Origin of the sequence: Streptomyces roseofulvus, from assembly GCF_039534915.1 — a bacterium.
Taxonomy (GTDB): Bacteria; Actinomycetota; Actinomycetes; order Streptomycetales; family Streptomycetaceae; genus Streptomyces; species Streptomyces roseofulvus.
The window spans coordinates 7,100,263-7,157,155 of the sequence record NZ_BAAAWE010000001.1 but is presented as its reverse complement, the minus strand read 5'-3'; the positions used below and the strand labels follow the sequence as shown (position 1 = coordinate 7,157,155).

Sequence of the window (56,893 nt, the reverse complement as noted above, 5' to 3'; positions counted from 1 at the left end):
TTCGTCATGTCCGATCAGGAGCTCTCGCTCATCGGCTCGAACTACGGCTCCAGCAAGCCCGCTTCCGACTTCCCGCTGCTGATCGACCACTACATGAACGACCGCATCGATCTCGACTCCCTGGTGACGAGCGTGATCGGTCTGCAGGACGTCAACGAGGCGTTCGACCAGATGAAGCGCGGCATCGGCATCCGCTCGGTGATCACGTACTGAAAGGCAGGGGCGATCTCATGGCCCTGGAATCATCACGCTCGGCCTTCGAGCGAGCCCGCCGCAGTGTCGGCGGGGGTGTGGGATCGGGCCTGCGCGCCGCGATGCCACCCCATCCGCTCTTCGTGCGCGAGGCGCGGGGCGCACACGTCTGGGACCTGGACGGCGACCGGTACGTCGACTACGTGATGGCCTGGGGGCCGCTCGTCCTCGGTCACGGTGACCCGCGTGTGCTGTCAGCGGTGTCGGAGATCGCGACGAAGATGCAGGTCGTCGGCACCGGCCACCCGCTGGAGTACCTCGCGGCGGAAGCGGTCCTCGAAGCCGTGCCGCACGGCGAGCGGCTGCTGTGGAGCAACACGGGGACCGAGGCGGTGCAGGTGGCGCTGCGCCTCGCGCGCGCCGCCACGGGGCGGCGCCGCGTCCTCAAGTTCGCCAAGAGCTACCACGGCTGGCACGACACCGTGTACGCCGGGATGGCCGAGGACGACTGCGATCGCCCCGCCACCCCCGGTGGGGCGGGACAGTCGCCCAGCGTCCTCGACGACCTGGTCGTGGCGCGCTTCAACGACGTGCGGCTGGCCGAGCGTCTGCTGGGCGAGGCCGTCGAGCGCGACATCGCGGCCGTGCTCGTCGACCCGGTGATGAGCAACGCGGGCGTCGAAGCGCCCTCACCGCAGTTCCTGTCGACGCTGCGGACCCTCTGCGACCGGCACGGCGTCGTCCTCGTCTTCGACGAGGTGATCGCCGGGTTCCGGATCGCCCGGGGAGGGGCGGCCGAGAAGTACGGCGTCCTTCCCGACCTGTCCGTCTTCGGGAAGGCGATGGCCGGCGGCTTCACCCAGAGCGCCGTCGTAGGCCGGTCCGATCTGATCGACCAGGTGACCTCCGGTGTCGTGCACGCCGGAACCTTCAACGCCAACCCGATCGCGCTGGCGGCCGTCACGGCGACGATGCGCGTCCTGGCCGATCCCGCGGTCTACGAGCAACTCGAAGGGGTTTCCTCCGAGTTCGAAGCCCTCGTCGGCGCCGTTCTCGGTTCGTCGCCCGACTTCGGCAGCTTCAACCGGGTCGGCTCGCTCCTCCAGTACGTCCCCGCCGGTGGCGCGACGGGGCTTCACGGAACGAGCGGGCTCTGGGCGGTGATCCTCGAAGGGATGCTGCGGCAGGGCTTCCTTTTCATGCCGTCCGGCAAGGTCTTCCTCAGCACGGCGCACACCACCGCCGACGTCAAGGCGACGGCCGAGGCCCTCGACCGGCTCCTGCGGAAGTCGTGACACCCGCATCGAGTCCCGCGTCACCCCCACCCGCTCCGAGCCAGGCCGCGTGTTCTGTTCCTCCGCGGCCTGGCCCGGTCCACCTTTTCGGAAATGGCACCATGCTGAACCTCTCGGTCCTGCTCGAGGACTCCGCCCGCACGTACCCGGACCGCGACGCCGTCGTCCTCGGTACGACGCGTCTCACCTACGCCCAGATCGACGCCGCCGCCAATCAGGTGGCCAACCTCCTGGTGGACCGAGGCATATGGCCCGGTGACAAGGTCGCGCTCAGTTGCCCGAACGTGCCCTGGTTCCCGATCGTCTACTACGGAATCCTCAAGGCCGGCGCCGTCGTCGTCCCCCTCAACGTCCTGCTCAAGGGCCGGGAGGTCGCCTACCACCTCGCCGACTCGGGTGCGAAGGCGTACTTCTGCTTCGAGGGCGGCGAGGGCCTGCCGATGGGTGCGGAGGGATACGCCGGGTTCACCGAGAGCCCGGGCTGCGAGCAATTCCTCGTCATCACCGCCGATCCCGCGGCCGAAAGCCCGATCGAAGGCGTCGAGACCCTGGGCGCCGCGCTGCGGGGCACCGCGGCGACGTTCGACAGCATCGGGACGTCGGGGGACGACCCGGCCGTGCTGCTCTACACGAGCGGTACGACCGGGCAGGCGAAGGGCGCCGAACTCAGCCATACCAACCTGGTGCTCAACGCCCTGGCGGTCAACCAGCTGTTGGAGAACCGGCCGTTCCTGGACACTCATCTGGTCGTACTGCCGCTGTTCCACTCCTTCGGCGCGACCGTACAGATGAACGCCGGCTTCTCGACGGCGAGCACACTGGTGCTGCTGCCGCGGTTCGACGCCCGGCAGGCGGTGTCCCTGATGCAGGAGGAGGACATCACCTTCTTCGCGGGCGTCCCCACCATGTGGTGGGGGCTGTTGCAGGCGCTCACCGATGACGTCGACGTCGAGAGGATCGCGAGGAACCTGCGCGTCGGCGTCTCCGGTGGCGCCTCGCTCCCCGCAGAGATCGTCAAGCAGGTCCGGGAGCGGCTGGGCGTCCAGGTCCTGGAGGGCTACGGCCTCTCCGAGACCTCGCCCGTGGTGACCTTCGGCGATCCGGCGCGGGAGCCCCGGCCCGGGTCGATCGGCACACCGATCTGGGGCGTCGAGGTCAAGCTCGTCGACTCGGACTGGTCGGAGGTCGAGGACGACGGCACGGGCAGCGCCATCGGGGAGATCGCGGTCAAGGGCCACAACGTGATGAAGGGCTACCACGGCCGCCCCGAGGCCACCGCCGAAGCCGTCAGGGACGGCTGGTTCCGCACCGGCGACCTGGCCCGCAGGGACAAGGACGGCTTCTACTACATCGTCGACCGGGCGAAGGACCTGATCATCCGCGGCGGCTTCAACGTGTACCCGCGCGAGATCGAGGAGGTCCTGATGACGCACCCGGCGGTGAGCCTGGCCGCGGTCGTCGGCGTGCCGCACGAGAGCCACGGTGAGGAGGTCAAGGCGTTCGTCATCCTCGACCGCGGCGCCGAGGCCCGCCCCGACGAGCTGATCGCCTGGGGCAAGGAGCAGATGGCCGCCTACAAGTACCCGCGCATCGTGGAGATCGTGCAGACCCTGCCGATGACGTCCACCGGAAAGATCCTCAAGCGCGAGCTCACGTGACCGGCACGCCAAGCGCACTGACACGGGTGGGAAGGACGGCAGATGGCAGTGGATGAGGGCCGCCGGTGGGACGCGTTCCCCGGCAGGGCCGGTACGGGACCGGACACGGCACCCGACTCGCTCGTGGCCGCGTGGAAGGCGCGTGTGGCGAGGAACCCGGAGGGCGTCGCGCTCCGCTTCTTCGACGGCGCTCTGTCCGCGCGGGAGGTGGACGCGGCGTCGGACGCCCTGGCCGCCGCGTTCGAGGCCCGCGGGACCGGCCGGGGCGACCGCGTCGGGGTGTACCTGCAGAACGTTCCGCAGTACGCGCTGGTGCTGCTGGCCCTGTGGAAGCTGGGGGCCACGGCGCTGGGACTGAACCCGATGTACCGGCGCCGGGAACTGCGCCGGATCATCGACGACTCCGGGGCGGTCGGGGTCGTCTGCGCGGACGAGGACGTCCACGAGACGCTCGGCACGCTGGCCGGGAGTTCGGTGCGGTGGCTGATCAGCACGTCGGCGCTGGACTACCAGTCGAAGAACGACCCACGGGTCTTCGCGACGACGGAACGCCACGCCCCGGCCCCGGACGGCGACCTGGTGGCCCTGATCGGCGAGTTCGCGGGCCGCGGCCCCTCGCCCGTGGAACCGACCCGCGACGACGTCGCGTTCCTGACGTACACCTCGGGAACGACAGGCCCGCCGAAGGGCGCCATGAACACCCACGGCAACGTCCTGGGCGTGGTGGCGACCTGCGCGTCGTGGATGGGCGTGGGCGACGGGGACGTCGTGCTCGCCATGGCCCCGCTGTTCCACATCACCGGCGCCGTGGTCAACGCGACGATCTCCCTGCTCACCGACACCACCCTCGTCCTGGCGGGCCGCTTCCACCCCGAGGTCGTCCTGGACGCCTTCGCCGAGCACGGGGTGACCTACACGATCGGCTCCATCACCGCCTACAACGCGATCTACGAGCTGCCGCAGGCCGGACCGGAGCACTTCGCGTCGGTGAAGGCCCTGTACTCCGGGGGCGCGCCGATCCCGCCGGCGACCGTCGAGCGGTTCCGGGAACGGTTCGGCGTCTACCTCCACAACGGCTACGGGATGACCGAGACGACGTCCGCCGTCATCGCCGTGCCGCCGGGTGAGCGGGCGCCGGTGCACCTGCCGAGCGGGACGCTGTCCGTCGGCAAGCCGCTGCCGCACCTCACCGCGCGCGTCGTCGACCTGCACGGCGATCCAGTGCCCTGCGGTCAGCAGGGTGAGCTGGAGCTGAGCGGGCCGCAGGTGGTGCCCGGGTACTGGGACAAGCCCGAGGCCACCCGTCGGGCGATGCCGGAGGGCCGGCTGCGTACCGGTGATGTCGCGGTGATCGACGAGGAGGGCTGGGTCTACCTGGTGGACCGGCTCAAGGACCAGATCAACGTGTCCGGGTACAAGGTCTGGCCGCGCGAGGTCGAGGACGCGCTGTACGAGCATCCGTCGGTCCTGGAGGCCGCGGTCGTCGGGCAGCCGGACGCGTACCGCGGCGAGACCGTCGTCGCCTACGTCTCGCTCAAGGCGGGTCTGAACGCCACGGCGGAGGAACTGATCGCCTTCTCCCGCGAGCGGCTGGCCGCCTACAAGTGCCCCCGCAAGGTCCATTTCCTGTCCGACCTGCCCAAGACCCAGAGCGGCAAGATCCGGCGCGCCGAACTCCGCGACACGGACGGCACCGGGCCGGCGCACCTCCCGAAGGACTGATCCATGAGCCAGAACCACACCGGCCGATTCTCAGGCCGCACCGCCGTCGTGACGGGAGCGAGCCGGGGCATCGGTCTCGCCGTCGCCGAACGGCTCGTCGCCGAAGGGGCGCGCGTGTGCCTGACCGCGCGCAAGGCCGGTCCCCTCGAAGAGGCGGCGGCCTCCCTCCCCCCGGGCAGCGTCGTCACCGTCGCCGGGAAGGCCGATGATCCCGACCACCGTCGCGAGGTCTTCGACACCGTCGCGCGGGAGTTCGGCGGGCTGGACGTCCTGGTGAACAACGCGGGCATCAATCCCGCCTACGGCCCCGTCGTCGGCCTGGACCCCGACGTCGCTCGCAAGGTGCTGGAGGTCAACGTCCTCGCCACCCTCGCCTGGGTGCAGGACGCCGTGGCCCACCCGAAGCTCGGTTTCACCGAACGTCGGGGCGCCGTCGTGAACCTCTCCTCCGTCACCGGTGACACCCCGTCACCCGGCATCGGCCTCTACGGAGTCAGCAAGGCGGCGGTGTCCCACCTGTCCCGGACCCTCGCCGTCGAGCTCGGCCCGGAGATCCGCGTCAACGCCGTCGCCCCCGCCGTCGTCAAGACGCGGTTCGCCGAAGCCCTGTACGAGGGCAGGGAAGCCGAGGTGGCCGCCGACTACCCCCTGCGGCGCCTGGGCGTGCCCTCCGACATCGCCTCCGCCGTGGCGTACCTGGCCTCGGAGGACGCCTCCTGGGTCACCGGCCACGTCCTCACCGTCGACGGCGGCCTCACGGTCGCCGGCGGCACCGCGTAACGACCTCGCTCCTCCCACAAAGGACAGCCATGACCACCCCTGACCTTCCGCCGGAGACCGCGGAGCTGCGTGAGCGCACGCGCCGGTTCATCCGCGAGACCGTCGTCGACGCCGAACCCGCCCCCGGCGGACGTCTCGACCAGGCCACCCGCGACCGGCTCCAGACCGCCGCGAAGGAGGCCGGCGTCTTCGCGCCGCTCGTGCCGAAGGAGTACGGAGGGCAGGGCCTGCCCATCGAGCACTGGTCGCCGGTCCTCCAGGAGGCCGGATACTCGCCGATCGGCCCCAGCGTCCTCAACTGCATGGCCCCCGACGAGGGCAACATGCACATGCTCCACCTCATCGCCACCGAGGAGCAGAAGAAGCATTACCTCGCGCCTCTGGCGGCCGGCGACGTCCGGTCCTGCTTCGGGATGACCGAGCCCCACCCCGGAGCGGGATCCGACCCGGCGGCACTGCGGACCACCGCCGTGCGCGCCGACGGCGGCTGGATCATCGACGGCCACAAGCGGTTCACCAGTGGTGCCGTGGGCGCGGCGTTCTGCATCGTGATGGCCCGGACGCCGGCGGTCGACGGTGCTCCCGAGGGGGCCACCATGTTCCTCGTCGACCTGACGAACCCCGGGATCCGGATCGGCGAGGCGATCCACACCGTCGACCGCGCCATCGACGGCGGCCACCCGCACCTGTACCTGGAGGACTGCTTCGTCCCCGACGACGCGGTCCTCGGCGAGGTGGGACTCGGCTTCCGGTACGCGCAGGTGCGGCTCGGGCCCGCGCGGCTCACGCACTGCATGCGGTGGCTGGGACTGGCCCGGCGGGCGCACGACATCGCGCTGGACCGGGCCGCGAAGCGGCAGCTGTTCGGCGGTCCGATCGACTCGCTCGGCCTGGCCCAGCACCTGATCGCCGAGTCCGTCATCGACATCGAGACCTCCGACGCGATCATCACCAAGACCGCCACCCTGCTGCACGGCGACCCGAAGGCGGGCTCGGCGATGTCCTCGGTCGCCAAGGTCCACTGCTCCGAGGCGATCTACCGGGTGATCGACCGCGCCGTCCAGATCTGCGGCGGCGACGGCGTCTCCGACGGGCTCCCGCTCGCCCAGTACCTCAACGAGGTCCGCCCGTTCCGCATCTACGACGGCTCCAACGAGACCCACCGGTGGGCCATCGCCCGGCGGGCGTCGGCCGGCCGGCGGACCGCCGTCCAGGCCGGTGAGCGATACCTGGGCGACGCCGTCGTCGGCCGGGACGGGGGCGCGTGATGCACACCGTCCCCGACGGCGTGGAAGTCGTCGCGAACCGCGAGCGGGCCCGTCATCTCGACAGCCCCCCGCTCCTGGTCCTCGACGCGGTCACCGGCTTCCTCGACGCACACGGCATCGGCAGCGGACCGCTCGCCTGGCAGCGCATCGGCGACGGCCAGTCCAACGTCACCTACCTGATCGAACGCGGCCGCGAGTCCGTCGTCCTGCGCCGCGGCCCGCGCCCGCCGCTGCCGAAGTCGACGCACGACATGGTCCGTGAAGCCCGCGTCCAGAAGATCCTCCGCGGGCACGGGGTCCCGGTGCCGGAGATCCTCGCCGTCTGCGAGGACGAGGCCGTCCTGGGCGTGCCGTTCTACCTCATGGACCGGCTCGACGGCACGATCGTCACCGACACCATCCCGCCCCACCTCTCCCCCGCCGACCAGCGGCGGGCTACCAGCGAGGCGGTCGTCGACACCCTCGTCGCCCTGCACGGCATCGATGTCACCGAAGGGGAACTCGCCTCCCTGGGCCGCCCCGACGGGTATCTGCGTCGACAGGTCGAGCGGTTCCGCGGCCTGTGGGAGGTCAACACCACCCGCGGCCTGCCCGCGGTGGAGCGCATCGCGGACTGGCTCGCCCAGAACCTGCCGACGAGCCAGTCGGCGTCGGTGGTGCACGGCGACTACCGCATGGGCAACCTCATGTTCGCCCCGCGGGCCCCGGCCGAGGTCCTCGCGATCCTCGACTGGGAGATGGCCACGCTCGGCGACCCGCTCGCGGACCTGGGGTACCTCACCGCCACCTGGTCCGAGGCCGGCAGCCCTGCCACCCCGCTCGAACTCACCAAGGTGACCCGTTCACCCGGCTACCTCACCCAGCGCCAACTGGCAGAGCGCTACCAGCGCCGCACAGACCTCGATCTCACCCCGCTCCCCTGGTACCAGGCCCTCGCCCTCTGGAAGGCGGCGATCTTCTGCGAGGCCATCCACACCCGCTGGCTGCGCGGCGAGCGCCCCCACGACACCACCTTCGGACCGTCGCTCGAAACCGGCGTCCCCCGGCTCCTGGAGCGGGCCGGGCACTACGCCGGCCTGACCGCGACCAGCCGCCGCTGACGCCCGACGCCGCGGTGCGAGGCGCTTCACCAGCCTCACCGCGGCCGGGCCGTCGTGCTCTGACGTCACGCCGAGGCCGCCGTTCGCCGTGGAGCCGGCGCGACCTCCTCCGCGGACGTCGCGCCACCGTCCGACCTCGGCGGTCACCGGCGTGGCTTCCGACCGGTACGGAACACGGCTGCCCGGCTCCCCCGCCCGTCCTCGACGGCTGCGACCGTCCCCCGCCCCCTCGCACCGAGTCCGTCTTCCCTGTCCTTCCAGAGAGAGGTCCCGTGCCCTCCGATTCCTCCCGGCATTCCCCCCGTGACACACGGATGCTGGTCACCGTCAACGCGCTGCCGCTCGCCGTCGGCGTCCTGCTCTCCTGCTCCACGACTCTCGGAGAGATCTCCGTGTACGGCCGTCTCACCCTCGCCATCACGTGGGCATTCACCCAGCTGGTCGTCCTCGTCGGCGGGACCTGGTGGTACGAGCACCGGGCCGTGTCCTCCTTCGAACCGGCCTCGGCGACGACTACCGCCTCCCGTTCGGCCGGGGGCGCGTGGTGACGACGCACCTCCTGAGCGTCGGCTCGCCCGATCTCATCGGCACCGCCGCGAGGGGCGCGGTCATCAGCGCCTTCCTCGTCTTCATCGGCCTCTGCCTGCTGTGGGTCTTCATGCTCGCCACGCAGGACGACGACCCGGAACGCCTCTACGTCGCCGGCCGGTCCCTCCCGCCCGTCTTCAACGGCGTCGCGATGGCGGGAGAACAGATCACGGTCATCATCCTGGTCTCGCTGCCGGGAGCGATCGCCCTCTTCGGCTACGACGGAGTCTCGACCGCCGTCGACAGCGCCCTCGCACTCGGCGTCTTCCTGCTCCTCGCCCCCAGGATTCGCGCGACCCGCCGCTACACCCTGGGCGAGCTGTTCTCCCTGCGCGCCGAGGGGCCGGGAGTACGGATCGCCGGCGCCGTGGTGACACTGTGCATCGCCGTGCCCCTGCTCATGGTGCAACTACGGGCCGGCGGCATCACCACCGCCCTTCTGATCGGCATGCCGAGCGAACGGGCCCAGGTGGTGTGCACGGTGCTGATGGGATTCCTGGTCACGTGCTTCGCAGGGGTGGCCGATCTGCGCGGCACCAGTTTCGTGCAGGTCGCCAAAGTGCCCGTGGCCCTGGTGACGCTCGCCGCGGTGACGCTGCTGGCGCTCCGCTTTTTCGACTGGAGTCCCGGATCCCTGCTGTCGGCGGCAGTGGACACGAGCGTGTCACCGGGCGGATACCTCAGCCCCGGACTGTGGGAGCACTCCGCCGGAGGCGGACCGCTCGGCACGCTCAGTGACCACATCGTCGTCATCCTCGGAACCGCGATGATGCCCCACCTGCTCCTGCGCGTCAGCGCCAGCAGGGACGTGCCCGCCGCCCGGCGCTCACTGAGCGTCGCCGTCGGGCTGACCGGCCTCTTCTACCTGCTGCTGATCACGACCGGCTTCGCCGCGGCCGCGGTGGTGGGCAGCGGACGGATCGGAGCGGTCGACGCGAAGGGGCAGGGAGCCCCGATCCTCCTGGCGTCGGAGGTCCTCCCCCACCACTCCACCGGCCGGGTCGTGCTCATCACCCTCGTGGCCTGTGTCGCCTTCCTCGCCGTGCTCACGGCCGTGGCGAGCGTGACCTTCGCCGCCGCCGTCTCCGTGACCCGCGACCTGCTCGGGCGGAAGGGCCGTACCCGGATCGGGATCGGAGAGCCGGCGGTCCTGCGGCTGTCCGTCGTCGCGCTCTGCGTCGTGAGCCTTCTCCTCACCACCGCCGTACACCGCTATCCCATCGAGTTCCTCCTCGCCTTCTCGCTGAGCCTCGCGGCCACATGTGTGTTCCCCGCGGTCGTCTACTCCTTCTTCTGGACCGGCTTCAACCGCCGCGGACTGCTGTGGCTCGTCTACGGAGGGCTGTCCCTGTGCACCCTCCTGACCCTCGCCTCCCCCGCTGTGTCCGGGACGAGATACGCGCTGCTGCCGGAGCAGGACTTCAACCTGTTCCCGCTCCACACCCCCGGCCTGATCTCCGTACCGGCGGCCTTCCTCCTCGGATGGCTCGGCAGCACGCGTCCCTGGGAGCGGACCGCACACCGCCGGCACACGGCGCCGGGACCCGCTTCCGCCCGTAGCGCCCCCGCAGCTCGCGTCGACTCCGGCAAGGACGCCGTGAGCGGATAGCTCCGCCGTGCCCGCGACCGGACGGTGCATCGTGCACCGGGCCCGGGCGAAGCAGGTGCCCGCTGTCGTTCTCGCCTGCGGCACCGGCTGGCGACAGTGAGACGACCACCACAGGAACAACGCGGAAACGCCTGGCCACCGGACCCACCTGATCGTCGCGAGGACGCCGCGCGGGAGTCCCGGACGACGGAACGTCCGCAGCTGATCGAACGGCCGGTCAACCGCGCTTCGGATCGAGGAAGAGGACACGCATGACGACCCAGAAGAAGACCCAGTCGCTGACGTCCGTGGCGAACGACACGCCTGCGGAGGAGATCCTCGACATCGTGACGCGTGACGGCGGCGTCGTCATCGAGGGCTTCCTGACGCAGGAGCAGATCGTCCGCTTCAACGCCGAGATCGAGCAGCCGCTGCGGGCGCTCGCCCCGGGGTCCCTCCACGAGGACGAGATCGTGGCCGCGTTCCACGGCAGCAACACCAAGCGCCTCACGAACCTGGTGACGCACAGCGCCACGTTCCGCAGCGAGGTCATCGACCACCCCCTGGTCCACGAGATCAGCGACCTGGTCTTCCTCCAGGAGTCGGGCACGTACTGGATGACCACCGCCCAGGTGATCGAGATCGGCCCCGGCAACAAGGCGCAGATGCTCCACCGTGACCTGGAGAACTGGTTCCCGTTCATCGGCATGGGGCCCGGCGGGCCGGAAGTCACCATCAACTTCCTGGTCGCCCTGACCGACTTCACGGAGGAGAACGGCGCCACCCGCGTCATCCCCGGAAGCAACCACTGGAGCGACTTCGAGGACCGCGGGACGCCCGAGCAGACGATCCCCGCCGTCATGAACGCCGGGGACGTCCTTCTCTTCAGCGGCAAGACCGCGCACGGCGGTGGGGCGAACCGGACCGACCACGAGTACCGGCGCGGCCTCGCCTTCGCGTTCAACGCGGGCTTCCTCACCGGTGAGGAGGCGTACCCCTTCCTGGTCGACAGGGAGCTCGCCAAGACGCTCTCGCCGCGCGTCCAGCGCATGCTCGGCTTCCGCTCCCAGTACCCCACGGGCTCTCCCGGCCTGTGGCAGGTCGACTACGCCGACCTGGGCGACCACCTCGGCCTCTGAGCGCCGGGTCGATCAGAGGCCGCCACAGCCGTCCGAGGAGCGCACGCCATGGCTTTCCCGTACATTCGCACTATGGGAACCGAGGTCGATGCGTTCCTCGGTCAGCTGGCCCGCCGCCTCAGACCGCAGGTGAAGACGCTGGCCGGCCTGCTGCTCCAACGCCTGAACGGCGAGCTCCCCGAGCTGTGGGAGAACGCGGACATCGAGGCCTTGACCCTGGAGGAGACGGCCCAGCACGTCACCGCCCTGCTGGACCTCCTGGAGGCCCGCCCCGGCGCGAGCGCGCCGGAAGCTCCTCCGGCCGCCTTGGACATCGCCCGCCTCTACGCCCGGCGGGGGATCCCGGTGAGCCGGCTCCTCCGCGCCTACCGGCTCGGCCATCTCACCCTGCTCGAACAGCTCCAGGCCGAAGCTCCCCGCCTCACCGACGACTGGCACATGATCAACCAGGCCACGGTGAGGCTGGTCGCGATCGGTTTCGACTACGTGGACCGTTCCTCGGAACAGGTCGTCGCCGCCTACCAGGAGGAACGCGACCGTCTGCTGCGGCGTCGGCTCGCCCTCACCGACCGGGCGAGCAAGCGGATCGGGACCACGCTCGACATCTCCCGCACCGCGGAGGAGCTGACGGAGGTCTGCACCGAGGACTTCGCCGACTTCGTCACCGTCGACCTCTTCGACTCCGCACTCGACGAGACCGGCACCGGTCCGTCGGAGGCCCTGACGCAGCGCCGCGTCGCCCAGCGCTCCGTCCTCGACGACTGTCCGGAGTCCCCGCTCCGCGTCGGTGGGACCCACACCTACCCCGACGACTCGGAACCGGTTCGAGCGCTGACCACCGGACGGTCCGTCCTGCACCACATCGCGGGGACCGAGATGCCCCCGTGGGTGGCGCCGTCGGAGTTCCACGGCCGAGTGCTGCGCGACCTCGGCCTTCACTCCGTACTCCTCGTGCCTCTGCACGCCCGCGGGGAGACCCTCGGCCTGGTGCAGTTCGTACGTCACCGCACCTCGGCCCCCTTCGACGACGACGACCTCCTGCTGGCGCAGGAGATCGCCTCCAGGGCGGCGGTGTCCATCGACAACGCCCGCCGGTACACCCATGAACGTTCCACCGCGCTCGCCCTCCAGCGAACCCTGCTACCGCGGAACACGGTGGAACACGCGGCCGTCGAAACCGCCTCGCGCTACCTGCCCGCCGGGTCCCGCGCCGGCGTGGGCGGCGACTGGTACGACGTCATTCCCCTGTCGGGGGCCCGCGTCGCGCTCGTCGTCGGCGACGTGGTCGGTCACGGCCTGCGCGCCGCCGCCACCATGGGCCGGCTCCGCACGGCCGTCCGCGCCTTCGCCGACATCGACCTCATGCCCGACGAACTCCTCACCCATCTGGACGACGTGGTCATCCGCATGCAGCGCGAGGAGTCGCCGGACGAGGGCGAGACCAGCGCCACCTGCCTGTACGCGGTCTACGACCCCGTCTCGCGCAGGTGCTCGCTGGCCAGTGCCGGCCATGTCCCGCCGACCGTGGTGACCCCCTCGGAGATCAGCGAGGCCTTGCCGGAGGTACCGATCGGACCGCCTCTCGGCCTGGGTGGACTCCCCTTCGAAACCGCGGAGTTCGAACTGCCGGAGGACAGCCTGCTGGTCCTGCACACCGACGGGCTGATCGCCGGCCGCGCGCGTGACGTGGACCAAGGACTCGCCACGCTGCACGACGTCCTCACCTCGGCGCCGGACTCGCTGGAGGAGATCTGCGACCGACTCCTGGCCGCACTGCTGCCCGGCCGCCCCGCCGACGACGTCGCCCTGCTCGTCGCCCGGACACGTGCCCTCGACCCGGACCACGTGGCCACGATGGACCTCCCGTCCGATCCGGCTGCCGTGTCCGGGGCCCGACGCTTCGCCTCCGACGTCCTGGCGACCTGGGGGCTGGACGATCTTTCCTTCACCACGGAGCTGGTCGTCAGCGAACTGGTCACGAACGCGATCCGCTACGGCAAGAGCCCCATCCAGCTGCGACTGATCCTCCAGTCGACGCTCACCTGCGAGGTCTCCGACGCCAGCAGCACCGCCCCGCATCTGCGCCGCGCCCGCATCTACGACGAAGGCGGCCGCGGCCTGCTCCTCGTGGCCCAGTGCGCGGAGCGCTGGGGGACACGACACGGTCGCGAGGGCAAGGTCATCTGGGCCGAGCAGGCCCTTCCCGCGGATAACGCGTCGACCGCCGAAGTGACGTGACGCCTGATCCGGGCCGACTTGATCGATCGACTAAGTCGATATAGTGGGCCCTATGGCTCATGTTTCCGCGGCGGAGCGCCGCCCCCAGCTGATCAAGGCGGCCATCGACCTCATGACCCGGGAGGGCGTCGCTGCGGGGAGCACCCGCGCCATCGCCGCGGAGCTCGGTGTCGCTCAGGCCACCGTCCACTACACCTTCGGTACGAAGGAGGACCTGTACCGAGCCGTCATGGACCAGATCACCGACGAGCTGGTCGCGCAGGTGCGGCGGGCGGCGCCGGAGGACGCGGGCTTCGAGGAGACCTTCAGCGCCCTGGCGGGTGCCCTGTGGGGCACCGTGCGCGAGCCGACGTCCCACCACCAGCTGCTCAGCGAGCTGACCATGTTCGCCCTGCGCGTGCCCGGTCTCAACGAGGCCCGGCAGAGCCACTACCGGCGGGTCATAGAGGTGACCGCCCAGGTGATCGCGGAGACGGCCGAGAGGACGGGGCAGGAACTGGCCGAGTCCCCGGAGACGGTGGCCCGGTTCTTCCTCTCCGGCTTCGACGGACTCACCATGCAGGTCCTCCAGTGCCTGCCGGACGAGGCCACCGAGCGGACGGGGCTGAGGGCGCTCGTGGGCGCGACCGTGGCGCTGGCCAAGGGGGCCCTCGACCTTCCGGACGTACCGATGGCCTGACACGACGCGAGAACGGTTGTGGGCGCACCTTTCCAGGTGCGCCCACAACCGTTTCTTCCTCCTTGCGAGAATCAGCCGGCCCAGACGTCCTCGACGTAGCGTCCGGACCCGACGAGCGCGGCGAGCCACGCCTCGGCCCGCTCGTCGCTCTCACCGGTGCGCTCGCGGTAGATCGCCATGAACGCCTCCCGTACGGCGGGGGCCATGCGACGGCCGTCGCCGCAGATGTAGACGCGCCCACCGGCTTCCAGGACCGACCACACCTCCTCGCTCTCGCGGGCGATGCGCTCCTGGACGAAACGGGCGCCGTTCTCGGGCGCGTGCATGAAGGTGGGACGCATGCTGACGGCGCCGTCCGCCTCGGCCGCCTCGAACTCCTCCCGGTGCAGGAAGTCCACGTCCGGGTGGTCGCAGCCGAAGTAGCAGAGCAGGGTGCCGGTCGAGCCCGTGTGATGGCGGTCCAGGACGGCTCCGCGGAAGGGTGCGAGGCCGGTGCCCGCGCTGACCAGGATCACCGGCACGGAGGTGTCCTCGGGGAGGCGGAAGGACTCGCTGCACGGCAGGACCCGGGCCTGGATCACGTCGCCCGCGTTCACGGTCTGCAGGAAGTGCGAGGCGATGCCCCGGAAGGTGCCCTCGCCCGACCGGTGGGGCGCTGCGAGCAGCGACACCATCAGGTCGGCCTCGCCGGGCCGGGCCGCGGCGGACGACGAGATCGAGTAGTGCCGGGGGCGCAGGACCGGGAGCAGTTCCAGGAAGCGCTCGAAGGGCAGCTCGCACGCGCGGTAGCGCTCCAGGAGGTCCAGGACGCTGAGGCCCGCGACGGTCACCTGCTCCCGGAAGGTCTCGGGATCGGCGGTGGCGAAGGCGGTGAGCGGCTGCTTCTCGGGCGGGCAGTCGGTGTGCTCGGCGAGCACGGCGACCTGCTCCTGGGTGGCCGCGTCCTGGAGCTCGACGAAGTCGGTGAGCAGGCGGCGCAGGGTCAGCGGCCGGTCGACGGGCAGGGCGCTCCGGCTCCGGCGGCGGGCGCGCAGCCGGACGGTTCGGTCCAGGTCGAGGCCGAAGCGGTCGGCGACGCGCTGGACGAGGTCCTCGGGGTTGCTGGGCAGGACGGCCAGGTGGTCGGCGGTGCGGTAGGTGACGCCCTCGGGCAGCCGGAGCCTCAGGAACCGCTTGGAGCGGCCCAGCTCGTGGTCGGTGTCGACGAGTTCGTACGCTTCGAGGACCTCCATCGGCTGGACGCCGTGGCGCTCGGCGAGACCACCGAGGACCGACTCCGAGGTGTCCTCCAGCTCGTACAGCCCTTCCCCCTCCACCTCGAGTGCGGGGGCGGCCGCTTCACCGGCGACCGCCTCGCCGTACTCCTCCAGGAGCGCCTTCCACAGGTCTTCCGTCCACTGGTCGACCGCTCCGCCGAAGTCGCCGGAGGCGTCGGCGCTGCCGCGCTCCAGGAGCGGGACGGCGCCGGCGGCGGTCAGGCGCTCGTCGATCAGGGTGGGGATCCGCTGGTACGTGGCGGCCCAGTTGCGGTCGCCGACACCGAGGACGGCGTACCGCAGCCCGGTGAGCGAGCCGGGGGCGAGGTTCTCCAAGGAGGCGACGAACTCGGCGGCGTCGTCGGTCGGGCGGCCGTTGTAGGAGGCGGCGACGATGACGACCGGTCCCTTGGAATCGGCCAGCCTCTCCGTGTACGCGTCGAGGGGGGAGACGGCCGGGGCGAAGCCGTGCTCCTCGCCGTCCGTGCCGAGGTCTCGGGCGATGCCGGCGCAGGTGCCGAGGTTGGAGCCGTGGAGCAGCGTCAGCGCGGTCCCGCTCGCCCGGCGCGTCACGGCCGTGGTCCGGCCCGCGGCGGCGTCCACCGCCGCGGCGACGGGCAGGCGCCGTTCGTCGCTGGTGCGGCGGGCGAGCCTCAGGCTGAACCCGTCGGGCTTGATCGTCAGCGTCGACTTGATCTTCATCTGGTAGTCGGTGTGGTCGATCAGGCGGTAGCGGTGCACCAGCAGGCCGAGCAGCAGGGTGGCCTCGTGCAGCGCGAACTGCCTTCCGATGCAGGCCCGTTCGCCGTTGCCGAACGGCTTGAAGGCGTGGACCGAGCGGGCCGCCTCCCGCTCGGGCGTGAAGCGCTCGGGATCGAACAGCTCGACGTTCTCCCCCCAGGCCGCGTCGCGGTGCAGGGCCGAGGCGATCACCATCAACGACTCGCCCTTGCGCACGGGGTACTTGCCGCCGATGACGGTGTCCTCGATCGGCTCGACGGCGTACGCGGGCGCCGTCGGCCACAGTCGAAGGCTCTCGTTGAGCACCTGGCGGATGTACGTGAGCTTGCCGATGTCGCCGTACTGGGGATCCGGGGACTCGGTGTCGCCCCACAGGGCGTCCACCTCGGCCTGGGCCCGGGCGAGCACCTCCGGATGCTTGGTCAGGTAGTACAGCGCGAAGGAGAGCGCACTGCTCGTGGTCTCGTGGCCGGCGATCAGGAAGGTGATCACCTGGTACCGGATGTTGACGTCGTCCAGGAGCTCGCCGGTGACGGGGTCCTTCGTGTGCAGCATCAGCCCCATCAGATCGTCCGTGCTGGTGTCGCCGGAGGCGCGGCGCTCCCTGATCACGTCGTCGACGAGCTCCGTCATCAGGTCGATGTCCGCGCGGAACTGCTCGACCTTCTTCCTCTTGAACAGTTCGGAGCCCGGGATGGACTCGCCCTTCTCCTGGGCGAAGACGAGGGCCCGGGACATCGCCTCGACGAACGGGTGCAGGTCGTCGCGGCGGAAGGACTGGAAGTCGTAGCCGAAGCCGCACAGGCCGATCGTGTCGAAGGTCAGCCGGGTCATCTCGTCGGGCACGTCCACCGACTGCACCCCGGCCAGCCGGTCCCACTTGCCGATCAGCGACCGGGCGACCTGGAGCATGGGGGCGTGGTAGCTGCGCATCGAGCCGAGTGAGAACGCGGGCATCAGGATGTCGTGGGCCTTGCGCCAGTTCGGCTCGTGGTTGTAGGCGGTGAACAGACCGTCCCCGGCCAGGGCCCGGACCTCGACCAGGTCGGCGTGGACGTGCTTGCGGAAGCGGGTCTCGTCCGACAGCTCGGTCACGAGGTCCAGACCGCCGACCATGACGGTGTCCCTCCCGAAGAGCCGCAGCCGGTACACGGGCCCGAATTCCCTGAACTCCTTCAGCAGGTAGGCCAGGAAGTCCGCGCCCGCCGGAACGTTGAACGCGTGGCCTACGAGGGGCAGCGGGGGGCGCTCGGGGATCGCCCGCGCCGCGCCTACGGACACCTGAGTCATGAGCGTGCCTTTCGTTGCACTCCAGCAGTCACCAGCCAACATACACATGACTTTGTCAGGTGAACATGTCGAATGACTGTATTGAACGACACAGTCACAGGACGGAACTCGGAGCATGCCGTGAACGTCCGGCGGGAGCGGCTTGACAGATGACACCGTCAGTAGACACGGTTAATCGACATGGTCAGTCGACCATGTCGAGCGCCTGAGCTACGCACGCGCTTCCTTCATCGAGCACATCGAGGTCTCCGCATGAACACCATGCTGGCCGGGCGGCTGCGCCTGGACACCCGTACCTTCGCCGTCGAAGAGGTCCCGATCCCGGTCCCCGGCCCGGGCGAGGTCCTCGTGGAGGTGCGGGCCGCCGGCGTATGCCTGTCCGACATCCATCTGATCGACGGCAGCCTGAGCCCCTTCTTCCCCACCGACGCCGTTACGAAGGCGGGCGCCGTCACCCTCGGCCACGAGGTCGCCGGGGTCGTCCACACCCTCGGCCCGGACGTGAAGGGCGGCTGGACGCCCGGACAGCGCGTGGTCCTCCAGGCCGGCGAGGCGTGCGGCGACTGCGGCGGCTGCCTGCGACGGATGACGTGCCACCGGCCGATCACCCGCGGCCTGGACTACGACGGCGGCTGGGCGCAGTACGCGATCGCCCGCGAGGGCACGCTGCTGCCCATCCCGGACGACCTGCCCTTCGACCAGGCCGCGATCATCCCCGACGCGGTCTCCACCCCGTACGCCGCGATCGTGGGCACCGGCGCGGTCCGCCCCGCCCAGTCGGTCGGCATCTGGGGCGCGGGCGGCCTCGGCGCCCACGCCGTGCGGCTCGCCCGGATGGTCGGCGCGGCCCCGATCCTCGCGATCGACCCGCTGCCCTCGGCCCGCGAGCGGGCCCTCCTCTTCGGCGCGGACGTCGCCCTCGACCCCCTCGCCCCGGACTTCGCGGAGGCGGTGCGGGAGGCGACGGCCGGGCGCGGCCTCGACGTCGCGTTCGACTTCGCCGGCGTGGGCGCCGCCCGCGCCCAGGCCGCGTCGGTCCTCGGTCCCTTCGGTTCGCTCGTCCTCGCCGGACTCACCCCGGAGCCGGTCGCGATCGCCGACAGCATCGGATTCTGCTTCAACGTCAACCAGGTCCGCGGCCACTACGGCTCCGAGCCGGAGCACGTGGAGCAGCTCGTCGGACTGGCCGCCGCCGGACGGATCGACCTCGGCCCCTCCGTCAGCGCCCACGTCCCGCTGGCGGAAGCCGCGGAGGCCGTCGCCCGGCTGGAGAAGAAGATCGGAGACCCGATCCGCCTCGTGCTCACCCCCTGAGCACGAGGGGTGGTGGCCGGCTCACTCCGCACGCGCGGACGAACCGGCCACCGCCCCACCATCGCCCGAGGACCGACGGCACCTGTCAGACGCCCTGCCCACCATCCAGCGCCGCGACCATGCCGGCCACGATCACCGTGTTGAAGACGAACTGGACGGGCTGAGATCCCGTGCCCCATTCCTTCAGTTGCTCCGGCGTCATTCCTGCGGCAAAGGATTCCTCGGCCACCTTGTTCCGCAGGTCGCTGAGGAGCCATGCATCGATCGCCTTGCGCTTCTGCTGAGCATCGCCGCTTTGGGTGTCCAGCCAGTCACTGAACTTCTGGTTCGCCTCCGTCCAGCCAAGCTCAGGACCACGCTCCCCACCTTCCGAGTCCAGCATGGTGTCGATCAAACTCACGGCAGAAACAAGCGCCTCCTGCTGGAACGCCGCCATCGGTGGAAAATCCGCCGGCGCCGAGGCAGGAACGAAGCCTCTCGCGGCCGAATGAAGCGAGTTCGGCTCCAACGTCACGACCGGCGCCATCACCTCAGACTGCCCGAGCTCCGCACGGAACATCAGACGGAGTTCATCCCGCCACACCTGCAGCGGATCCCGCAACTGCCAGCCCCTGCTGGCCTGAAGAATGGACAGGCCTAGACGGTAGCGCCCCTCCGCGTTCGACCACTTGGTCGTCTCGTAATAGTGCCCCGACGAAGCAGGAAGGATGATCTTGCGCTCCGCTGACCACTGCGCAAGCTGAAGAGCCGCGACTCGATCATCCGCCGTCCCGCTCCGCTGCCCTCTCATCGCATCGCTCACGAGGCGCCATTTGTTCTGATCCAGATAGACGACGAGCCGTCCGGCCAACTGGTCGGCTCGGTCAAGCCTGGGGAGCTCGAACACGATGCTGTCGCCCTTGAGAGTCTCCACAACCAAGCCTTCGAAGGTCGGCGGGTAGGAGACCCGAGACAGCAGACTTGTCGGTTCGAACAAGGGGCCCGGCAGCGGCAGCCGCGCCTCTTTGCCGTCGGACCTGACCAATACGAGGGCGTCCGAACCACGATCGGCTGTGATCATCACGATGGACAACTCGCCTGGGCTCTCCATCCGCTCATGATGCACAAGCAGCGGCGCTGAGGACATGGCGGTCCGATGATCGGCACTGTCTCGGGGTGCAGGCTGGGCATGCCAGATCGCTGGACGACCACCAGGCGAGGAAGCCACTGCCCCCGGCAACACACCTGATGACTCGTCAGTAAAGTCAGCAAAAGGTCAGCATTCAGCTGACCAGACCTGCTCCCACACGAGCACACCACAGAAGCGCGCCGCGCCGGCTGCGCCACCGAGAGAAGGTGCGAAACCATCCCTCCCGGTGGCACGCCGAAAGTCGGAGGCACGGCCGAGCGAGCCTGCTGCGAACATCGACCGCGAGGAGAAAACCCCAGCTCAGCGCACCCGCCCTCGGGCCTTCAGCTGGGCTGTCGGGACCTCCGGGGCGTCCAGCCGGTCGCCGTCGTACCCCTTCACCTCGCCGAAGCGATCGGTGGCCATCCAGTCCTCGCGGGCCTTGCGGATCTCGTCGTCCGTGCGGCCCACGAAGTTCCACCACATGACGATCTCCTCCTCGAAGGGTTCGCCGCCCAGGAGCATCAGGCCCGCGTCGGAGACCGCGCGGAGCGGGAGGGAGGTGCGGCCGCAGCCGAGGTAGAGCATGGAGCCGGGGAGGACGGGGACGCCGTCGACGTGGGCCTCGCCGGACATGGCGAGGACGGCGTACTCGAAGTCCCGGTCGAGCGGGAGCTCCGTCTCGGTGCCGGAGGCGAGCGCCAGGTCGGCGCCGACGAGCGGGGTGTACGTGGTGCCGGGCGAGGCCGCGCCGTCGAGGGAGCCGAGGATCACCGTGGCGGTGAGGCCGGGCGCGGTGACCCGGGGCAGGTCGCCGTGGTGCTCGAAGTGCGGCTCGACGTGCCGGTGGGCGTCGGGGAGCGCCACCCAGAGCTGGGCGCCGTGGAGGAAGCGGGCGTGCGACCGGGGGCTCTCCTCGGAGTGGGAGATCGCCCGGCCCGAGGTCATCAGGCCCAGCTCGCGGGGGCGGATCGTCTGGAGGCTGCCGGTCGAGTCGCGGTGCAGGACCTCGCCCTCGTGCAGCCAGCTGACGGTCTGGAGGCCCATGTGGGGGTGGGGCGGGACCTGCATGCCGGGGGCGTCCGCGATGTCGTCGGGGCCGTAGTGGTCGACGAAGGCCCAGGCGCCGACCATCCGCCGGCCGAGGTTCGGCAGCAGCCGCCGTACCTCCGTCGACTCTCCGAGCTGGACGTGACGGGGGCTGAGGAGTTCGCGTACGGGCTCGGCGACGACGAAGCCGCGGCCACCGCACACCGCGAGCTCTGCCTGGCGGTCGAGATTACTCATCGAGGATCGACACCTCTCCAGTGGGGGGACGTCAGGGAGATCGAGGGGATCAGGGGGGATCGAGGGGGACCAGCAGTGGTGGAATGTTCAACTACTCTTGCGTGTTGACGAGGTCGTGCCACCCCCCAGGGTGGCAGATCCGGCACCCCGGAACAGGGAGAGCAAGTGAGCGACACGTACTACGAGTTCGGAACGGCCGCGGACCGCTGGAGTCGGGCGCAGCTGTTCTTCGACGCGAAGGAGTACCAGACCGCCGTCCGCATCCTGCGCGGCCTCGTCGCCGAGCACCCGGACCAGACGGCCCAGCGGCTGCTGCTCGCCCGCGCCTACTACCACTCCGCCCAGCTGCGGCTCGCCGAGACCGAGCTGCGGGCCGTCCTGGAGCGCGACCCGGTGGAGCACTACGCGCGGCTGATGCTCGGCCGCACGCTGGAGCGCCAGGGCCGCGCGGACGAGGCCGCCCCGCATCTGCGGATGGCCGCGGCGATGAGCGGCGAGCTGCCGTCCTGACGCGGACCTGATACCCCGGCACGGTATGGTCGGAGGCCAGGAGGTCCTGACCATGCCCACACCCCGGCCGCGCCACGGCGAACGAGCGGGAGGTGCCCTCGCGCACCTCCTGCTCGTCGTCGTGCTCGCGCTCGGGGTGTTCATGATGCACTCCACGGGGCACCCCGAGGGGCCGTCGGCGTCGCACGCGGCCGCCGTCGGCACCAGCGGCGCGCCCCACGCGGCGGACGGCGGCGGCCACGGGGCCGGCGCTCAGGACGAGGGGCACGCGCCCGGTTCCGGGATGGACATGACCACGCTCTGTGTGGCCGTCCTCGGCGCCTGGCTGCTCGCCGGTCTCGTCCGGGCCGCGCTCGGCCGCCGGCCCGACTGGCTCGTCCTCCTCCTCGCGCGGCTCGCGCCCGCCCTCCGGCCGCACGCGCCGCCGCGCCGCCCGCCCGACCTCGCCCGGCTGTCCGTCCTGCGGATCTAGGCCGTACCCCCGCGCCGCGGGTCGCTTCGCGATGCCCGTGGCACCACCGGTATGAGCCCCTGACCGTACGTACAGCACACGAGGTATCACCATGCGTACTCTCCCGAAGCGCACCACCCGCACCCTCGGCCTGGCCGGCGCCGTCACGGCCGCCGCCCTGCTCCTGGCCGCCTGCGGCGACGACACCATGAGCGGGATGGAACACGGCGGCACCGCGACCGCCTCGGCCACCGCGCCGGCCTCCTCCTCCGACGCCGCCTCGGGCCCGTCCTCGGCCGCCCCGTCGGCCTCCGGGGCCTTCAACGACGCGGACGTGATGTTCGCGCAGATGATGATCCCCCACCACGAGCAGGCCCTGGAGATGGCGAAGCTCGCCGACGGGCGCGCCGAGGACGACGGCGTCAAGAAGATCGTCGCCGCCGTCGAGAAGGCGCAGGACCCCGAGATCCAGAAGATGAAGGCGTGGCTGAAGGGCTGGGGCCAGCCCGAGTCCGCCGGGATGGGCCACTCCATGGCCGGGATGATGTCCGAGCAGGACATGAAGAACCTCGCCGCCGCCAAGGGCAAGGACTTCGACCGCATCTTCGCCGAGCTGATGATCGCCCACCACGAGGGAGCGGTGGAGATGGCGAAGGACGAGCAGAAGAACGGCGCCAACGCCGAGGCGAAGGCCCTCGCCGGCGAGGTCGTCCGGGCCCAGACCGCCGAGATCGCCGAGCTGCGGACGATCCTCGACCGGCTATGACGGCCGGGCCGGGCTCCGGCCCGCGGCCTGATCCCGGCCGGCCCGCCCCGGGAGACCGGGGCGGGCCCCGCGCCGCGCCCGGCCGCCCTCCGCCTTCTCCTCCCCTTCTCCCTCCGTCGGAAAGAACGATGACCACGCAGCGTCTCCCCCGGACCGCGGCCGTCTCCGCCGCGGCCGCCCTCGCCCTCGCCCTGACCGGCTGCTCGCGGACGCCGCCGGACGACAGGGACGGTGCCGCGGGCGCGGAACCGGCCTCCGCCCTCTCCCACGTCCACGGGCTCGCCCTCCACGAGGGCACCCTGTACGTCGCCACGCACGAGGGGATCCACTCCCCCGGCCCCGGCGGCGCGCCCGTCCTCGTCGGCGACCGCCGCGACGACTTCATGGGCTTCACCGTCGCCCCCGACGGCACCTTCCTCGCCAGCGGCCACCCCGCGCCCGGCAGCGGCGGCCCCTCGGACCTCGGTCTGATCGCCTCGGCCGACTCCGGCCGCACCTGGACGGAGCAGTCCCTGGGCGGCGAGGTCGACTTCCACGCCCTCGACACGGCGCCCGGCGGGCCGGTCTACGGCTACGACAGCACCCACGGCCGGCTCAGGGTCACCCGCGACCGGAAGGCGTGGGAGGACCGCGCCGAGCTCCGCGCGCTCGACATCGCCGTCTCGCCGACCGCGCCGGACACCGTGCTCGCCACCACCGAGTCCGGCGTCGCCCGCAGCACCGACGGCGGCAGGACCTTCACGCCAGGCGGCGGGCAGCTCCTCGCGTACGTCTCCTGGGGCGCGGCGGACGCGCTCTACGGGGTCTCCCCGGACGGGGTCCTCTTCCGTTCCGGGGACGGCGGCGCCGCCTGGACCCGGATCGGGACCGTGCCCGGCGGGCGGCCGCAGGCGCTGACCGCCGTCGACGGGCGGCGCCTGCTCGTGGCCACGCAGGAGGGGGTGTACGAGTCCGGGGACGCGGGCCGCTCGTTCGTCCGCCGCATGGAGGTGACGTCCGGCTCCGGCGGCCACTGAGCGCGCACCCCTGCCCCGGGGCATCGGCCCGGCCGGTCACCCGGCGGCCGACACCACCACCTCGCCTCCGACGACGACCGTCTCCGCGACCGTGCCCGGGATCTCCTCCGGCGCGATCCGCAGGATGTCCCGGGAGAGGACCACGAAGTCGGCGAGCTTGCCGACCGTGAGCGAGCCCCGCTCGTGCTCCAGGAAGTTGGCATAGGCGGAGCCTCTCGTGTAGCCCTCCACGGCCTCGGCGACGGTGAGGGTCTGCTCCTCCGTCCAGGGCTCGCCGCCCGCGAGCGGGCGGCGGGTGACGGCGGCGTGAATGCCGACCATGGGGTCCATCTCGGCGACGTTCCAGTCGCTGGAGAGGGCCAGCACCGCGCCGGCGTCCCGCAGGTCGCGGAGCGGCCACGCCTTGTGCCAGCGCTCGGGGCCGACGTTCTCGGCCCAGTCCTGGCCCGGTCCGGCGATGTCGGGGGCGGCGTGCCGGGGCTGCATGCAGGCGACCACGCCGAGGGCGGCGAAGCGCGGGGTGTCGGCGGGGTCGAGGCACTCGACGTGGACGACCTGGTGGCGGGCGTCGCGCGGGCCGTTGGCCACGCGCGCGTGCGCGACGGCGTCCAGGACGGTGCGGATGCCCCGGTCGCCGGTGGCGTGCACGAAGCACTGGAAGCCGCGGGCGTCGAGGCGGGCGAGCAGGGCGGCGAACTCCTCGGGCGGGTAGAAGGTGTCGCCCCGGTGGTGGGCGCAGCCCGCGTACGGCTCCAGGAGGGCGGCGGTGCGGGGTTCGACGACGTCGTCGATGTAGAGCTTCAGCGGGCCGACCCGGAAGCGGTCGTCGGCGTGCTCCCGTGCCGCCGCCTCGAAGGCGTCGAGGTCGGCGTCGGTGGTGCCGCGCGGATGGAAGAGCGCGGCGACGATCCGGGAGCGGAGCCGGCCCTCCTCACGCGCGCGCGTGAAGAGGGCGAGGTCGTCGAGGGAGTTCTGGGGTTCGACGACGGTGGTGATGCCGAAGCCGATCGCGTCGTCGAGGCTCTTGGCGAGGCGGCCGTACTGGCGGTCGGGCGAGGCCCAGGGGACACCGAGGGCCCGCAGGGCGCGGTGGCCGTCGCGGGAGAGGCCCTTGACGGCGAAGTCCTTGACGAAGCCGGTGGGTTCGCCGGTGGCGGGGTCGGTGACGGCGGTGCCGAAGGGGAGGTCGGTGTGGTCGCGGTCGACGCCGAGGGCGCGCAGGGCGGCGGTGTTGAGCCAGGCGGTGTGGACGTCGTAGCTGAGGACGAGGGCGGGGGTGCCGCCGGTGGCGGGGTCGAGGTCGGCGGCGGTCGGCATCCGGCCGCCGGGGATCGCGGAGTAGTCGAACGCCTCGGCCTCGATCCAGACGGCGTCGGGGTGGGCGGTGTGCCAGGCCCGCACGCGCGCGTGGATCTCGTCGAGGGTGCGGGCGCCGGCGAGCTGCACGCAGGCGTCGTCGGAGCCGAGCCGGACGTGGTTGTGGGCGTCGACGAAGCCGGGCAGGACGAGCCGGCCGGCGGCGTCGAGGACGCGGGTGCGGGGGCCGGCCCAGGCGGCCGCGTCGGCGTCGGCGCCGAGCCAGACGATCCGCCCGTCCCGTACGGCCATCGCCTCCGCCTCCGGCAGCGCGGGGTCGACGGTGTGGATGCGGGCGCCGGTGAGGAGCAGGTCGGCGGGGGCGGGGGCGGGGGCGGTGCCGTTCATGCGGGGTGCGTTCCTTGTCGTACGGGGAGGGGGCGGTGCCGGTGGTCAGGCGGCCGGGTGCGGGGTGGCCGTGCGGCGGGCCAGGAGGACGTACACGAGCGCGGCGACGGGCGCGCCGAGCAGCGTGAGGTCGGCGCCGCCGAGCGGGGCGACGAGCGGGCCGGTCCAGAGCGCGGAGTCGCAGGTGAGGGCGGCGAAGAGGCCGCCGGCGAGCAGGGCGGCGAGGCCGGCCGGATGCCAGCCGGCGCGGTACCAGTAGGCGCCGCCGGGACCGGTGCGGTGGAGGGCGCCGGCGTCGTACCGGCAGCGGCGCAGCACCATGTCGGCGAGGAAGACGCCGCCCCAGGGGGCGAAGACGATGATCAGGAGGGAGAGGAAGGAGAGGAGGGAGGTGGTGAAGTCGGTGAGGAAGAGGGCGCCGAGGGAGCCGGCGGCGGTGACGGCGGCGCTGACGGCGAGGGCGCGGGCGCGACTCCAGGGGACGCCGAGGACCTGGAGGTTGAGGCCGGAGGAGTAGAGCGTGATGACCGAGTTGGTGACGGAGCCGCCGAGGACGAGGGCGAGGAAGACCGGCCGGAACCAGCCGGGCAGCAGGCTCTCGGCACCGGCGACCGCGTCGGTCATGTCGGTCCGGGTGGCGGCGGCGACGCCGGCGACGCCGAGGGCGACCGAGGAGAGGAACCCGCCGAGGGCGCCGCTGACGGTGACCGCGCGCAGGCTGGTGGCGCGGGGCAGGTAGCGGGTGTAGTCGGCGGGCATCGGGAGGTACGAGAACGGGCCGGCGAGCATCACCACGAGGGCGAGGCTCCAGCCCGCGGCGCCGGGCCCGGTCGCGGGGGCGGAGGTGTCGGCGCCGGGCACCAGGAGGACGACGAGGACGCCGAAGCCGGCGGCGAGGACGTACGCCATCCAGCGCTCGGCGAACTGGACGGTGGCGTGGCCCCAGTAGGAGATCGCGAAGGTCAGGGCGAGGGTGACGGCGAGGGCCAGGGCGCGGGGCGCGGCTCCGCCGGACCAGCCGAGGGCGGCCAGGAACGCTTCGAGGGCGAGGGTGCCGACGACCGTGTTGACGATGGTGTAGCCGATGCTGACGACCCAGTTGAGCGCGCCGGCGGGGCGGTTGCCGCGGGGGCCGAAGGCGGCGCGGGAGAGCACCAGGGTGGCGGTGCCGGTGCGGACGCCGCCGAGGCCGGCGGCGCCGATGGCGAGGAAGGACAGCCCGCCGATCACGACGACGGCGGTGGCCTGCCAGAAGGAGAGGCCGAAGGCGACGGCGAGGGCGCCGTTGATGACGTAGGTGAAGGTGAGGTTCGAGCCGAACCAGACCCAGAAGACGTCCTTGGCGCTGCCGTGGCGCTCGGCGTCGGGGATGGGGTCGATGCCGTGTTCCTCGACCTGGAAGACCTCGTCCCTGCCGCCGGTCGTGGCGGTGCCGGCGGTCGTGGCGGTGCCGGGCGTCGTGGCGGTGCCGGCCGTCGTCTCGTCGTCGAGCACTCCGCGCTCGTCTCTTCGCATGTCTGAACCCCTGCCTGGATATCTCGCGGCGGATCTCTCGCGGCCCGGATGTCGAGCCGGATCTTGAATGGCGTTCTAAGTTCTTGAACGGCATTCAAGATGAGTGACGGGTTCCGGCCACGTCAAGACCCCGGCCGCGATCCGGTTAGGGTCGGGGGCGTACGAGGACGGGCCGGACGACGGATCGGGGCAGGGCGACGGTGGCAGGGGCGGCGCGGCGGCGCGACGGACACGTCACGCAGGAACGGATGCTGGAGGAGGCCATGGCGGCGATCGCCGAGGACGGCCTCGCCTCCCTCACGATGTCGGCGCTGGCCGAACGGCTCGGCACCAGCGGCGGCCACATCCTGTACTACTTCGGCTCCAAGGACCGGCTGCTGCTCGCCGCGCTGCGCTGGAGCGAGGCCGCGCTCGCCGAGGAGCGCCGGACCCTGCTCGCCCGGAGGACGACCGCCGAGCGGAAGCTCGACGACTTCCTCCGGCTCTACCTGCCGCGCGGCCCGCGCGACCCGCGCTGGACACTGTGGATCGAGCTCTGGGCCAGGACCCCCGGCAACCCCGAACTCCGCGAGGCCCAGCGGGAACTGGACGCCGACTGGCAGCGCGACCTGGAGTCCCTGCTGGCCGCCGGCGCGGCCCGTGGCCGCTTCGCCCCGCTCGACGCGACCGCCCGCGCCTCCGAACTCCTCGCCCTCCTCGACGGGCTGAGCACCCGGGTCGTCCTCGGCCAGGACGCCGCCCCCGACCCCCGCCCCGCCGTGGAGGCGGCCCGCGCCGCGGTCGCCCTGCTCGTCCCGCGCGCCTGACGCCCGCGCTCAGCCCTCCACGGGGGCGTCGGCCTCGAACGGCCAGGCCGGTGCGTCGGGGTGACGCTCCGTCTGCTGCGCGTACCAGAGGACCTGCTCGGTGTGGAGCGCCGGCCGGGAGAGCCGCGCGATCGCCGGGTACGCGGCGGCCACCGCGACCGCCACCCCCAGCGCCGCCCGCGCGTCGGACGCCGGGTCGCCCGGACGCTCGTGCGCGACGCCGTACCACTGGGCGACGGCGGGCAGCGACCGCCCGCCGGGCCGGTAGCGGTCGGCGTGCCGGTCGAGGACCAGCGGGTCGCAGACCGGGGCGACGACGCCGTCCGGGAGGCGGTCGGCGAGCGGGGCGAGACCGTGGCGGAGGAGTTCCGCGTGGAGGGTCGTCAGGACGTGGGGCGCGTACCAGACGACGAGGAGTTCGCGGCGCGCGAGGTGGTCGGCGAGGAGGGTGGCGAGCTCGTCGAGGGCTTGCGCGGGTGGGGAAGGCGAGGCGGCTTGGACATCGGATCCCGCACGAGGATCCCGGACGTCGGATCCGGGAGACGTCTTCTGGGCGGGGGACCCGAGATCCAGTACCCAGTCCCGTGCCACCCCGTCGCTCCCCCGCACCGCCGCCGCCGTGATCCGGTCCCGCCACGGCCTGTTCCCGGTGGATCCGATGTCCAGGGACAGCAACCGCCGCCGGTGCCAGCCCGGATGGTCACCGGCCGGCGGCGGGCCCGGCACGGGCGCGTGAGCGCGGTGGTACACGTCCCAGCCGCGGACGCCGTGCCGGAGCACGCCGACGCCCGCCGCGACCGGCCCGCCGCAGCGGGCGCACACGGCGTCGTAGGCGTTGGCGCGCTCCTCGGGGCTCCCGGGGTCCACGGGGCTCATGCGGCGCTCGGGCTCACGCCGGGTCGGCGCCGTCCCGGTACGCCTCCAGGAGCCGCAGCCAGACCTCGCTGAGCGTGGGGTACGAGGGGACGGCGTGCCACAGGCGGGAGACGGGCACCTCGGCGGTGACCGCGACGGTGGCGGCGTGGACCAGTTCGCCGACGGCGGGGCCGACGAAGGTGGCGCCGAGGAGGACCTCGCGGTCGAGGTCCACGACGAGCCGCGCCGCGCCGCGGTAGCCGTGGGCGTAGAGGCCGGCGCCGGCGACCGAGCGCATGTCGACGTCGACCGCGCGGACCCGGTGGCCGGCGCGTTCGGCCTCGGCGAGGCTGAGGCCGACGGCGGCGGCCTCGGGATCGCAGAAGACCACCTGGGGGACGGCGGCGTGGTCGGCGGTGGCCGCGTGCGGGCCCCAGGGCACGGCGTCCTCGGATCCGCCGCCGTTCGCGCGGGCGGCGATGGCGGCACCCGCGATCCGCGCCTGGTACTTGCCCTGGTGGGTCAGGAGCGCGCGGTGGTTGACGTCCCCGACCGCGTACAGCCAGTCGGTGCCGGTGACGCGGAGGCTGTCGTCGACGTCGAGCCACGAGCCCGGTTCCAGGCCGACGGTCTCCAGGCCGATGTCGTCGGTGCGCGGGGCGCGGCCGGTGGCGAAGAGGACCTCGTCGCCCTCGACCGTCTCGCCGCCCTCCAGGACCACGGTGACCGGGCCGCTGCCGCCGTCGCGGACGACCGCCTCGACCGAGACGCCGGTGCGCACGTCGGCGCCGCGGGCCCGCAGGGCCTCGGCGACGCGCTCGCCGACGAAGGGTTCCATGCGCGGGAGCAGCCCGTCGCCGCGGACGAGCAGGGTGACGTGGGAGCCGAGGGCGTGCCAGGCGGTGGCCATCTCGACGCCGACGACGCCGCCGCCGACCACGACCAGGCGCCCGGGCACGCGGTCGGCGCTGGTCGCCTCGCGGCTGGTCCAGGGGCGGGCGCCGGTGAGCCCGGGCAGCGGGGGCAGGACGGCGCGGCTGCCGGTGCAGACGGCGACGGCGTGCCGGGCGGTCAGGACGTGGTGCTCGCCCTCGGGGCCGTCGACGGCGACCCGGCGCGGCCCCCGCACGCGCCCGTGCCCGCGGTAGACGGGGACGCCGATCGAGTCCAGCCAGTCGACCTGTCCGTCGTCCTTCCAGTGCCCGACGGTCTCGTCCCGGTGCGCGAAGACGTCCAGGGCGTCCAGCGGCCCGTAGACCGCCTCGCGCAGTCCGGGGACCTTGCGGGCGTCGGAGCGGGCCAGGACCGGCCGGAGCAGGGCCTTGCTGGGCATGCAGGCCCAGTAGGAGCACTCGCCGCCGAGGAGTTCGGCCTCCACGATCGCGGCGGTCAGACCGGCGGCCCGTACCCGGTCGACCACGTTCTCACCGACCGGTCCGGCCCCGAGGACCACCACGTCGTACTCGTGCTCGTTCTCCACCGTTCGCGTCATGGGGACCAGTCTGGTGGGTGGCGGCCGGAATAGCACGGCGCGAAGGTCCGTTGTGCGGGGCGAGTCCCCAGGGGACCGTAAGGACACCACCGGAGACGGAAAGGCGGCAGCATGAGCACCATCGAGCTCACCAAGGACAACTTCGACGAGGTCGTGAGCGGCAACGACTTCGTCCTGATCGACTTCTGGGCGTCGTGGTGCGGTCCGTGCCGTCAGTTCGGTCCGGTCTACGACGCGGCGTCCGAGCGCCACCCGGACCTGGTGTTCGCCAAGGTCGACACCGAGGCGCAGCAGGAGCTGGCGGCCGCCTTCGAGATCCGCTCGATCCCGACGCTGATGATCGTGCGGGAGAAGGTGGCGATCTTCGCGCAGCCGGGCGCGCTGCCGGAGGCGGCGCTGGAGGACGTCATCGGCCAGGCCCGGCAGCTGGACATGGACGAGGTCCGCAAGTCGGTCGCCGAGCAGCAGCAGCGCTCGGAGTGACCGGGACGCGCCCCGCGCGGTGAGAGAGCCCCCGCTCCGGCGGGGGCTCTCTCGTCCGTGCGCGGCGGTCGGGTCAGCGCTCCAGGACCAGCGCCAGGCCCTGGCCGACGCCGATGCAGAGGGCCGCGAGGCCCGTGCCGGAGCCCGCGGCGGCGAGCTGGTGGGCGACGGAGCCGGCGAGGCGGGCGCCGGAGGCGCCGAGCGGGTGGCCGAGGGCGATGGCGCCGCCGCGCGGGTTGACGACGGCGGGGTCGAGTTCCGGCCACTCGGCGAGGCAGCCGAGGGCCTGGGCGGCGAACGCCTCGTTGAGCTCGAAGGTCGTGAGGTCGGCGAAGGAGCGGCCGGACTTGGCCAGGGCACGGCGGACGGCCTCCACCGGGCCGAGGCCGAAGAGCTGGGGCTCGATGCCGGTGACGGCGGAGGCGCGGACGCGGGCGAGGGGCTCGCGGCCGGTCGCGCGGAGGCCGTCCTCGTCGACGAGGAGGAGGGCGGCGGCGCCGTCGTTGAGCGGGGAGGCGTTGCCGGCGGTGACGGTGCCGCCGTCGGTCCGGAAGGCCGGCTTGAGGCGGCCGAGCGCCTCCAGGGAGGTGTTCTCCCGGACGCACTCGTCGCGGTCGAGCTCCGCGCCGGGGTACGGGACGACCTCGTCGTCGTACAGGCCCTTGGCCCACGCCTCGGCGGCCTTGCGGTGGCTGTCGAGGGCGAAGGCGTCCTGGCGGTCGCGGCCGATGCCGTGCCGGTCGGCGACGAGTTCGGCGCCCTCCCCCAGGGAGACGGTCCACTCGGCGGGCATCCGGGGGTTGGTCATGCGCCAGCCGAGGGTGGTCGAGTGGAGCTGCTGGTGGCCGGCGGGGAAGGCGCGCTCGGGCTTCTGCAGGACCCAGGGGGCGCGGGACATGGACTCGACGCCGCCGGCGATGGCCACGGAGGCGTCGCCGAGGGCGATCGCGCGGGCGGCCTGGATGACGGCCTCCAGGCCGGAGCCGCAGAGCCGGTTGACGGTGACGCCGGGGACGCCGGTCGGCAGCCCCGCGAGCAGGACGGCCATGCGGGCCACGTCGCGGTTGTCCTCGCCGGCGCCGTTGGCGTCGCCGAAGTAGACGTCGTCGACGCGGGCCGGGTCCAGGTCCGGGGTGCGGTCGACGAGGGCCTTGACGACATGGGCGGCGAGGTCGTCCGGGCGTACGGAGGCGAGGCCGCCGCCGAACTTCCCGATCGGGGTGCGGACGGCGTCGACGATGTACACGTCGCGGATACTCATCGGATCTCCCGGGTGACCGGCGGAACTGCTCTGTTCGCCTGGTGAAAGAAGTCTCGCACTGGTGCGCGCGCAGAGTCTGGGCCCGCCGGTCCGCCCTGTCAACGGCGCCCCCTCCCGGCCCGCCCGGCCGTGCGGCCGGGGTCGGGGCGGGGCGCCCCCGTCATCCCGTCGCCGCGTCCCTCACCAGCGCCACCAGGCCGTAGTCCAGTTCGCGGCCGTCCACCAGGAGGGCCTCCACCGTGCCGGTCTCCGGGTCGATGTCGGCGACCATGCCGTGGCCCTCGTAGATCGGGTAGCCGGACTCCCCGTGGCGGCCGGTGCGCTCGACCACGGCGGACCGGACCGCGCTGTCGGCGACGCTCGCTCCGCCCCGGTCCTGGACGTGGGCGGGCACCAGGAGGATCTCGTAACGGTTCGGGTGAGTGCTCATGTCCCGACGCTAAGCGCTCAGCTGGACTCCCGCCGGACGACCCGCGAGTCCAGGAGGGAGCGGGCGTCCGTGCTGCCGGCGACGCCGTTCACTGCGTTGTCGACGAGCTCGGCCAGCTCGCGGCCGAGCATCATGTCGATGCGGACGGTGCTCAGGCGCGGGCGCAGCAGGCGGCCGAGGAGGAGGTCGTCGGCGCCGACGACGGCGGTCTCCTCGGGCACGGTGGTGCCGGCGTCCTGGAGGGCGCGCATCAGGAGCATGGCGTACTCGTCGTTGTAGGCGAAGACGGCGTCGAGGGCGAGGCCCGGCCAGCGCCCGGCGAGCTCCTCCGCGGACTCCTCGGTGTACGCGAGGGGGAGGGGCACGACGGTGGCGCCGGCGGCCTCGGCGGCGCGGCGGGCGCCCTCCAGACGCGGCCCGGAGAACATCGCGAGGCCCGGCTCCTCCGGCACGACGACGCCGATCCGGCGGCGGCCGGTCGCGATCAGGTGCTCGACGGCGGCCGCGCCGACGCGCGGCTGGTCCAGGACGAGGGAGTGGGTGCCGTCCGACGGCCGGGTCCCGACGGTGATGACCGCCTTGACCCCGGAGCGCTTGAGGATCTCCACGGCCTCGGGCGTCACCTCGACCTCTCCCGTCGAGACGACGGCGGCGGGGCGCAGCTCGGCCCAGGCGCGGGCCGCGTCCTCGGGGGCGAGGCCGACGCTGCCGTACTGGACGACGGTGTAGTCGAGGCGGCGCAGTGCCCACTGGAGGTCGTTGTGGAAGCGGCTGTAGAGGGGGCCGACGGGGACGTGCGCGGTGGGCAGGAGCACCATGCGGCTGTGGCCGGCGCGCAGCGTGCGGGCGGCCGCGTGCGGGACGTAGCCCAGTTCGCGGGCCGCCTCGCGGACCCGTTCGCGGGTCGGTTCGCTGATGCGGACGGCCGAGGTGTTGTTCAGGACGTAGCTGACGGTGGCCCGGGAGACGCCGGCGAGGCGCGCCACGTCCGCGCTGGTCGGCACGGCACGGACGGGAGGGCGGCCCGCAGGGCCGTCGGCAGGCTGTTCGATCGACTGACTCATCGCTTCGGCATCTTTCCAGAACAATCCGGCGCAGGGTCTGGCGGATGGCCGGATCTGAGTGCTACACAATGCTGACACGCGTCACTGACACGTGTCACTCCCCCGGAATCATCCGCTTACCGCCCCCTCACCGGGCGTTCTCCCCTGGAGGGCAACGTGGCCCTTTCCTCCCCCGGAACCGGAGCCGGTACGGGCTCCGCCTCCGCCGCCGGCCCCGGCACCCCCGCCGCTCCCCGCCCCACGCGCGGTCTGCTGCCGCTGCTCCTCCTCGGCAACAGCGCGATGTACGCGCTCTACATCGGCGTCCCGGGACTGCTGCTCGCGCTCCAGATCGAGGCCATCGACCCGGCGGGGAAGGTGGCGAACTTCGGACTCGTCTCCGGCATATCCGCCCTCTTCGCCACGGTCTTCAACCCGGTCGCCGGCGCGCTCTCCGACCGCTCGGGGCGCCGCAACCCGTGGATCCTGGCCGGCGGCCTGCTGACCGTGCCGGTGATGCTGCTGCTCGGCAGCGTGGACACCGTCCTGCTGGTCACCATCGCGTGGTGCCTGGGGCAGGCCGTGATGAACGTCTACCAGGCGGCCCTCACCTCGGTGGTGCCCGACCGGGTGCCGCTCGCCAGGCGGGGCAAGGCGTCGGCGGCCGTGGGCCTCGGCCTGCCGATCGGCTCCACCGTCGGCGCCCTGGTCGGCGCGGCCTTCTCCGACGACTTCCGGACGGGCTATCTGGTCTTCGGCGCCGTCGTGGCCGTCACCTCGGTCGTGTTCACCTCGCTCGCCCGCGAGGAGCGGATGCCCGCCAGGGCGCCGATGCCGGTCAGGGCGCAGATCGCCGCCTTCGGCAGCGCCCTCGGGGACCACGACTTCCGCTGGGCGTTCATCGGCCGCGCCCTGCTCGTCCTGGGCTACTTCGCGGTGGCCGGATTCCAGCTGTACATCCTCAAGGACCACACCGAACTGCCGGCCGGACTCTCGGCCGAGGAGGCCGTCGCCCTCCTCATGCCGGTCAACTCCGTGGCGATGGTGGTCTCCACGGTCCTCGGCGGCTGGCTGTCCGACCGGTACGACCGCCGCAAGCTCTTCGTGGGCGCCTCGGCGGCGCTGGCCGCCGTCGCCCTGCTGATCCCGGCGGTCTCCTCCAGCTGGACGGCGATGCTCGCCTTCTCGATCGTCAACGGCCTCGGTTTCGGCTGCTACATGGCGGTGGACACGGCCCTGGTGACGATGGTCCTGCCGAAGGCGGAGGACGCGGCCCGTGACATGGGCGTCCTGAACATCGCCAACGCCGGTCCGCAGATCGTGGCGCCGTTCGTCGCCTCCGCGGTGGTCTCGATCGGCGGCGGCTACACGCCGCTGTTCCTCGTCGCGGCCGTCCTGTCGGTCCTGGGGGCCCTCGCCGTCCGGCCGATCCGCTCGGTCCGCTGATCGACGAGGGCGACCGACCACATCCGGACCGGCGGGTTCTGACGTACCGTTCGGGCATGGACGCGTCGATGGACAGCTCGATGGTGGGACTGCTCGGCCGGGTGACCGGGACCATCGGCCCCGGGCTCGTCGGCGAGGTGATCCTCCGGATCCGCGGCGGAGCCGAGCACTTCCTCGCGTACGCCGCCTCCCCGAAGCAGCGCATCGAGGTCGGCACCCTCGTCACCGTCGTGGAACACCTCCCTCCGCGCACCGTCTACGTCACAGCCGTGTACGACGTCTGACACGACGTACGGCGAGACGGTTGAGCGGTGTGCCTCCCGGGCGCACACTCCCCTCACCGGATCCGCACGGCTCCGGTGAAGGGGGACCCTGCCCATGGGCATCGGCATACTGGCGGGCGCCGTCGTCGGCTCGCTCGTCGTCCTGATCGTCCTGTTCAAGATGATGTGGCGCGTCGCGGAACCCAACGAGGCGCTCATCATCTCCGGTTCCAACCACAAGAACGAGGGTCTCGGCGAGGGCATGGGCTTCCGCATCGTGACCGGGCGCGGCACCCTCGTGGTGCCCGGCGTCCAGGCGGTGCGGAAGCTGTCGCTGGACCTCAACGAGACCCAGTTGCAAGTCGAGTGCGTCACCCACCAGGGCATTCCGCTCAAGGTCCGCGGTGTGGTGATCTTCAAGGTGGGCGACGACTTCGTGTCGATCGCCAACGCCGCCCGCCGCTTCCTCGACCAGCAGAAGCTGATGAGCGAGCGCGTGCACATCGTCTTCGCCGGCCATCTCCGCGCCATCGTGGGCGGGTTGACCGTCGAGGACATGATCCGTGACCGGGAGAAGCTGACCGGCCAGGCCCGTTCGGCCTGTGGCACGGAGATGGAGAAGCTCGGTCTGATCGTCGACTCGCTCCAGATCCACGAGATCGAGGACCCGACCGGCTACATCAGGAACCTCGCCGCCCCGCACGCGGCCGCCGTCCAGCGCGACGCCCGCATCGCGCAGGCGGAGGCCAACCGGCGGGCGACCGAGGCCGAACAGCAGGCGGCCGCCCGGATGTCGGAGGCCACCCGCGACAGCGAGATCCTCCAGGCCGGCTACCAGGCCGAGCGGGACCAGGCCAGCGCCCGGGCCCGCCAGGCGGGTCCGCTCGCCGAGGCCGCCTCCCGCCAGGAGGTCGTCGTCCAGGAGACCCGGGTCGCCGAGCTGGAGGCGCACCGCAAGGAGCAGCAGCTCCAGGCGGACGTGCGCAAGCCGGCCGACGCGATGGCGTACGAGACGCGGACGCTCGCCGAGGCCGAGCGCGACGCCCGGATCTCGGCCGCCCAGGCCAAGGCGCGGGAGACCGAACTGGCCAGCGCCGCGGCGGCGACCGCGACCCGGGTCACCGGTGAGGCCGAGGCGGCGGCGACGCAGGCCAAGGGACTCGCGGTGGCCGAGGCCGCCCGCGCCAAGGGGCTGGCCGAGGCGGAGGCGATCAAGGCGCGGGCGGCGGCGCTCGCGGAGAACCAGGAGGCCGTGGTCGCCCAGCAGTTGGCCGAGAAGTGGCCGGAGATCGTCGAGGCGGGCGCGTCCGCCTTCGGCAACGTGGACCAGATGGTCCTGCTGAACGGCGCCGACGGCATGGCCGACATGTTCGCCAAGGCCCTGACCATGGGCGGGACCGGTCTGGGCCTGGCCCGCCGGCTCCTGGCCGACATGGGCCCGAACGGCACCGACCGGACGGCGGCCGCACCGGCGGTGCCCGCTGCCCGGGACGGCGAGGAGGAGGTGACGACGGTGGAGATCACCGTCGGCGACGACGCGTGACACCCCGGAGGTGCGCGGGACGGGGCCCGGAGCCGCGAGGGCGCCGGGCCCCGTCCCGCATCCCCCGCCTCCCGTGTCCCCCGCGGTCAGTTGTGCCCGAACTTCCGCTCTCGGCGGTGGGACGGCGTCTCGATGACGGACCGCGGCACCTGGGCCGCGGACGGGCTCCCGCCCTTCTCCTTGGCGGACGCGGCCTCGCGGTGCTCGTGACCGCCCGTCCGGGCGCCCTTGTTCACCCGGGTCTGTTTCTTGCCCACGATCGTGCCTCCCGTACGACGGCTCTCGGACGCGGATCCGTGTCCCTTCAGGCTCGCACGGCCGTACGAAGTGCGCATGGCGGGCCACTCAGCCGGAGGGCTCCAGGACCCGGCGGAACGCGGCCAGCGTCGGGGCCCCGGAGGCGCGGTCCAGGACGGCGAAGACGATCTCGTCGAAATGGCCGGCGAACCGTCCGTCACCGGTCAGCAGCGCCCTGAAGGCGCCCGCCACCTCGGCCGGGTCGTTCTGGAAGACGCCGCAGCCCCAGGCGCCGAGGACGATCCGGCGGTACCCCTCGGCGGCGGCGGTCTCCAGGACCCGCTCGGCGCGCGAGGCCAGGGCGGCGGGCAGCCGGTGGGCCTGCTCCGGGTTCCGGCGGCGGACGACGCCGGCGTTCGGAGCGGGCGAGGTCAGGAAGCCGACGGTGAAGGGGGTGGCGAGCAGGGCGCCCCGGTCGTCGCGGAAGACCGGCACCCGGGGCGAGTGGATCACCCGGTCGGTGTAGAAGGCGTCCCGGTCCCCGCGGTGGTGCTCGTAGTAGGCGGGCGCGCGGAGCAGGGTGGCGTGCAGGGCGGAGGAGCGGCAGAGCGCCTCCTCCTGGGCCTGCGCGCCGTTGAGGTAGCCGCCGCCGGGGTTGCGGGCGGAGGCGAAGTTCAGGACGGCGACCGGCCGGCCGGGGTCGGCGGCGGTCATCCGGCGGGCGGCGGCGAGGCTGCTCTCGCCGGTCACCTCGATCCGGCCCGGGCGGCCGGTGCCGGGGGTGACCGGGACGGGCGCGGGCCCGTGGAGACGCGTTCCGGCCAGGGCGGCCGCGAGGTCCTCACGGAGGGAGACGGTCCGCCCGTCGGGGGCGGTGTAGGAGCCGGCGGCGACGATCGCCTCGGTCTGCCGCGCGATCTCGCGCAGTCGTGCACTCATGCCCGCAGGATGATCGTTTCGGCAGGACCGGGACAAACGGTTTTCCGGCACGGCCCCGTCCCCCGTCCGCCCCGCCCGAGGGGCGTCCCCCGGACGATCCGAGGGCGATTTACGGACGTTCGGGGGCACAGGAGGCGCGCGTGGGGGCGCTGAGGCGCTCTTGCACGCCGCCCGGCGGTGCCTTTAGGTGGAAGGCAGCGGCTTCCCGAACGGTTCCGCGACAGCACCTGGAGGTGCACGGATGGCGCCCAGCGGCACCCCGCGCGGCGGTCCGCCCCTCACCGAGGAGGCGGCGGAGGACCTGCTGCGCTGTATCTGTTTCAAGACCGGCCCGCCCCGGACCGTGGGGGCGGAGCTGGAATGGCTCGTCCACGACCTGCGCGACCCGCGCGAGCCGGTGCGTCCGACCCGGCTGGCGACGGCGCTCGACACCGTACGGTCCCTGCCGCTGGTGTCGGCGCTCACCTTCGAACCCGGCGGTCAGCTGGAGCTCAGCTCGCGACCGGCCGGTTCCCTGATGGAATGCCTGGACTCGCTCGCCTCCGACCTGGCGGCGGTGCGGTCGGCGCTGGGCCCGCTCGGCCTGACGCTGAGCGGCTACGGGGTCGACCCCTGGCACGCGCCGCGCGAGCGGGTGCTGCGCGAGCCGCGGTACGACGCGATGGAGACCGCGCTCGCCCGGACGGGCCCGGCGGGCCGGGCGATGATGTGCGAGTCGGCCTCGGTCCAGGTCTGCCTGGACGCCGGCCACGAGGAGCCGGGCCCGCTGGGCTATCTGCGCCGCTGGGAGCTGGCGCACCTGTTCGGCGCGGTGCTGGTGGCGGTCTTCGCCAACTCCCCGCAGCACGGCGGGCACCGCACCGGCTGGCGCTCCACCCGGCAGTCGCTGTGGGCGGACCTCGATCCGCGGCGGAGTCTCGCGCCGCCGGCGGACGGCGAGCCGCGCGCCGAGTGGACCGCGCACGTCCTGGACACGCCGGTGCTCTGCGTCCGCGCGGAGGAGGGCCCGTGGCTGGTGCCGGAGGGGCTGACCTTCCGGGAGTGGCTGCGGACCGGCGGGCCGCGGCCGGCCGACGCCGACGACCTGCGCTACCACCTGACGACGCTCTTCCCGCCGGTCCGGCCGCGCGGCCATCTGGAGCTGCGGATGATCGACGCGCAGCCGGGCGCGGACGGCTGGATGGTGCCGGTGGCGCTGACCACGGCGGTCTTCGAGGACGCGGAGGCGGCGGAGTCGGTGTACCGGGCGGTACGGCCGCTGGCGGCGCTGGCCGGCGCGGATCCGGCGCCCCGCAACCCGCTGTGGCGGCGCGCGGCCCGCGACGGGCTCGCCGATCCGGCCCTGCACGCGGTCGCCCTCGACGCCTTCGCGGCCGCCCGGCCCGCGCTGCGCCGGATCGGCGCGACCGAGCGGGTGCGACGGGCCGTGGACGCCTTCCAGGAACGGTACGTGGATCCCGGGGGCTGCCCGGCCGACGAACTCCAGGTGATGACGTCATGACCGGAACGACCGACACGACGACGAACGGCGCGGGCACGGCGGCCGACGCGGAGGCGCTGCGGACCCGCGCGCTGGCCGCGCTCAACAGGGCCCGGGAGCGCACCCGGCTCCTCACCGACAGCGTGGACGACGGGGAACTCACGGCCCAGCACTCGCCGTTGATGTCCCCGCTGGTGTGGGACCTGGCCCACATCGGGAACCAGGAGGAGCTGTGGCTGTGGCGGGAGGTCGCGGGCCGGGAGGCGCTGCGCCCGGAGATCGACCCGCTGTACGACGCCTTCGCCCATCCGCGTTCCGAGCGCCCCTCGCTGCCCCTGCTGTCGCCCGGGGAGGCCCGGGCCTACGCCGCCGACGTGCGGACCCGGGTGCTGGACGTGCTGGCCGGTGCCCGGATGGAGGGGCGGCCGCTGCTCGACGCGGGCTTCGCCTTCGGCATGATCGCCCAGCACGAACAGCAGCACGACGAGACCATGCTGATCACCCATCAGTTGCGGAGGGGGCCGGCCGCGCTGACCGCTCCCCCACCGCCGGTCCACCCTTCCGGCCCGCTGCCGGAGGAGGTCCTGGTACCCGGCGGGCCGTTCACGATGGGCACCTCGGACGAGCCGTGGGCGCTCGACAACGAGCGCCCCGCGCACACCCGTACGGTGGCCGCCTTCCACATCGACACCGTGCCGGTCACCAACGGCGCCTATCTGGCCTTCATGGCGGACGGCGGCTACACCGACCGGCGGTGGTGGCATCCGGACGGCTGGGCCCAGATCCGTGAACACGGCGTCGTGGCACCGCTGTTCTGGCGGCAGGAGGCCGGGCAGTGGCTGCGCCGCCGGTTCGGGGTGACCGAGCCGGTGCCGGAGGACGAGCCCGTCGTCCACGTCAGCTGGTACGAGGCGGACGCCTACGCCCGCTGGGCGGGCCGGCGGCTGCCGACGGAGGCGGAGTGGGAGAAGGCGGCGCGGCACGACCCGGTGAGCGGCCGCTCCCGCCGCTATCCGTGGGGCGACGCCGATCCGGGCCCGGACCACGCCAATCTGGGCCAGCGGCACCTGCGGCCCGCGCGGGCGGGGAGCTACCCGGCGGGCGCCTCGCCGCTGGGGGTGCGGCAGCTGATCGGGGACGTGTGGGAGTGGACGGCGAGCGACTTCCTGCCGTACCCGGGCTTCCGCGCCTTCCCGTACAAGGAGTACTCGGAGGTGTTCTTCGGCCCGGAGTACAAGGTGCTGCGCGGCGGTTCGTTCGCCGTGGACGCGGTGGCCTGCCGGGGCACCTTCCGCAACTGGGACTATCCGGTGCGGCGGCAGATCTTCGCCGGCTTCCGCACCGCCCGCTCCGCGGAGCTGGACTGATGTGCCGCCACATCGCCTACCTCGGCGAGCCGGTGGCGCTCGGCGAGCTGCTCCTGCGGCCGCCGCACGCGCTGGTGCGCCAGGCGTGGGCGCCGCGCACGCAGGTCAGCGGGGTGGTGAACGCGGACGGCTTCGGCGTCGGCTGGTACGCGGACGGCGACCCGGTCCCGGCCCGGTACCGGCGCACCGGCCCCATCTGGGGCGACCTCTCCTTCGCGGACCTCGCCCGGGTGGTGCGGAGCCGGGCGCTGCTCGGCGCGGTGCGGGGGGCGACGCTGCCGGGCGCGGACGGGGAGGCCGCGGCGGCGCCGTTCGGTTCCGGGCCGTGGCTCTTCAGCCACAACGGAGCCGTTCCCGGCTGGCCGGGGGCGCTGACGCCGCTGGCCGCCGGCCTGACGCCGGCCGAGCTGCTCGAACTGGAGGCGCGGACCGACTCGGCGCTGTTGTGGGCGCTGGTGCTGCACCGGCTGCGGGCCGGTCAGCCGCCCGGTGACGCGCTCGCCGGGACGGTCCTGGCGGCGGCCGAGGCCGCTCCGGACGCGCGGCTCAACCTGCTGCTCACCGACGGCGACCGGATCGCGGCGACGGCCTGGGGGAACAGTCTGTGGTGCCTTCACGGTCGCGGCCGGGTGGCCGTGGCCTCCGAACCGTACGACGACGATCCGGGCTGGCGGGAGGTGCCCGAGCAGACGCTCGTCACCGCCTCCCGGGCCGACGTCGTCCTCACCCCGCTCAAGGAGTTCGCCGCGTGAGCACGTTCCAGCTGACCCGCACCCTCGCCCCGGACGCGGCCGCCGCCGATCTGCGCGCCGACGTGCTGAAGGGGCTGACCCGCTCGCCGAAGGAGCTGCCGCCGAAGTGGTTCTACGACGCGCGGGGCAGCGAGCTGTTCGACGAGATCACCCGGCTGCCCGAGTACTACCCGACGCGGGCGGAGCGGGAGATCCTGGTCGCCCGGGCCCCGGAGATCGCGGCGGCGACCGGGGCCCGGACGCTGGTGGAGCTGGGGTCGGGGTCGTCGGAGAAGACCCGGTTCCTGATCGACGCGCTGCGGCCGGGCCTCGCCGCGTACGTGCCGGTGGACGTGAGCGAGTCGGCGCTGACGGGGGCGGCGGAGGCGCTGCTGGCCGACCGGCCGGAGCTGCGGGTGCACGCCCTGGTCGCCGACTTCACCCGGGGCATGACGCTGCCGGAGACGCCGGGGCCGCGGCTGGTCGCGTTCCTGGGCGGGACGATCGGCAATCTGCTGCCGGACGAGCGGCGGGCGTTCCTGCGGTCGGTCCGGTCGATGACGGCGCCCGGTGACGGTTTCCTGCTCGGCACGGACCTGGTGAAGGACGAGTCGACCCTGGTGGCCGCGTACGACGACGCGGCCGGGGTGACGGCGGAGTTCAACAAGAACGTGCTGGCCGTGATCGACCGGGAGCTGGGCGCGGACGCGGATCCGGCCGACTTCGACCACGTGGCCCGGTGGGACCGGGAGCGGGAGTGGATCGAGATGCGGCTGCGGGCCCGGCACGCGCTGACCGTGAAGATCCCGGACCTCGATCTGGTGGTGCCGTTCGAGGCGGGTGAGGAGCTGCGGACGGAGGTGTCGGCGAAGTTCCGTCAGGAGGGGGTGCGGGCGGAGCTGGCGGAGGCCGGGTTCGAGCTGTCGCGGTGGTGGACGGACGGGGAGGGCCGGTTCGCGTTGTCACTGGCGACGGCGCGGTAGCCGGCCGCGGCAGGCTGCCGGGGGACGGCGGGGAGCGGGGCGGTGCGCGGGGGCGGGGCTGCCGAGGAGTGGACGGCGCGCTGGGCCGCGGCGGCGAGGAGCCTGCGGTCCGGATACTGGATCACGGATATCGGATCCAGTATCCGAACGCAGGCGGTCAGTCCCGGCGTCCGCACCACCCGCCACAGCGAGGCGCCCAGCGGGTCCTCCCCCACGTACGCCGCGGCCCCGTGCGGCCGGTAGTCGATCCGCACCGGCTGGACGTCGGCGCCCGTGTCCACGGCGGCCTGGAAGAGGGCCGGGCGGAACCGCCCGCCGGCCCGGCCGCACCAGGTGGAGCCCTCGGGGAAGGCGGTCACCCGGCCGCCCGCCGCCAGCGCCCCCGCGACCCCGCGCACGGCGCCGGGCAGCCGGCGTAGCCCGTCGCGGTCGAGGAAGAGGGTGCCGCCGAGAGCGGCGAGGGCCCCGAGCACCGGCCAGTCGCGCACCTCCCGCTTGGCGACCATCCGGCCGGGCAGGACGGCGGCGACGAGGGGGATGTCCAGCCAGGACACGTGGTTGGCGACCACGAGGGCGGGCCCGGCGCCGGCGCGGTGGGCTCCGGTGACGGCCGGCCGGACGCCGAAGGCGCGGACGACCGTCCGCGCCCAGAGCCGTACGAGGGCGAGCCTGCCGGCGGCGGGCAGCAGGCCCGCCGCCGGGAGGAGGAGCACCCCGAGGAGCACGGTCGCGAGCCCGGCCGCCAGGCGGGCGCAGGCCAGCGGGGCGGGCGCGGGCCGGAAGGCGGCGGGGGCGGGGTCCGGGTGGGCCGCGCAGGGGCGGCCCGGGGTGCACGGCGCCGTGGGCAGCCACGGCGACGGGAGCGGGACCGCGCCGTTCACGAGGCCGGGACGAGCGAGAGGAAGTGACGCAGGTAGCGGGGGTCGGTCCGGCGCAGCGACAGCAGCACGTAGAGGTCGGCGACGCCGAAGTCGGGGTCGTGGGCGGGGGCTCCGCAGACCCAGGCGCCGAGCCGGAGGTAGCCGCGGAGCAGGGCGGGCAGTTCGGTGCGGCCCTCGGGGCGGCGGACGCCGTCGGAGTTCCACAGCCGGTGCGGGGTGACCCAGTACTCCTCGGGGGCGAGGTGCTTCGCCCTGACGGTGTCCCAGGTGGCGGCGGCGAGGGTGCCGCCGTCGGCGAGCGGGATCGAGCAGCAGCCGGCCAGCCACTCGTGGCCGGTGCGGGTCATGTAGCGGGCGAGACCGGCCCAGATGAGGGCGATGACGGCGCCGTTGCGGTGGGCGGGGTGGACGCAGGAGCGGCCGACCTCGACGAGGTCGTGGCGGACGGGGGCGAGCCGGGTGAGGTCGAACTCGGTCTCCGCGTAGAGGCGGCCGGCGACGGCGGCCCGCTCGGGCGGCAGGATCCGGTAGGTGCCGACGATCTCGCCGGTGGACTCCTCGCGGACCAGGAGGTGGTCGCAGTAGGCGTCGAAGGCGTCGGTGTCGAGGCCCGGTTTGGGTCCGTCCAGGCGGGCGCCCATCTCGCCGGCGAAGACCAGGTGACGGAGGCGCTGGGCGGCCCGGACGTCCTCCTGGTCGCGGGCGAGACCCACGAGGTAGCGGGGGCCGGACGGGGCGCCGCCGGCCGGGCCGGACCGCGCGGGGACGGCGACGGGGTCGATGCCGGCCGGCACGGGGACGGCCGGTGCGGCGGAGTCGGCGAGCGCGGGCGAGAGTGCGGGCATGACGGTCTCCTCCGGCGTACGGAAGGTGAGGGGTCGGCGCCGGTCCGCGAGCGGTGCGGGCCGGCACCTCGTTTCTTCCGCCGCCGGCTGGATTCGACATGACCGTCCGGGGGATCGCGGGTGTGGGACGGCTGAATGCTCCGCGGCGCCCGCCCGGGGGCGCCGCGGGCCGGATCACTCGGCCAGGGTGTCGGTGATGGCCTCGGAGGCGGCGCGGGCGGCCTTCTCGGCGTTCTCGCCCTCCAGGACGGCGGTCATGAAGGGCTTGATGGGGTTGTCGCCCTCGACGCTGGCCCACTGGGGGGAGTTGGGCGTGGCGCGGCCGTTGGCGGCGCCGGCGGCCATGGCCGCGGTCGCCTCCTGGCCGGAGACGACCGAGGCGAGGCTCTTCTTGTTGGGCACGTAGCCCATGGCCCGGGCGAGTTCCGTCTGCCACTTCTCGCCGGCCAGCGCCTTGACGACGTCGAGGGCGGCGGCGCGATCGGGGGCGTTCTCCGGGATGATCAGGTCGGAACCGCCGGTGAAGACCGCGCAGGGGGTGCCGGCCTTCTTGCCGGGGATGGGGAAGTAACCCAGCTTGCCCTCCAGGGCGGGGTTGGCCTTGAGGATGGCGGCGACGGCGCTGGGCACGGCGACGATCTGGGCGACGTCGCCGCGGGCGAAGACCTCGGCCTGGGGCGGGTTCTGCTCGTCCGCGTCCTTCGGTCCGGAGCCGAGGGACTGGAGTTCCTTGTAGAAGTCCATGCCGCGCAGGGCCGCGGGGCTGTCGAGGGTGCCGGTCCACACGCCGCCGTCGTCGACGGCGAGCTCCCCGCCCTCGTCCCAGATGAAGCCGGCGAGGGTGTACCAGTCCTGGCCCGCCAGGTAGATGCCCTGGGAGCCCTGGCGGTTGAGCTTCTCGGTGACGTCGAGCCACTCCGCGCGGGTGGCGGGCGGGCCGTCGACGCCGGCCGCGGCGAAGAGGTCCTTGTTGTAGATCACGATGCGGTTGGCGGCGTACCAGGGGATGCCGTACTGCGAGCCGCCGACGCTGCCGGGCTCGGCGAGTCCGGGGAGCCAGTCCTCGCCGCCGAGGTCCCGGACGGACTCCAGGGTGAGGTCGAAGAGCCGGTCGGTGTCGGCGTACTGGGCGACCTGGGTGTTGCCGACCTCGATGAGGTCCGGGCCGCCGCCGCCCTTGATGGCCTCGATGACCTTCTTGCCGATGCCGGTCCAGTCCTGGATGGTGACGTTGAGCTCGACGTCGCCGTGCTCGTCCTCGTACGCCTCGGTGAAGCGGTTCAGGAAGTCGTCGCTGACGCTGTCCCGCATGAGCCAGATGTCGACCGTGCGGGTCTGGCCCCCGGTCCCGGGCAACAGCCCGCAGCCCGCGAGGGCGAGCGCGGTGGCGGCAGCCAGCGGACAGGCGAGCAAGCGGTTCTTCACTGAGGTCACCTTCGGTTCAGCACACGGCGGTGCGGCATGGGGCTGACCCGACGTGTGGGGGGACCGAACGGGGTGTTCGCGCGGGTATGTGGCCTGGATTCTGGTCTGGACCAACCGAGTGGTCAAGTCCTTGACCATCCCGTTCCCGGAGCGGACGGGGCGATCGGAACGGTTACCCACGGGTACGGGCGAAGGGGGCGGGACCGCCCGCGTCGTGTCGCGCGGTGCCCCGCCCTGGGGCACGGTGGAGGGAACCCACCGAGGGCATCGAGAGGAGTCCGGCTCCCATGTCGAACCACACCTACCGCGTCACCGAGATCGTCGGCACGTCCACCGAGGGCGTCGACCAGGCCATCCGCAACGGCATCGAACGCGCCTCGCAGACGCTCCGCGGCCTCGACTGGTTCGAGGTCACCCAGGTGCGCGGGCATCTGGTGGACGGACGGATCGAGCACTACCAGGTCGGCCTGAAGGTCGGCTTCCGGCTGGACGACGCCGCCTGAACCGTCCGTTCCGGGCGGGAGCACCCGGGCCTTCGCACGCCCGCCGGCACGCGCGTGCCGGCGGTCAGGTCCTGCCCTCGCGCTCCTGGGCCTCCTTCAGCGCCTCGGAGGGGGTGGCCCAGCGGGCGCGGACGACGGGGAAGCCCGCCGCCTCGGCGGCGTCGCAGACCAGCTCGTCGTCGTCGACCAGCATCCGGACCTCCCGGCCGTCGCCGAGCCGCCGCAGGATCTCCACCTTGGTGATCCGCGCGGGCCGGAAGTCGCGGTGCCGCCGCATGTGGAGCGGCCCCTCGGGAAGCCCCTGGCCGGCCAGCCAGGCCAGGGTGTCGCGCCGGCAGCGCTCCGGACGGCCCGTCAGGTACACCACGTCGCACTCCTCGGCCGCCGACCGGCACAGCGCGACGCCCTCCGCCAGCGGCGGGTCGTCGGGCGCCGCCGCGAAGAAGCCGTCCCAGTCCTTGGGCCTGCTCTCCAGGAAGTGCTGCCGGTGGGCGGTCGCGGCGAGCGTGTTGTCGAGGTCGAAGACGGCCAGCGGCCGGATGTCACCTGTCACACGGCCAGCCTAGGCCGTCTCTTCCGGATCATGCCGGGCTCGCGACACCTGGCACGCACCCTCGCCGCGGTGTCGTCGGTCGCCGACTCCCCCGGCCACCGCCGGGAGGTGCCCCACCGCGTCGACCCCTCCCCCGCCTAGCGAGCGCACGCACCGGACGCCGCTCCCCGATCCGGCCTGATCCCGAAAGAAACGGCCTAGGAGCCACCACCGACATCCGCCGAGGAACCGGCGCCGGCGCCGGCCCCCAGGTACGCCTCCCGTACCGCCGGGTCCGCGTGGATCTCGGCCGGCGTGCCCTCGGCGAGCACCCGGCCGAGGTCGAGCACCACGACCCGGGTGCACAGTTCCCTCACGAAGGCCACGTTGTGCTCGACGAGCAGCACCGCGCAGTTCTCCTCCTCCGCCGTCCGGCGCAGGACGGCGGCGAGCCGGTGCCGCTCCTCGGCGGTCGTCCCGGACGCCGGCTCGTCGAGGAGCAGGACCCGCGGCGGGTCGGCGAGGGCGCGGGCCAGCTCGACCATGCGGGCCTGACCGACGGGCAGCCCGCCCGCGTACGCGCCGGCCAGGTCGTCGAGTCCGCACGCGCGCAGGACGCCGGCGGCCCGCTCCCGGTGGCTCCGGGCCCCGGACCGCGTCCCGCCCCGCCAGTCCCGGGCCACGACCAGGTTGTCCGTGACGGTCAACTGGCCGAAGAGCTGCTGCCGTTGGAAGGTACGGCGGATGCCGTGCCGGGCCCGCCAGACCGGGGACCGGCGGGTGACGTCCGTCCCGTCGTACGTGATCGTGCCCGCGTCCGGGCGCCGCATCCCGGACAGCACGTCGAAGAGCGTCGTCTTGCCCGCGCCGTTCGGACCGATGAGGCCGCAGATCTCCCCCGCGCGGACGGCGACGGTGACGCCGCGCAGGGCGTGGACGCCGCCGAAGCGGACGTCGATGCCCTCGGCGTGGAGCACGTGCCGGTTCACGGGCGGACCCCCGTCCCCAGGTAGGCGTCGGCGAGCCGGTCCCGGTCGACCCCGGACCGGGGCCCGGACCAGGCGATCTCGCCCTGGGCGAGGTACGCGACGGTGTCGGCGATGCCGAGCGCCTCGGCCGCCTTCTCCTCGACGAGCACCAACGCGGTCCCGTGAGCGCGGAGTTCGGCCAGAAGGCGGAAGACCTCGTCCACGACGCGCGGCGCGAGCCCGAGGGACGGCTCGTCGGCGACGAGGACGGCCGGCGGGCGCTGGAGCAGCGGGGCGAGGGCGAGGAGCTGCTGCTCGCCGCCGGAGAGGGAGCCGGCGAGGACGGTGCGGCGGGCGGCGAGCGCCGGGAAGCGGGCGTACACGGCGTCGCGGTCCTGGGCGTCCGTGAGGTGCAGGGCCAGGTTGTCCTCGATGGAGAGCCCGGCGAAGATCCCCCGCCCCTCGGGGGCCAGCCGCACGCCACGGCGGGCCCGGGCGACCGCCGCGTCACGGGTGGCGTCCTCGCCCCGCACCCGTACGAGACCTCCGGCCGGCCGGAGGAGCCCGGCCGCCACCCGGCAGAGGGTGGTCTTCCCGGCCCCGTTGGGCCCGAGCAGCACCAGCGCCTCGCCCGCGCGCACCGTGAGGTCCACGCCGTGCAGCACGGACGCGCCGCCGTATCCGGCGTGGACGCCGCGCAGTTCGAGCGCGCACGGCTCGGCCGGACGGGGGGACGCGTCCCCCTCCGCCGCCGGCCGCGGGAGCGGGGCCGGCGCGGCGGCCCGCGGCGTCCCGGATGCCCCGGCGCGCCGGGCCGCCCGGCGCGCCGGCAGCGCGGCGCAGTACCCGTCCGGGTCGTTCGCGAGCGCGAGGCCCGCGAGACCGAAGAGGATGACCGGCAGGTGCGCGGACTCCGTCACGTACTGGTTCATCAGGTGCGGGACCACGGCGAAGACCAGTCCGGCCACCACCGCGAACTGCGGCCTGCGCACCCCCGCCGCGACCACGACCGCCAGCCACACCAACCCGGTCATCGCGGTGAAGTCGGTCGCCGTGACGCGGGTGTTGTACGAGGCGTAGAGCACCCCTCCGAAGCCCGCGAGGCCGGCGGACAGGGTGAACAGCAGCAGCTTGGTGCGGACCACCGAGACGCCCGACGCGGCGGCGGCCTCCGGGGCGGAGCGGACCGCGAGCATGGCCCGGCCCCAGCGGGAGCCGCGCAGCCAGGTCAGCAGGGCGACGACCACCGCGCTGAGCAGGACCAGCGCGAGGCCCATGGCCCGGTCGTCGGCCAGGTCGACCGGGCCCGCCGCCGGGCGGGGTATCTCCCATCCGGTGTCGCCGTTGCGCAGCGGGCCGAACTGGAAGAGCACCTGGTCGGCGAGGAAGGCGAGCGCCAGGGTGGCGAGGGCCAGCGACCGGCCGCCGAGCCGCAGGGCGGGCAGCGCGGCCACCGCGCCGAGGAGGGCCGCCGCGGCCGTGCCGGCCGCCGTCGCGGCGACGAAGGGCCAGCCGTGGCTCATCAGCAGTCCGGCGACGAGGGCGGCGCCGGTCACGAAGGTGGCCTGGGCCAGCGAGACCATCGCGCCGAGGCCGGTGACCACCGTGAACGACATGAACACCAGCCCGATCGCCAGCCCTTGGGCCAGGATCCCGCTCCAGAAGGGGGTGGTGACGGTGTAGAAGGCCGTGCCGAGCAGTGCAGCGGCCGCCGCCCACGCGCCCCAGCGGCGGCCGGGGCCCTTGCCGGCGAGGTAGTCGACCGGCGGCGGGTCGGCGGCCGCCGTGCCCGCCGCGCGGCGCCGCCGGGTCAGGACGACGAGCCCGGCGAAGAGGATGAGGAACGGCACGGCGGTGCGGAAGCCGGTGACGCCGTCGGCGAAGGAGGCGTACCCCGCCACCAGGTTCTGGAGCACGCCGAGTCCCAGGCCGGCCGCGAAGGCGAGCGGCACGGACACGAAGCGGCCGAGGGCGGCGGCGGTGGCGGAGACGAAGAGGAACAGCGTGTAGTCGTGCGCGGAGAGCCCGAGCAGCGGGGTCGCGAGGACTCCGGCGAGGCCGGCGAGAGCGGACGACAGCATCCACGCGATCGAGGAGAGCCGGTCCGCGCTGATGCCCCGCAGCTCGGTCAGCGTGCGGTCGTCGACCGCGGCCCGCAGCCGCAGGCCGAGCGTGGTGTGCCGCATCAGGAGCCACAGGGCGACCGCCGCGAGGGCGGTGGCGATCCAGGTGATCAGCTGGTCGGAGTCGACGCCGACGCCGTCGAGCGGCTGCCAGGAGACTGCGGGGCTGGGGCCGACGCCGGGCAGGCCGAACTGGTTCTCGGCGGGCTGGACGGGGGCGCCCGCCCGCTCCAGGAGCTCGACGGTCCACAGTCCGGCGGCGGGCAGGGCGACGAGGAGACCGATCGTGGCGACGATCTGCGCGGTCTCGCCGACCCGGGCGAGTCTCCGGAACATCAGCCGGTCCAGGGCCCAGCCGAGGCCGGGGGCCACCACGAGGACCAGGAGCAGCGCGGTGGGGACGGCCGGCCAGCGGAAGCCGGAGTGGAGCTCGTGGAAGGCCAGCGCGCAGAGGTAGGCGGTGGCGCCGTGCGCGAAGTTGAAGAGTCCGGAGGCGGAGGAGGAGAGGACGAGACCGGTGGCGAGCAGCGCGTACAGCGCGCCCGAGACCAGTCCGCTCAGGACGAAGCCCAGCAGGTCACCCACGTGCCGCGCCCCCTCAGCCGAACGGGATCGGCGGGTAGCACCTGAACGGCACGGCCACCTCGTACTTCCCGTCCTTCAGCCGGACGAGCGCTCCGCAGCCGAAGCTCTCCTTCTTCCCCTTGGGCAGGGCGCGGTCGCCGACGAGGGTGCCGGTGTCGGAGAAGCCGTCGGCGGCCTTCTGGAAGGACTCGACGGTGAGGTCCTTGCCGGCCTTGGCGGCGAGGGAGAGGAAGAGGTCGGCGCTCATGTACCCGGTCATCATGTGCATGTTGAGCGGGACGTCCTTGCCGCCCGCGGCCTTCCTGACGTCCTCCTTGAACTGCCGCATGGCGGGCGTGTCCGCCTCGAAGGGCTGGAACTGCAGCAGCACGTACACCCCGTCGAGGGCCTGCCGGGTCGCGTCCTTCGCGAGCAGCCCGGGGTCGTAGTCCGTCGGGTCGGAGAGGACCCCCCGGTAGCCGGACCGCTTGAGCGCGGTGAACAGGCCGATGTTGTACGGGGTCTGCATCACGGAGATCACGGCGTCGGGCGCGCGGCCGCCGGGGCCCGAGCGGAGGATCTCCTTGGTGTACGCGGACCAGTCGCTGGGCATCGAGGTCGCGGGCACCACGGCCTTGGCGTACGGCACCTGGAAGCCGGCCGCCTTGAAGCCCTGGGTGAAGGTGCGGATGCCGAACGTGCCGGCGTCGTTGTCGCCGGCGATCAGCGCGACCGACTTGCCGCGCGCCCCGCCCAGGACGGCCGCGAGGCTCTCGGGCCAGGTCTGGTTCAGGGTGCCGCCGGGGGTCGGGACGAGGCAGCCGTTGAAGCCGTAGACGTGGGCGGGGCCGCAGAAGGAGGGAAGGGTGCCCCAGCCCACCGTGGGGACCTTCTGGGCGTCGAGGAAGTCGGCGCCGGCGAAGGTGACCGAGCTCATGGGAGAGACGGCGAAGACCTGGTCCCGCTGGACGAGCTTGCGGGCCGCCGCCAGGTTCCTGGCCGGGTCCTGGCCGTCGTCCTCGGCGCCCAGGTACTCGATCCGCCGCCCGTGGATCCCGCCTTCGGCGTTGGCCCGGTCGTAGCGGGCGCGGGCGCCGAGGTCGGTGTCCTTCTTGGAGTAGCCGCTGGCGGTGGTCATGGAGACGATGCCGCCGACCTTGATCGTGTCGGCGGTGACCCCGCGTGCGGACGAGGAGGTGCTTCCGCCGGTGGAGGCGGAGTTGCAGGCGGTGACGAGGAGCAGGGTGAGCGCGGCGGCTGCGACGCGCAACGGTCGAGGCACGGGCGATCCCTCCGTCGGGTGACCGCATTGTGTGACCGAGCTGATGAACCGTCAATAACTGATACATCGTCAATTGACGATCCGTCGGATCACTGCCGGATCCGCGCCGGACCGGCCGCAGCGCGCCCCTGCGCGCCGTCCGCGGCGCGCCCCAGACCGGCGAGGAATCGGATATTGGATAAAATCTACGAATGCAGGATCCGATCTCCGCCCATGACCCGTACGTGCGTGTCCGCGGCGCCCGCGAGCACAATCTCCGGTCCGTGGACGTCGACATCCCCCGCGACACCCTCACCGTCTTCACGGGCGTCTCCGGCTCAGGGAAGTCCTCGCTCGCCTTCGGGACGGTCTACGCGGAGGCCCAGCGCCGCTACTTCGAGTCCGTCGCGCCCTACGCCCGCCGGCTGATCCACCAGGTCGGCGCCCCGAAGGTCGGGGAGATCACCGGCCTGCCCCCGGCGGTCTCCCTCGAACAGCGCCGCGCCGCCCCGAGCGCCCGCTCCTCCGTCGGCACGGTCACCACCCTGTCGAACTCGCTGCGCATGCTCTACTCCCGCGCCGGCGACCACCCCGCCGGGGCGCCCCGCCTGGACTCCGACGCCTTCTCCCCCAACACGCCGGCCGGCGCCTGTCCCTCCTGCCACGGCCTCGGCCGGATCCACGAGACCAGCGAGGAGCTGCTGGTCCCCGACCCCGGCCTGTCCATCCGCGAGGGCGCCGTCGCCTCCTGGCCGGGCGCCTGGCAGGGCAAGAACCTGCGCGACGTCCTCGACGCCCTCGGGCACGACGTGGACCGGCCGTGGCGCGAGCTGGACCCGAAGGACCGGGAGTGGATCCTCTTCACCGAGGAGCAGCCGGTCGTCACCGTGCACCCGGTCCGGGAGGCCGGCCGGATCCAGCGCCCGTACCAGGGCACGTACACCGGCGCCCGCCGGCTCGTCCTGCGCACCTACTCCGAGTCGAAGAGCCCCGCCCTGCGGGCCAAGGCGGAACGCTTCCTCACCAGCGCCCCCTGCCCGGTCTGCGGCGGGAGCCGGCTGCGCCCGGAGGCGCTGGCCGTCACCTTCGCCGGCCGCACCATCGCCGAGCTGGCGGCGCTGCCGCTGACCGCGCTGGCCGAGGTGCTGGCCCCGGCCGCCGCGCCCGGCGCCCCGGAGACCGCCAGGGTCCTCGCCGAGGACCTGCTCGCCCGGATCGCCACCGTCACCGAGCTCGGCCTCGGCTACCTCTCCCTGGACCGCACCACCCCCACCCTCTCCAGCGGCGAGCTCCAGCGCCTCCGGCTCGCCACCCAGCTCCGCGCGGGCCTCTTCGGCGTCGTGTACGTGCTCGACGAGCCGTCCGCCGGGCTGCACCCCGCCGACACCGAGGCCCTCCTGGTGGTCCTCGACCGGTTAAAGGCGGCCGGCAACACGGTCTTCGTCGTGGAGCACCACCTCGACGTGGTCCGGCACGCCGACTGGCTGGTCGACGTCGGCCCGCGGGCCGGCGAGCACGGCGGCCGGGTCCTGCACAGCGGCCCGCCGGAACTCCTCGCCCGCGTCGAGGAGTCGGCCACCCGCCGCTTCCTCTTCGACCCGGCTCCGGTGCCCGCGCGTCCCGCCCTGGAGCCCGGTGCGTGGCTGCGCACCGGGCCCGTCACCCGGCACAACCTCAGGGCCGTGGACGCGGCCTTCCCCCGGGGCGCGCTGACCGCCGTCACCGGTGTCTCCGGCTCCGGGAAGTCCACCCTGGTCGGCGCGTTCACCGAGGAATCCGCAGGGGTGGGTAGGCTGGTGACGGTCGATCAGCGGCCGATCGGGCGGACGCCGCGCTCCAACCTGGCCACGTACACCGGCCTCTTCGACGTGGTGCGGAAGCTCTTCGCGGAGACGGAGGAGGCCCGGGCCCGCGGCTACAAGGTCGGACGCTTCTCCTTCAACGTGGCCGGCGGACGCTGTGAGACGTGTCAGGGCGAGGGCTTCGTCTCGGTGGAGCTGCTGTTCCTGCCGAGCACGTACGCGCCCTGCCCGGACTGCCACGGGGCCCGGTACAACCCGGAGACCCTCCAGGTGCGGCTGCGCGGGCTCACGATCTCCGAGGTCCTCGACCTGACCGTGGAGTCGGCGGCGGAGTTCTTCGCCGGGGTCCCGGCGGCGGCCCGCAGCCTGCGGACCCTGCTGGACGTCGGGCTCGGCTATCTGCGGCTCGGCCAGCCCGCCACCGAACTGTCCGGCGGCGAGGCCCAGCGGATCAAGCTCGCCTCCGAGCTCCAGCGCCCGCGCCGCGCGCACACCCTGTACGTCCTCGACGAGCCCACCACCGGGCTGCACCCGGCCGATGTCGAGGTCCTGGTCCGCCAGTTGCGCGGCCTGGTGGACGGCGGCCACACGGTGGTCGTCGTGGAGCACGACATGGACGTGGCGGCCGGCGCGGACTGGGTGGTCGACCTCGGCCCCGGCGGCGGCGCGGAGGGCGGCCGGATCGTCGCCGAGGGACCCCCGGCCCGGGTGGCGCGGGCGGCCGGAAGCCGCACCGCGCCGTACCTGGCCAGGGCCCTGGGGCTGGACGGCTAGGCCGCCTCTTTCGGATCATGCCGGGCTCGCGACGCCTGGCACGCACCTCCCTGATGCGGCCTGATCCGAAAGAAGCGACCTAGCCGCGGCCCGTGGTGGAGCCGAAGCCGAGCCAGGTGTGCCGGTTGTTCCACCAGCACCAGCCGACCTTGGGCGCGCCCTTGCGCTCCCTGCCGTCGCGGCCGGTGCCGTTGCTGATCCAGATGGCCGGAGTGCGGGCGTCGAAGGCACCGTTGGGCTTGCGCAGGCGTGAACCGATCGTCATGAAGCACTTGTTGCGCTCCAGGACCTCGGGCCGCTGGAGCAGCCAGTGGATGCCCTCGGTGAGGACGAGCGGCGTCCGGCCGGCCTCGTGGAGCGCCGGGAGGGCCTCCTCGGGGCTCCAGTTGCCCAGGTGGTCGCCGCGGTCCAGGTCGTGGACCAGGTAGAAGGGGCCGTCGGGGAGTTCCACGCCCTGCGGGGCGAAGGAGTCCACGTCCGCCATGTCGACCACCAGGAAGCCGGGCTTGTCCGCGAGCCTGAGCAGCGGGGCGAGGGCCGAGGCGGGCGCGGCGTCCGGGTGGAGGGCCAGCAGGGAACCGGCCGGGGCGTCGGCGGCGGCCTTCTCGGCGTAGGCCCGCAGCTCGCCGGCGTCGAGGCCGGTGAGAGCGGGCACGCCGAGCTCGATGAGCCGCTCGGCCTGGTCGGTGAGCGGGGGCAGCGGGAAGGGGCTGGAGAAGGTGTCGGCGGTCGGGGCGGTGCTCTGCGCGTCGGGCAAGGTTCTCCTCGGTCGGGATGGCGTCGGCCCGGGGAGAACGGCCCGGGCCGGCGCTTTGTTCCCGGTGGCGGGAAGTCCTCTCACTTCACCTTGCGCCGGGCCCGCAGCCACTCCTTGTTCATCGCGGCGATCGACGGCAGCGGGATGCCCTTCGGGCAGGCCGTGGCGCACTCGCCGGTGAGCGTGCAGCCGCCGAAGCCCTCCGCGTCCATCTGGGCGACCATGTCGAGGACCCGGGTCTCGCGCTCCGGCGCGCCCTGCGGGAGCACGTTCAGGTGGTTGACCTTGGCGGAGGTGAAGAGCATCGCCGAGCCGTTCGGGCAGGCGGCGACGCAGGCGCCGCAGCCGATGCACTCGGCGTGCTCGAAGGCGAAGTCGGCGTCCGCCTTGGGGACGGCGGTGGCGTGGGCCTCGGGCGCGGAGCCGGTGGGGGCGGTGACGTATCCGCCGGCCTGGATGATCCGGTCGAAGGCGGTGCGGTCGACGACGAGGTCCTTGACGACCGGGAAGGCGGAGGCCCGCCAGGGTTCGACGTCGATGGTGTCGCCGTCGCGGAAGGAGCGCATGTGGAGCTGGCACGTGGTGGTGCGCTCGGGGCCGTGGGCGTCGCCGTCGATGACGAGGCTGCAGGCGCCGCAGATGCCCTCGCGGCAGTCGTGGTCGAAGGCGACGGGGTCCTCGCCGCGCAGGATGAGGTCCTCGTTGAGGGTGTCGAGCATCTCCAGGAAGGACATGTCGGGGGAGATCCCGTCCACCTCGTAGGTGGCCATGGCGCCCTCGGCGGCGGCGTTCTTCTGGCGCCAGACGCGCAGGTTGAGCTTCATGCGTAGCTCCGCTGGGTGGGGTGGACGTACTCGAAGTCGAGGGTTTCCTTGTGGAGGACGGGGGTGCCGCCGGGGCCGCCGAACTCCCAGGCGGCCGCGTACGAGAACTCCTCGTCGCGGCGGGCGGCCTCGCCGTCCGGGGTCTGGGACTCCTCGCGGAAGTGGCCGCCGCAGGACTCCTCGCGGTGCAGGGCGTCGAGGCACATCAGCTCGGCGAGTTCGAGGTAGTCGACGATCCGGTTGGCCTTCTCCAGCGACTGGTTGAACTCCTCGCCGCTGCCGGGGACCTTGATGCGGCGCCAGAACTCCTCGCGGATCTCCGGGATGCGCCGGAGCGCGGTGCGCAGACCCTCGGCGTTGCGGGCCATGCCGCAGAACTCCCACATGAGCTCGCCGAGTTCGCGGTGGAAGGAGTCGGGGGTGCGGTCGCCGTCGACGGCGAGGAGGAGGTTCAGCCGGTCCTCGGTCTCGGCCAGCGCCTCGCGGACGGCGGGGTGCTCGTCCGTGACGGGCTCGGACGTCGGGTGGCGGGCCAGGTAGTCGTTGATGGTGGCGGGGAGGACGAAGTAGCCGTCGGCGAGGCCCTGCATGAGGGCGGAGGCGCCGAGCCGGTTGGCGCCGTGGTCGGAGAAGTTGGCCTCGCCGATGGCGAAGAGGCCGGGCACGGTGGTCTGGAGGTCGTAGTCGACCCAGAGTCCGCCCATCGTGTAGTGGACGGCGGGGTAGATCCGCATGGGGACCTCGTACGGGTTCTCCGCGGTGATCCGCGCGTACATGTCGAAGAGGTTGCCGTACCTGGCCTCGACGGCGGCGCGGCCCATCCGGGCGATGGCGTCGGCGAAGTCCAGGTAGACCCCCTGGCCGCCCGGGCCCACTCCCCTGCCCTCGTCGCAGACGTTCTTGGCGGCGCGGGAGGCGATGTCGCGCGGCACCAGGTTGCCGAAGGAGGGGTAGATCCGCTCCAGGTAGTAGTCGCGCTCGTCCTCGGGGATCTCGGCGGCGGGGCGGGTGTCGCCCTTCGCCTTGGGGACCCAGATCCGGCCGTCGTTGCGCAGCGACTCGCTCATCAG

The 56,893-nt window shown here is 73.0% G+C and carries 50 protein-coding genes (2 of these 50 running past the window's edge); 28 read left to right on the top strand and 22 right to left on the bottom strand.

Going from position 1 to position 56,893, the window contains the following annotated elements; all coding sequences use genetic code 11:
- The 12 genes from ABFY03_RS32935 to ABFY03_RS32880 all read left to right on the top strand — a co-directional run.
- Positions 1-213: the 3' end of a Zn-dependent alcohol dehydrogenase gene (locus tag ABFY03_RS32935; RefSeq protein ID WP_346171579.1), read on the top strand. 903 nt of this gene lie to the left of the window's left edge; the window shows 213 of its 1,116 coding nt (coding positions 904-1,116); its start codon lies beyond the left edge, outside the window; it ends in the stop codon at positions 211-213.
- A 122-nt stretch (positions 214-335) separates the two neighbouring features.
- Positions 336-1,487: an aspartate aminotransferase family protein gene (locus tag ABFY03_RS32930; protein ID WP_346171578.1), complete on the top strand. Its 1,152-nt coding sequence runs from the start codon at positions 336-338 to the stop codon at positions 1,485-1,487.
- 101 nt (positions 1,488-1,588) lie between these two features.
- Positions 1,589-3,145: a long-chain-fatty-acid--CoA ligase gene (locus ABFY03_RS32925; RefSeq protein ID WP_346171577.1), complete on the top strand. Its 1,557-nt coding sequence runs from the start codon at positions 1,589-1,591 to the stop codon at positions 3,143-3,145.
- A 42-nt stretch (positions 3,146-3,187) separates the two neighbouring features.
- Positions 3,188-4,867, top strand: a complete 1,680-nt coding sequence (locus ABFY03_RS32920) for a class I adenylate-forming enzyme family protein (RefSeq protein WP_346171576.1) — start codon at positions 3,188-3,190, stop codon at positions 4,865-4,867.
- Positions 4,868-4,870: 3 nt separating this feature from the next.
- The gene (locus tag ABFY03_RS32915) at positions 4,871-5,647 is read left to right on the top strand and encodes an SDR family oxidoreductase (protein WP_346171575.1); all 777 of its coding nucleotides are present in this window, start codon (positions 4,871-4,873) and stop codon (positions 5,645-5,647) included.
- A 29-nt stretch (positions 5,648-5,676) separates the two neighbouring features.
- The gene (locus tag ABFY03_RS32910; protein ID WP_346171574.1) at positions 5,677-6,915 is read left to right on the top strand and encodes an acyl-CoA dehydrogenase family protein; all 1,239 of its coding nucleotides are present in this window, start codon (positions 5,677-5,679) and stop codon (positions 6,913-6,915) included.
- Positions 6,915-8,015 (top strand): phosphotransferase family protein, encoded by a 1,101-nt coding sequence (locus ABFY03_RS32905; protein WP_346171573.1) that lies wholly within the window; start codon positions 6,915-6,917, stop codon positions 8,013-8,015. The genes ABFY03_RS32910 and ABFY03_RS32905 overlap by 1 nt, the downstream gene beginning before the upstream one ends.
- A gap of 314 nt (positions 8,016-8,329) precedes the next feature.
- Positions 8,330-8,563 carry a hypothetical protein gene (locus tag ABFY03_RS32900; protein ID WP_346171572.1) on the top strand — a complete coding sequence of 78 codons (234 nt, stop codon included), beginning with the start codon at positions 8,330-8,332 and terminating at the stop codon, positions 8,561-8,563.
- Positions 8,560-10,212 (top strand): sodium:solute symporter family transporter, encoded by a 1,653-nt coding sequence (locus tag ABFY03_RS32895; protein ID WP_346171571.1) that lies wholly within the window; start codon positions 8,560-8,562, stop codon positions 10,210-10,212. The genes ABFY03_RS32900 and ABFY03_RS32895 overlap by 4 nt, the downstream gene beginning before the upstream one ends.
- A gap of 251 nt (positions 10,213-10,463) precedes the next feature.
- Positions 10,464-11,330: a phytanoyl-CoA dioxygenase family protein gene (locus ABFY03_RS32890; RefSeq protein ID WP_346171570.1), complete on the top strand. Its 867-nt coding sequence runs from the start codon at positions 10,464-10,466 to the stop codon at positions 11,328-11,330.
- Between the two features lie 48 nt (positions 11,331-11,378).
- A complete protein-coding gene (locus tag ABFY03_RS32885; RefSeq protein ID WP_346171569.1) occupies positions 11,379-13,568 on the top strand; it encodes an ATP-binding SpoIIE family protein phosphatase in 2,190 nt (729 codons plus the stop codon).
- A 52-nt stretch (positions 13,569-13,620) separates the two neighbouring features.
- Positions 13,621-14,247 carry a TetR/AcrR family transcriptional regulator gene (locus ABFY03_RS32880; RefSeq protein WP_346171568.1) on the top strand — a complete coding sequence of 209 codons (627 nt, stop codon included), beginning with the start codon at positions 13,621-13,623 and terminating at the stop codon, positions 14,245-14,247.
- 71 nt (positions 14,248-14,318) lie between these two features.
- On the opposite strand, the gene ABFY03_RS32875 is transcribed toward ABFY03_RS32880, so the two are convergent.
- Positions 14,319-17,534, bottom strand: a complete 3,216-nt coding sequence (locus tag ABFY03_RS32875; protein ID WP_346171567.1) for a bifunctional cytochrome P450/NADPH--P450 reductase — start codon at positions 17,532-17,534, stop codon at positions 14,319-14,321.
- 252 nt (positions 17,535-17,786) lie between these two features.
- On the opposite strand from ABFY03_RS32875, the gene ABFY03_RS32870 reads away from it, so the two are divergent.
- On the top strand, positions 17,787-18,848 hold the full coding sequence (locus ABFY03_RS32870) for a zinc-binding dehydrogenase (RefSeq protein WP_346171566.1): 1,062 nt from the start codon (positions 17,787-17,789) through the stop codon (positions 18,846-18,848).
- Between the two features lie 85 nt (positions 18,849-18,933).
- On the opposite strand, the gene ABFY03_RS32865 is transcribed toward ABFY03_RS32870, so the two are convergent.
- Together ABFY03_RS32865 and ABFY03_RS32860 are read right to left on the bottom strand one after the other, a co-directional pair.
- The gene (locus ABFY03_RS32865) at positions 18,934-19,938 is read right to left on the bottom strand and encodes a hypothetical protein (RefSeq protein ID WP_346171565.1); all 1,005 of its coding nucleotides are present in this window, start codon (positions 19,936-19,938) and stop codon (positions 18,934-18,936) included.
- A 339-nt stretch (positions 19,939-20,277) separates the two neighbouring features.
- Positions 20,278-21,243 carry a pirin family protein gene (locus ABFY03_RS32860; protein WP_346171564.1) on the bottom strand — a complete coding sequence of 322 codons (966 nt, stop codon included), beginning with the start codon at positions 21,241-21,243 and terminating at the stop codon, positions 20,278-20,280.
- A gap of 165 nt (positions 21,244-21,408) precedes the next feature.
- On the opposite strand from ABFY03_RS32860, the gene ABFY03_RS32855 reads away from it, so the two are divergent.
- The 4 genes from ABFY03_RS32855 (at position 21,409) to ABFY03_RS32840 (ending at position 23,986) form a co-directional block, all read left to right on the top strand.
- Complete coding sequence (locus tag ABFY03_RS32855) at positions 21,409-21,753, top strand: tetratricopeptide repeat protein (RefSeq protein ID WP_319009880.1); 345 nt, start codon at positions 21,409-21,411, stop codon at positions 21,751-21,753.
- A 52-nt stretch (positions 21,754-21,805) separates the two neighbouring features.
- On the top strand, positions 21,806-22,225 hold the full coding sequence (locus ABFY03_RS32850) for a DUF6153 family protein (protein WP_319009879.1): 420 nt from the start codon (positions 21,806-21,808) through the stop codon (positions 22,223-22,225).
- A gap of 91 nt (positions 22,226-22,316) precedes the next feature.
- Positions 22,317-22,970: a DUF305 domain-containing protein gene (locus ABFY03_RS32845; RefSeq protein ID WP_346171563.1), complete on the top strand. Its 654-nt coding sequence runs from the start codon at positions 22,317-22,319 to the stop codon at positions 22,968-22,970.
- A gap of 128 nt (positions 22,971-23,098) precedes the next feature.
- Positions 23,099-23,986, top strand: coding sequence for a F510_1955 family glycosylhydrolase (locus ABFY03_RS32840; protein ID WP_346171562.1), 888 nt, complete (start codon positions 23,099-23,101; stop codon positions 23,984-23,986).
- Positions 23,987-24,022: 36 nt separating this feature from the next.
- Here the strand turns inward: ABFY03_RS32840 and ABFY03_RS32835 are convergent, their stop codons facing one another.
- Positions 24,023-25,690, bottom strand: coding sequence for an amidohydrolase (locus tag ABFY03_RS32835; RefSeq protein WP_346171561.1), 1,668 nt, complete (start codon positions 25,688-25,690; stop codon positions 24,023-24,025).
- A gap of 45 nt (positions 25,691-25,735) precedes the next feature.
- Complete coding sequence (locus tag ABFY03_RS32830; protein WP_346171560.1) at positions 25,736-27,205, bottom strand: purine-cytosine permease family protein; 1,470 nt, start codon at positions 27,203-27,205, stop codon at positions 25,736-25,738.
- 248 nt (positions 27,206-27,453) lie between these two features.
- Here ABFY03_RS32830 and ABFY03_RS32825 point away from each other — a divergent pair, with 248 nt between their 5' ends.
- Positions 27,454-28,011: a TetR/AcrR family transcriptional regulator gene (locus tag ABFY03_RS32825; protein ID WP_346171559.1), complete on the top strand. Its 558-nt coding sequence runs from the start codon at positions 27,454-27,456 to the stop codon at positions 28,009-28,011.
- A 9-nt stretch (positions 28,012-28,020) separates the two neighbouring features.
- Here the strand turns inward: ABFY03_RS32825 and ABFY03_RS32820 are convergent, their stop codons facing one another.
- Positions 28,021-28,878, bottom strand: a complete 858-nt coding sequence (locus tag ABFY03_RS32820; protein WP_346171558.1) for a 3'-5' exonuclease family protein — start codon at positions 28,876-28,878, stop codon at positions 28,021-28,023.
- 22 nt (positions 28,879-28,900) lie between these two features.
- Entirely contained in the window at positions 28,901-30,358 is a 1,458-nt protein-coding gene (locus tag ABFY03_RS32815; protein WP_346171557.1) for a dihydrolipoyl dehydrogenase family protein, read from the bottom strand.
- A 111-nt stretch (positions 30,359-30,469) separates the two neighbouring features.
- On the opposite strand from ABFY03_RS32815, the gene trxA reads away from it, so the two are divergent.
- Positions 30,470-30,841, top strand: a complete 372-nt coding sequence (trxA, locus tag ABFY03_RS32810; protein ID WP_319010611.1) for a thioredoxin — start codon at positions 30,470-30,472, stop codon at positions 30,839-30,841.
- A gap of 73 nt (positions 30,842-30,914) precedes the next feature.
- Here the strand turns inward: trxA and ABFY03_RS32805 are convergent, their stop codons facing one another.
- The 3 genes from ABFY03_RS32805 to ABFY03_RS32795 form a co-directional block, all read right to left on the bottom strand.
- Positions 30,915-32,102 (bottom strand): thiolase family protein, encoded by a 1,188-nt coding sequence (locus tag ABFY03_RS32805; RefSeq protein WP_319010610.1) that lies wholly within the window; start codon positions 32,100-32,102, stop codon positions 30,915-30,917.
- 160 nt (positions 32,103-32,262) lie between these two features.
- Positions 32,263-32,532: a hypothetical protein gene (locus tag ABFY03_RS32800; protein WP_319010609.1), complete on the bottom strand. Its 270-nt coding sequence runs from the start codon at positions 32,530-32,532 to the stop codon at positions 32,263-32,265.
- A 17-nt stretch (positions 32,533-32,549) separates the two neighbouring features.
- On the bottom strand, positions 32,550-33,596 hold the full coding sequence (locus tag ABFY03_RS32795; RefSeq protein WP_319010608.1) for a LacI family DNA-binding transcriptional regulator: 1,047 nt from the start codon (positions 33,594-33,596) through the stop codon (positions 32,550-32,552).
- 156 nt (positions 33,597-33,752) lie between these two features.
- Between ABFY03_RS32795 and ABFY03_RS32790 the strand changes: the two genes are divergently transcribed.
- The 3 genes from ABFY03_RS32790 (at position 33,753) to ABFY03_RS32780 (ending at position 36,827) form a co-directional block, all read left to right on the top strand.
- A complete protein-coding gene (locus ABFY03_RS32790; RefSeq protein WP_319010607.1) occupies positions 33,753-35,021 on the top strand; it encodes an MFS transporter in 1,269 nt (422 codons plus the stop codon).
- 80 nt (positions 35,022-35,101) lie between these two features.
- Positions 35,102-35,305 (top strand): hypothetical protein, encoded by a 204-nt coding sequence (locus tag ABFY03_RS32785; RefSeq protein WP_319010623.1) that lies wholly within the window; start codon positions 35,102-35,104, stop codon positions 35,303-35,305.
- Between the two features lie 94 nt (positions 35,306-35,399).
- Entirely contained in the window at positions 35,400-36,827 is a 1,428-nt protein-coding gene (locus ABFY03_RS32780; RefSeq protein WP_319010606.1) for a flotillin family protein, read from the top strand.
- A gap of 86 nt (positions 36,828-36,913) precedes the next feature.
- Here ABFY03_RS32780 and ABFY03_RS32775 read toward each other — a convergent pair whose 3' ends face one another.
- Together ABFY03_RS32775 and ABFY03_RS32770 are read right to left on the bottom strand one after the other, a co-directional pair.
- Positions 36,914-37,084 (bottom strand): hypothetical protein, encoded by a 171-nt coding sequence (locus ABFY03_RS32775; RefSeq protein WP_319010605.1) that lies wholly within the window; start codon positions 37,082-37,084, stop codon positions 36,914-36,916.
- Between the two features lie 88 nt (positions 37,085-37,172).
- Entirely contained in the window at positions 37,173-38,003 is an 831-nt protein-coding gene (locus ABFY03_RS32770) for a TIGR02452 family protein (protein WP_319010604.1), read from the bottom strand.
- Between the two features lie 241 nt (positions 38,004-38,244).
- On the opposite strand from ABFY03_RS32770, the gene egtA reads away from it, so the two are divergent.
- The 4 genes from egtA to egtD are packed head-to-tail and all read left to right on the top strand — an operon-like array spanning position 38,245 to position 42,564.
- Positions 38,245-39,504, top strand: a complete 1,260-nt coding sequence (gene egtA, locus ABFY03_RS32765) for an ergothioneine biosynthesis glutamate--cysteine ligase EgtA (RefSeq protein WP_346171556.1) — start codon at positions 38,245-38,247, stop codon at positions 39,502-39,504.
- Positions 39,501-40,850, top strand: a complete 1,350-nt coding sequence (gene egtB / locus ABFY03_RS32760; protein ID WP_346171555.1) for an ergothioneine biosynthesis protein EgtB — start codon at positions 39,501-39,503, stop codon at positions 40,848-40,850. Before egtA ends, egtB begins: the two co-directional genes overlap by 4 nt.
- Positions 40,850-41,602, top strand: coding sequence for an ergothioneine biosynthesis protein EgtC (gene egtC / locus ABFY03_RS32755; protein WP_319010601.1), 753 nt, complete (start codon positions 40,850-40,852; stop codon positions 41,600-41,602). Before egtB ends, egtC begins: the two co-directional genes overlap by 1 nt.
- Positions 41,599-42,564 (top strand): L-histidine N(alpha)-methyltransferase, encoded by a 966-nt coding sequence (gene egtD / locus ABFY03_RS32750; RefSeq protein WP_319010600.1) that lies wholly within the window; start codon positions 41,599-41,601, stop codon positions 42,562-42,564. Before egtC ends, egtD begins: the two co-directional genes overlap by 4 nt.
- On the opposite strand, the gene ABFY03_RS32745 is transcribed toward egtD, so the two are convergent.
- The 3 genes from ABFY03_RS32745 to ABFY03_RS32735 form a co-directional block, all read right to left on the bottom strand.
- Complete coding sequence (locus tag ABFY03_RS32745; RefSeq protein WP_346171554.1) at positions 42,459-43,445, bottom strand: lysophospholipid acyltransferase family protein; 987 nt, start codon at positions 43,443-43,445, stop codon at positions 42,459-42,461. The two genes, egtD and ABFY03_RS32745, sit on opposite strands and share 106 nt — an antisense overlap.
- Complete coding sequence (locus tag ABFY03_RS32740) at positions 43,442-44,290, bottom strand: GNAT family N-acetyltransferase (RefSeq protein WP_346171553.1); 849 nt, start codon at positions 44,288-44,290, stop codon at positions 43,442-43,444. The genes ABFY03_RS32745 and ABFY03_RS32740 overlap by 4 nt, the downstream gene beginning before the upstream one ends.
- A gap of 174 nt (positions 44,291-44,464) precedes the next feature.
- Complete coding sequence (locus ABFY03_RS32735; RefSeq protein ID WP_319010597.1) at positions 44,465-45,715, bottom strand: extracellular solute-binding protein; 1,251 nt, start codon at positions 45,713-45,715, stop codon at positions 44,465-44,467.
- Positions 45,716-46,002: 287 nt separating this feature from the next.
- Here ABFY03_RS32735 and ABFY03_RS32730 point away from each other — a divergent pair, with 287 nt between their 5' ends.
- Positions 46,003-46,218, top strand: a complete 216-nt coding sequence (locus ABFY03_RS32730) for a dodecin (RefSeq protein ID WP_319010596.1) — start codon at positions 46,003-46,005, stop codon at positions 46,216-46,218.
- Positions 46,219-46,282: 64 nt separating this feature from the next.
- Here ABFY03_RS32730 and ABFY03_RS32725 read toward each other — a convergent pair whose 3' ends face one another.
- The 4 genes from ABFY03_RS32725 to ABFY03_RS32710 all read right to left on the bottom strand — a co-directional run bounded on the left by ABFY03_RS32725 (position 46,283) and on the right by ABFY03_RS32710 (position 51,687).
- Positions 46,283-46,771: a phosphatase domain-containing protein gene (locus ABFY03_RS32725; RefSeq protein ID WP_346171552.1), complete on the bottom strand. Its 489-nt coding sequence runs from the start codon at positions 46,769-46,771 to the stop codon at positions 46,283-46,285.
- Between the two features lie 197 nt (positions 46,772-46,968).
- The gene (locus ABFY03_RS32720; RefSeq protein ID WP_346171551.1) at positions 46,969-47,739 is read right to left on the bottom strand and encodes an ABC transporter ATP-binding protein; all 771 of its coding nucleotides are present in this window, start codon (positions 47,737-47,739) and stop codon (positions 46,969-46,971) included.
- Positions 47,736-50,426 carry an ABC transporter permease subunit gene (locus ABFY03_RS32715; RefSeq protein ID WP_346171550.1) on the bottom strand — a complete coding sequence of 897 codons (2,691 nt, stop codon included), beginning with the start codon at positions 50,424-50,426 and terminating at the stop codon, positions 47,736-47,738. Before ABFY03_RS32715 ends, ABFY03_RS32720 begins: the two co-directional genes overlap by 4 nt.
- 13 nt (positions 50,427-50,439) lie before the next feature.
- Positions 50,440-51,687 carry an ABC transporter substrate-binding protein gene (locus ABFY03_RS32710; RefSeq protein WP_346171549.1) on the bottom strand — a complete coding sequence of 416 codons (1,248 nt, stop codon included), beginning with the start codon at positions 51,685-51,687 and terminating at the stop codon, positions 50,440-50,442.
- A gap of 191 nt (positions 51,688-51,878) precedes the next feature.
- Between ABFY03_RS32710 and ABFY03_RS32705 the strand changes: the two genes are divergently transcribed.
- Complete coding sequence (locus ABFY03_RS32705; protein WP_346171548.1) at positions 51,879-54,242, top strand: ATP-binding cassette domain-containing protein; 2,364 nt, start codon at positions 51,879-51,881, stop codon at positions 54,240-54,242.
- A 79-nt stretch (positions 54,243-54,321) separates the two neighbouring features.
- On the opposite strand, the gene ABFY03_RS32700 is transcribed toward ABFY03_RS32705, so the two are convergent.
- The 3 genes from ABFY03_RS32700 to ABFY03_RS32690 all read right to left on the bottom strand — a co-directional run.
- Positions 54,322-54,999 (bottom strand): DUF5701 family protein, encoded by a 678-nt coding sequence (locus ABFY03_RS32700; protein ID WP_319010592.1) that lies wholly within the window; start codon positions 54,997-54,999, stop codon positions 54,322-54,324.
- Positions 55,000-55,079: 80 nt separating this feature from the next.
- Positions 55,080-55,823, bottom strand: a complete 744-nt coding sequence (locus ABFY03_RS32695; protein WP_319010591.1) for a succinate dehydrogenase/fumarate reductase iron-sulfur subunit — start codon at positions 55,821-55,823, stop codon at positions 55,080-55,082.
- Positions 55,820-56,893, bottom strand: the 3' portion of a protein-coding gene (locus tag ABFY03_RS32690) for a fumarate reductase/succinate dehydrogenase flavoprotein subunit (RefSeq protein WP_319010590.1). The gene runs 873 nt beyond the window's last position; the window shows 1,074 of its 1,947 coding nt (coding positions 874-1,947); its start codon lies beyond the right edge, outside the window — the gene reads right to left on this strand; the stop codon is at positions 55,820-55,822. Before ABFY03_RS32690 ends, ABFY03_RS32695 begins: the two co-directional genes overlap by 4 nt.

Coding starts and splice junctions, on each gene's coding strand:
- ABFY03_RS32925 (WP_346171577.1), top strand. CDS start 1,589: ATGCTGAACCTCTCGGTCCTGCTCGAGGACTCCGCCCGCACGTACCCG.
- ABFY03_RS32920 (WP_346171576.1), top strand. CDS start 3,188: ATGGCAGTGGATGAGGGCCGCCGGTGGGACGCGTTCCCCGGCAGGGCC.
- ABFY03_RS32915 (WP_346171575.1), top strand. CDS start 4,871: ATGAGCCAGAACCACACCGGCCGATTCTCAGGCCGCACCGCCGTCGTG.
- ABFY03_RS32910 (WP_346171574.1), top strand. CDS start 5,677: ATGACCACCCCTGACCTTCCGCCGGAGACCGCGGAGCTGCGTGAGCGC.
- ABFY03_RS32905 (WP_346171573.1), top strand. CDS start 6,915: ATGCACACCGTCCCCGACGGCGTGGAAGTCGTCGCGAACCGCGAGCGG.
- ABFY03_RS32900 (WP_346171572.1), top strand. CDS start 8,330: ATGCTGGTCACCGTCAACGCGCTGCCGCTCGCCGTCGGCGTCCTGCTC.
- ABFY03_RS32890 (WP_346171570.1), top strand. CDS start 10,464: ATGACGACCCAGAAGAAGACCCAGTCGCTGACGTCCGTGGCGAACGAC.
- ABFY03_RS32885 (WP_346171569.1), top strand. CDS start 11,379: ATGGCTTTCCCGTACATTCGCACTATGGGAACCGAGGTCGATGCGTTC.
- ABFY03_RS32880 (WP_346171568.1), top strand. CDS start 13,621: ATGGCTCATGTTTCCGCGGCGGAGCGCCGCCCCCAGCTGATCAAGGCG.
- ABFY03_RS32875 (WP_346171567.1), bottom strand. CDS start 17,534: ATGACTCAGGTGTCCGTAGGCGCGGCGCGGGCGATCCCCGAGCGCCCC.
- ABFY03_RS32870 (WP_346171566.1), top strand. CDS start 17,787: ATGAACACCATGCTGGCCGGGCGGCTGCGCCTGGACACCCGTACCTTC.
- ABFY03_RS32865 (WP_346171565.1), bottom strand. CDS start 19,938: ATGGAGAGCCCAGGCGAGTTGTCCATCGTGATGATCACAGCCGATCGT.
- ABFY03_RS32860 (WP_346171564.1), bottom strand. CDS start 21,243: ATGAGTAATCTCGACCGCCAGGCAGAGCTCGCGGTGTGCGGTGGCCGC.
- ABFY03_RS32850 (WP_319009879.1), top strand. CDS start 21,806: ATGCCCACACCCCGGCCGCGCCACGGCGAACGAGCGGGAGGTGCCCTC.
- ABFY03_RS32845 (WP_346171563.1), top strand. CDS start 22,317: ATGCGTACTCTCCCGAAGCGCACCACCCGCACCCTCGGCCTGGCCGGC.
- ABFY03_RS32840 (WP_346171562.1), top strand. CDS start 23,099: ATGACCACGCAGCGTCTCCCCCGGACCGCGGCCGTCTCCGCCGCGGCC.
- ABFY03_RS32835 (WP_346171561.1), bottom strand. CDS start 25,690: ATGAACGGCACCGCCCCCGCCCCCGCCCCCGCCGACCTGCTCCTCACC.
- ABFY03_RS32830 (WP_346171560.1), bottom strand. CDS start 27,205: ATGCGAAGAGACGAGCGCGGAGTGCTCGACGACGAGACGACGGCCGGC.
- ABFY03_RS32825 (WP_346171559.1), top strand. CDS start 27,454: ATGCTGGAGGAGGCCATGGCGGCGATCGCCGAGGACGGCCTCGCCTCC.
- ABFY03_RS32815 (WP_346171557.1), bottom strand. CDS start 30,358: ATGACGCGAACGGTGGAGAACGAGCACGAGTACGACGTGGTGGTCCTC.
- trxA (WP_319010611.1), top strand. CDS start 30,470: ATGAGCACCATCGAGCTCACCAAGGACAACTTCGACGAGGTCGTGAGC.
- ABFY03_RS32805 (WP_319010610.1), bottom strand. CDS start 32,102: ATGAGTATCCGCGACGTGTACATCGTCGACGCCGTCCGCACCCCGATC.
- ABFY03_RS32800 (WP_319010609.1), bottom strand. CDS start 32,532: ATGAGCACTCACCCGAACCGTTACGAGATCCTCCTGGTGCCCGCCCAC.
- ABFY03_RS32795 (WP_319010608.1), bottom strand. CDS start 33,596: ATGAGTCAGTCGATCGAACAGCCTGCCGACGGCCCTGCGGGCCGCCCT.
- ABFY03_RS32785 (WP_319010623.1), top strand. CDS start 35,102: ATGGTGGGACTGCTCGGCCGGGTGACCGGGACCATCGGCCCCGGGCTC.
- ABFY03_RS32780 (WP_319010606.1), top strand. CDS start 35,400: ATGGGCATCGGCATACTGGCGGGCGCCGTCGTCGGCTCGCTCGTCGTC.
- ABFY03_RS32770 (WP_319010604.1), bottom strand. CDS start 38,003: ATGAGTGCACGACTGCGCGAGATCGCGCGGCAGACCGAGGCGATCGTC.
- egtA (WP_346171556.1), top strand. CDS start 38,245: ATGGCGCCCAGCGGCACCCCGCGCGGCGGTCCGCCCCTCACCGAGGAG.
- egtB (WP_346171555.1), top strand. CDS start 39,501: ATGACCGGAACGACCGACACGACGACGAACGGCGCGGGCACGGCGGCC.
- egtC (WP_319010601.1), top strand. CDS start 40,850: ATGTGCCGCCACATCGCCTACCTCGGCGAGCCGGTGGCGCTCGGCGAG.
- ABFY03_RS32740 (WP_346171553.1), bottom strand. CDS start 44,290: ATGCCCGCACTCTCGCCCGCGCTCGCCGACTCCGCCGCACCGGCCGTC.
- ABFY03_RS32730 (WP_319010596.1), top strand. CDS start 46,003: ATGTCGAACCACACCTACCGCGTCACCGAGATCGTCGGCACGTCCACC.
- ABFY03_RS32705 (WP_346171548.1), top strand. CDS start 51,879: ATGCAGGATCCGATCTCCGCCCATGACCCGTACGTGCGTGTCCGCGGC.
- ABFY03_RS32695 (WP_319010591.1), bottom strand. CDS start 55,823: ATGAAGCTCAACCTGCGCGTCTGGCGCCAGAAGAACGCCGCCGCCGAG.